At 29.1% G+C, this 57,671-nt stretch carries 55 protein-coding genes and 2 pseudogenes (1 of these 57 cut by a window edge); 53 read left to right on the top strand and 4 right to left on the bottom strand.

Annotation, left to right across the window (positions count from 1 at the left end; translation table 11 throughout):
* Positions 1-124: 124 nt before the first annotated feature.
* The 5 genes from rsgA to spoVM all read left to right on the top strand — a co-directional run bounded on the left by rsgA (position 125) and on the right by spoVM (position 2,792).
* The gene (rsgA, locus tag NGI68_RS04740; RefSeq protein ID WP_251860341.1) at positions 125-1,003 is read left to right on the top strand and encodes a ribosome small subunit-dependent GTPase A; all 879 of its coding nucleotides are present in this window, start codon (positions 125-127) and stop codon (positions 1,001-1,003) included.
* Positions 997-1,647, top strand: a complete 651-nt coding sequence (gene rpe, locus NGI68_RS04735) for a ribulose-phosphate 3-epimerase (protein ID WP_251860340.1) — start codon at positions 997-999, stop codon at positions 1,645-1,647. Before rsgA ends, rpe begins: the two co-directional genes overlap by 7 nt.
* A 1-nt stretch (position 1,648) precedes the next feature.
* A complete protein-coding gene (locus NGI68_RS04730; protein WP_251860339.1) occupies positions 1,649-2,293 on the top strand; it encodes a thiamine diphosphokinase in 645 nt (214 codons plus the stop codon).
* A gap of 161 nt (positions 2,294-2,454) precedes the next feature.
* Positions 2,455-2,610: a hypothetical protein gene (locus tag NGI68_RS04725; protein ID WP_251860338.1), complete on the top strand. Its 156-nt coding sequence runs from the start codon at positions 2,455-2,457 to the stop codon at positions 2,608-2,610.
* A 62-nt stretch (positions 2,611-2,672) separates the two neighbouring features.
* On the top strand, positions 2,673-2,792 hold the full coding sequence (spoVM, locus tag NGI68_RS17050; RefSeq protein WP_353505353.1) for a stage V sporulation protein SpoVM: 120 nt from the start codon (positions 2,673-2,675) through the stop codon (positions 2,790-2,792).
* A 51-nt stretch (positions 2,793-2,843) separates the two neighbouring features.
* Here the strand turns inward: spoVM and rpmB are convergent, their stop codons facing one another.
* Positions 2,844-3,035 (bottom strand): 50S ribosomal protein L28, encoded by a 192-nt coding sequence (rpmB, locus tag NGI68_RS04720; RefSeq protein WP_251860337.1) that lies wholly within the window; start codon positions 3,033-3,035, stop codon positions 2,844-2,846.
* Between the two features lie 199 nt (positions 3,036-3,234).
* Between rpmB and NGI68_RS04715 the strand changes: the two genes are divergently transcribed.
* The 6 genes from NGI68_RS04715 to NGI68_RS04690 all read left to right on the top strand — a co-directional run bounded on the left by NGI68_RS04715 (position 3,235) and on the right by NGI68_RS04690 (position 9,316).
* The gene (locus tag NGI68_RS04715; protein ID WP_003395974.1) at positions 3,235-3,585 is read left to right on the top strand and encodes an Asp23/Gls24 family envelope stress response protein; all 351 of its coding nucleotides are present in this window, start codon (positions 3,235-3,237) and stop codon (positions 3,583-3,585) included.
* 14 nt (positions 3,586-3,599) lie between these two features.
* A complete protein-coding gene (locus NGI68_RS04710) occupies positions 3,600-5,225 on the top strand; it encodes a DAK2 domain-containing protein (protein WP_251860336.1) in 1,626 nt (541 codons plus the stop codon).
* 211 nt (positions 5,226-5,436) lie between these two features.
* Entirely contained in the window at positions 5,437-7,476 is a 2,040-nt protein-coding gene (gene recG / locus NGI68_RS04705) for an ATP-dependent DNA helicase RecG (protein ID WP_251860335.1), read from the top strand.
* A gap of 249 nt (positions 7,477-7,725) precedes the next feature.
* Entirely contained in the window at positions 7,726-8,283 is a 558-nt protein-coding gene (gene rsmD / locus NGI68_RS04700) for a 16S rRNA (guanine(966)-N(2))-methyltransferase RsmD (protein ID WP_251860334.1), read from the top strand.
* 1 nt (position 8,284) lies between these two features.
* Positions 8,285-8,779, top strand: a complete 495-nt coding sequence (coaD, locus tag NGI68_RS04695; protein WP_251860333.1) for a pantetheine-phosphate adenylyltransferase — start codon at positions 8,285-8,287, stop codon at positions 8,777-8,779.
* Between the two features lie 12 nt (positions 8,780-8,791).
* Positions 8,792-9,316 (top strand): ATPase, encoded by a 525-nt coding sequence (locus NGI68_RS04690; RefSeq protein ID WP_251860332.1) that lies wholly within the window; start codon positions 8,792-8,794, stop codon positions 9,314-9,316.
* Here the strand turns inward: NGI68_RS04690 and spoVV are convergent, their stop codons facing one another.
* Both spoVV and NGI68_RS04680 read right to left on the bottom strand, forming a co-directional pair.
* The gene (gene spoVV, locus NGI68_RS04685; protein ID WP_251860331.1) at positions 9,317-10,483 is read right to left on the bottom strand and encodes a dipicolinic acid transporter SpoVV; all 1,167 of its coding nucleotides are present in this window, start codon (positions 10,481-10,483) and stop codon (positions 9,317-9,319) included.
* Positions 10,484-10,537: 54 nt separating this feature from the next.
* Positions 10,538-11,770 carry a nucleotidyltransferase gene (locus tag NGI68_RS04680; RefSeq protein ID WP_251860330.1) on the bottom strand — a complete coding sequence of 411 codons (1,233 nt, stop codon included), beginning with the start codon at positions 11,768-11,770 and terminating at the stop codon, positions 10,538-10,540.
* Positions 11,771-12,080: 310 nt separating this feature from the next.
* On the opposite strand from NGI68_RS04680, the gene prdR reads away from it, so the two are divergent.
* The 13 genes from prdR (at position 12,081) to NGI68_RS04615 (ending at position 26,511) form a co-directional block, all read left to right on the top strand.
* A complete protein-coding gene (gene prdR, locus NGI68_RS04675) occupies positions 12,081-13,835 on the top strand; it encodes a sigma-54 dependent transcriptional regulator PrdR (RefSeq protein WP_251860329.1) in 1,755 nt (584 codons plus the stop codon).
* Positions 13,836-14,007: 172 nt separating this feature from the next.
* Positions 14,008-15,318, top strand: a complete 1,311-nt coding sequence (prdC, locus tag NGI68_RS04670; protein ID WP_251860328.1) for a proline reductase-associated electron transfer protein PrdC — start codon at positions 14,008-14,010, stop codon at positions 15,316-15,318.
* Positions 15,319-15,347: 29 nt separating this feature from the next.
* Positions 15,348-15,779, top strand: a complete 432-nt coding sequence (locus tag NGI68_RS04665; protein WP_251860327.1) for a sugar transporter — start codon at positions 15,348-15,350, stop codon at positions 15,777-15,779.
* 164 nt (positions 15,780-15,943) lie between these two features.
* Positions 15,944-17,248, top strand: coding sequence for a proline reductase-associated electron transfer protein PrdC (gene prdC / locus NGI68_RS04660; protein ID WP_251860326.1), 1,305 nt, complete (start codon positions 15,944-15,946; stop codon positions 17,246-17,248).
* A 46-nt stretch (positions 17,249-17,294) separates the two neighbouring features.
* On the top strand, positions 17,295-17,468 hold the full coding sequence (locus tag NGI68_RS04655; RefSeq protein ID WP_251860325.1) for a hypothetical protein: 174 nt from the start codon (positions 17,295-17,297) through the stop codon (positions 17,466-17,468).
* A 699-nt stretch (positions 17,469-18,167) separates the two neighbouring features.
* Entirely contained in the window at positions 18,168-19,478 is a 1,311-nt protein-coding gene (gene prdC, locus NGI68_RS04650; RefSeq protein WP_251860324.1) for a proline reductase-associated electron transfer protein PrdC, read from the top strand.
* A gap of 30 nt (positions 19,479-19,508) precedes the next feature.
* Entirely contained in the window at positions 19,509-21,626 is a 2,118-nt protein-coding gene (gene prdA / locus NGI68_RS04645; protein WP_251860323.1) for a D-proline reductase (dithiol) proprotein PrdA, read from the top strand.
* An 8-nt stretch (positions 21,627-21,634) separates the two neighbouring features.
* Complete coding sequence (locus NGI68_RS04640; protein WP_251860322.1) at positions 21,635-21,910, top strand: CBO2463/CBO2479 domain-containing protein; 276 nt, start codon at positions 21,635-21,637, stop codon at positions 21,908-21,910.
* Between the two features lie 75 nt (positions 21,911-21,985).
* The gene (prdB, locus tag NGI68_RS04635; protein WP_251860321.1) at positions 21,986-22,711 is read left to right on the top strand and encodes a D-proline reductase (dithiol) protein PrdB; all 726 of its coding nucleotides are present in this window, start codon (positions 21,986-21,988) and stop codon (positions 22,709-22,711) included.
* Between the two features lie 327 nt (positions 22,712-23,038).
* Entirely contained in the window at positions 23,039-23,815 is a 777-nt protein-coding gene (gene prdD, locus NGI68_RS04630; RefSeq protein WP_251860320.1) for a proline reductase cluster protein PrdD, read from the top strand.
* Between the two features lie 11 nt (positions 23,816-23,826).
* Positions 23,827-24,297, top strand: coding sequence for a glycine/sarcosine/betaine reductase component B subunit (locus NGI68_RS04625; RefSeq protein WP_251860319.1), 471 nt, complete (start codon positions 23,827-23,829; stop codon positions 24,295-24,297).
* Between the two features lie 13 nt (positions 24,298-24,310).
* Positions 24,311-25,318 (top strand): proline racemase, encoded by a 1,008-nt coding sequence (locus NGI68_RS04620; protein ID WP_251860318.1) that lies wholly within the window; start codon positions 24,311-24,313, stop codon positions 25,316-25,318.
* Between the two features lie 311 nt (positions 25,319-25,629).
* Positions 25,630-26,511: a sulfite exporter TauE/SafE family protein gene (locus NGI68_RS04615; protein ID WP_251860317.1), complete on the top strand. Its 882-nt coding sequence runs from the start codon at positions 25,630-25,632 to the stop codon at positions 26,509-26,511.
* 109 nt (positions 26,512-26,620) lie between these two features.
* On the opposite strand, the gene NGI68_RS04610 is transcribed toward NGI68_RS04615, so the two are convergent.
* The gene (locus tag NGI68_RS04610) at positions 26,621-28,066 is read right to left on the bottom strand and encodes an APC family permease (RefSeq protein WP_251860316.1); all 1,446 of its coding nucleotides are present in this window, start codon (positions 28,064-28,066) and stop codon (positions 26,621-26,623) included.
* A 521-nt stretch (positions 28,067-28,587) separates the two neighbouring features.
* Here NGI68_RS04610 and NGI68_RS04605 point away from each other — a divergent pair.
* The 29 genes and pseudogenes from NGI68_RS04605 to ylqF form a co-directional block, all read left to right on the top strand.
* Complete coding sequence (locus NGI68_RS04605) at positions 28,588-29,661, top strand: putative NPN-dependent ornithine cyclodeaminase (protein ID WP_251860315.1); 1,074 nt, start codon at positions 28,588-28,590, stop codon at positions 29,659-29,661.
* Positions 29,662-29,731: 70 nt separating this feature from the next.
* On the top strand, positions 29,732-30,817 hold the full coding sequence (locus NGI68_RS04600) for a putative NPN-dependent ornithine cyclodeaminase (RefSeq protein ID WP_251860314.1): 1,086 nt from the start codon (positions 29,732-29,734) through the stop codon (positions 30,815-30,817).
* A gap of 91 nt (positions 30,818-30,908) precedes the next feature.
* Positions 30,909-32,451 (top strand): annotated as a pseudogene (locus NGI68_RS04595) (methyl-accepting chemotaxis protein); the annotation flags it as partial.
* 295 nt (positions 32,452-32,746) lie between these two features.
* A complete protein-coding gene (locus NGI68_RS04590) occupies positions 32,747-33,964 on the top strand; it encodes an IS701 family transposase (protein ID WP_251860313.1) in 1,218 nt (405 codons plus the stop codon).
* Between the two features lie 756 nt (positions 33,965-34,720).
* Positions 34,721-36,025 carry a proline reductase-associated electron transfer protein PrdC gene (prdC, locus tag NGI68_RS04585; RefSeq protein WP_251860312.1) on the top strand — a complete coding sequence of 435 codons (1,305 nt, stop codon included), beginning with the start codon at positions 34,721-34,723 and terminating at the stop codon, positions 36,023-36,025.
* A gap of 37 nt (positions 36,026-36,062) precedes the next feature.
* Complete coding sequence (gene prdA, locus NGI68_RS04580) at positions 36,063-38,177, top strand: D-proline reductase (dithiol) proprotein PrdA (protein ID WP_251860311.1); 2,115 nt, start codon at positions 36,063-36,065, stop codon at positions 38,175-38,177.
* Positions 38,178-38,185: 8 nt separating this feature from the next.
* Positions 38,186-38,461 carry a CBO2463/CBO2479 domain-containing protein gene (locus tag NGI68_RS04575; protein WP_251860310.1) on the top strand — a complete coding sequence of 92 codons (276 nt, stop codon included), beginning with the start codon at positions 38,186-38,188 and terminating at the stop codon, positions 38,459-38,461.
* Positions 38,462-38,490: 29 nt separating this feature from the next.
* Positions 38,491-39,210, top strand: coding sequence for a D-proline reductase (dithiol) protein PrdB (gene prdB, locus NGI68_RS04570; RefSeq protein WP_251860309.1), 720 nt, complete (start codon positions 38,491-38,493; stop codon positions 39,208-39,210).
* A gap of 329 nt (positions 39,211-39,539) precedes the next feature.
* On the top strand, positions 39,540-40,418 hold the full coding sequence (locus NGI68_RS04565) for a sulfite exporter TauE/SafE family protein (protein ID WP_251860308.1): 879 nt from the start codon (positions 39,540-39,542) through the stop codon (positions 40,416-40,418).
* Positions 40,419-40,734: 316 nt separating this feature from the next.
* Positions 40,735-41,733, top strand: coding sequence for a phosphate acetyltransferase (gene pta / locus NGI68_RS04560; protein WP_251860307.1), 999 nt, complete (start codon positions 40,735-40,737; stop codon positions 41,731-41,733).
* Between the two features lie 149 nt (positions 41,734-41,882).
* Positions 41,883-43,076 (top strand): acetate/propionate family kinase, encoded by a 1,194-nt coding sequence (locus NGI68_RS04555; protein ID WP_251860306.1) that lies wholly within the window; start codon positions 41,883-41,885, stop codon positions 43,074-43,076.
* Between the two features lie 117 nt (positions 43,077-43,193).
* Positions 43,194-43,694, top strand: a complete 501-nt coding sequence (locus tag NGI68_RS04550) for a YceD family protein (protein WP_251860305.1) — start codon at positions 43,194-43,196, stop codon at positions 43,692-43,694.
* Between the two features lie 13 nt (positions 43,695-43,707).
* On the top strand, positions 43,708-43,890 hold the full coding sequence (gene rpmF / locus NGI68_RS04545; protein ID WP_251860304.1) for a 50S ribosomal protein L32: 183 nt from the start codon (positions 43,708-43,710) through the stop codon (positions 43,888-43,890).
* A gap of 88 nt (positions 43,891-43,978) precedes the next feature.
* The gene (plsX, locus tag NGI68_RS04540) at positions 43,979-44,986 is read left to right on the top strand and encodes a phosphate acyltransferase PlsX (RefSeq protein WP_251860303.1); all 1,008 of its coding nucleotides are present in this window, start codon (positions 43,979-43,981) and stop codon (positions 44,984-44,986) included.
* 77 nt (positions 44,987-45,063) lie between these two features.
* On the top strand, positions 45,064-45,297 hold the full coding sequence (acpP, locus tag NGI68_RS04535) for an acyl carrier protein (RefSeq protein ID WP_251860302.1): 234 nt from the start codon (positions 45,064-45,066) through the stop codon (positions 45,295-45,297).
* A gap of 107 nt (positions 45,298-45,404) precedes the next feature.
* Positions 45,405-46,109 carry a ribonuclease III gene (rnc, locus tag NGI68_RS04530; protein WP_251860301.1) on the top strand — a complete coding sequence of 235 codons (705 nt, stop codon included), beginning with the start codon at positions 45,405-45,407 and terminating at the stop codon, positions 46,107-46,109.
* A complete protein-coding gene (locus tag NGI68_RS04525; protein WP_251860300.1) occupies positions 46,102-47,196 on the top strand; it encodes an elongator complex protein 3 in 1,095 nt (364 codons plus the stop codon). Before rnc ends, NGI68_RS04525 begins: the two co-directional genes overlap by 8 nt.
* 147 nt (positions 47,197-47,343) lie before the next feature.
* Positions 47,344-47,442: a DUF4044 domain-containing protein gene (locus NGI68_RS04520; protein WP_251860299.1), complete on the top strand. Its 99-nt coding sequence runs from the start codon at positions 47,344-47,346 to the stop codon at positions 47,440-47,442.
* A gap of 12 nt (positions 47,443-47,454) precedes the next feature.
* Positions 47,455-51,034, top strand: a pseudogene (smc, locus tag NGI68_RS04515) (chromosome segregation protein SMC).
* Positions 51,035-51,069: 35 nt separating this feature from the next.
* Entirely contained in the window at positions 51,070-51,981 is a 912-nt protein-coding gene (gene ftsY / locus NGI68_RS04510) for a signal recognition particle-docking protein FtsY (protein WP_251860298.1), read from the top strand.
* Between the two features lie 307 nt (positions 51,982-52,288).
* On the top strand, positions 52,289-52,621 hold the full coding sequence (locus tag NGI68_RS04505) for a putative DNA-binding protein (RefSeq protein ID WP_251860297.1): 333 nt from the start codon (positions 52,289-52,291) through the stop codon (positions 52,619-52,621).
* Positions 52,622-52,633: 12 nt separating this feature from the next.
* Entirely contained in the window at positions 52,634-53,983 is a 1,350-nt protein-coding gene (ffh, locus tag NGI68_RS04500) for a signal recognition particle protein (protein WP_251860296.1), read from the top strand.
* A gap of 30 nt (positions 53,984-54,013) precedes the next feature.
* Positions 54,014-54,262, top strand: a complete 249-nt coding sequence (gene rpsP / locus NGI68_RS04495; protein ID WP_004451027.1) for a 30S ribosomal protein S16 — start codon at positions 54,014-54,016, stop codon at positions 54,260-54,262.
* A gap of 20 nt (positions 54,263-54,282) precedes the next feature.
* On the top strand, positions 54,283-54,510 hold the full coding sequence (locus NGI68_RS04490) for a KH domain-containing protein (protein ID WP_003362589.1): 228 nt from the start codon (positions 54,283-54,285) through the stop codon (positions 54,508-54,510).
* A gap of 121 nt (positions 54,511-54,631) precedes the next feature.
* Complete coding sequence (gene rimM / locus NGI68_RS04485; RefSeq protein WP_251860295.1) at positions 54,632-55,126, top strand: ribosome maturation factor RimM; 495 nt, start codon at positions 54,632-54,634, stop codon at positions 55,124-55,126.
* The gene (trmD, locus tag NGI68_RS04480; RefSeq protein WP_251860294.1) at positions 55,117-55,836 is read left to right on the top strand and encodes a tRNA (guanosine(37)-N1)-methyltransferase TrmD; all 720 of its coding nucleotides are present in this window, start codon (positions 55,117-55,119) and stop codon (positions 55,834-55,836) included. The genes rimM and trmD overlap by 10 nt, the downstream gene beginning before the upstream one ends.
* A 156-nt stretch (positions 55,837-55,992) precedes the next feature.
* Positions 55,993-56,337, top strand: a complete 345-nt coding sequence (rplS, locus tag NGI68_RS04475) for a 50S ribosomal protein L19 (RefSeq protein WP_251860293.1) — start codon at positions 55,993-55,995, stop codon at positions 56,335-56,337.
* A 58-nt stretch (positions 56,338-56,395) separates the two neighbouring features.
* Positions 56,396-56,920 (top strand): signal peptidase I, encoded by a 525-nt coding sequence (gene lepB / locus NGI68_RS04470; protein WP_251860292.1) that lies wholly within the window; start codon positions 56,396-56,398, stop codon positions 56,918-56,920.
* Positions 56,921-57,059: 139 nt separating this feature from the next.
* On the top strand, positions 57,060-57,671 hold the 5' portion of the coding sequence (gene ylqF / locus NGI68_RS04465; protein ID WP_251860291.1) for a ribosome biogenesis GTPase YlqF. 285 nt of this gene lie beyond the right edge of the window; 612 of the gene's 897 nt are visible here — the first part of the coding sequence; its start codon is at positions 57,060-57,062; its stop codon lies off the right edge, out of view.

The raw sequence follows: 57,671 nt of genomic DNA, 5'->3' as shown, positions 1-57,671 counted from the left end.
GAATTAAAAATAAAAATTATTTAAGAATATAGATACTTCATCTTTTATAAGATGGAGTGTCATAACATATAAGCATAAGATAAAATTAGTTTTAAATTTGGTTTGTATAAATATTGGAGGTATTATGAAAGGAACTATAATAAAAGGTATAGGTGGATTTTATTATATTAAATTAGATAACAGTGAAGAAATCATAGAATGTAAGGCAAGGGGTAAGTTCAGGCATACTGAGCTTACCCCTATGATTGGCGATTATGTAGAAATAAGTATAGATAAAAATAACAAGGGTGCAATAGAAAAGATATATGAAAGGAGAAGCGAGTTATTTAGACCTGCTGTTTCAAATGTAACTCAAGCTTTAGTGGTGTTTTCATTTAAAAACCCTGATATAAACATAGATCTCTTAAATAAATTTTTACTTCTATGTGAATATAATAATTTGAAAGCTATAGTATGTTTTAATAAAATGGATCTAGTAGATAAAGAGGGTTATAGGGATATTATCTCAATGATAGAACAAGCGGGTTATGATATAATATTTTTAAATGCAAAAGAAGAAAAAAATATGGATATAATCAAAAAGTTAATAAAGAATAATGTAACTGTGTTTTGTGGACCGTCTGGTGTAGGTAAATCTACTATGCTAAACAAAATTATAGGTAAAGAAACCATGATAACGGGCAATATAAGTGAAAAGCTAAAGAGAGGAAAACATACTACTCGTCATAGTGAACTTATATATGTAGATGAAGGTCTATTAGTAGATACTCCAGGATTTTCTTCTTTAGATATGAATTTTATGGAAAAAGAAGATTTACTACATTGTATTCCAGAATTCAATGATTTTATAGGAAAATGTAAATTTACTGGGTGTCTTCATCATAAAGAACCTAATTGTGCAGTTAAAGAAGCAGTACAAAAAGGCTATATAAATAAAGATAGATATAAATTTTATATAAAATCTTTAGAAGAGATTATGAATAGGAGGAAGAAGAAATGGTAAAAATAGCACCATCAATACTTTCAGCAGATTTTTCTAAATTAGGAGAGGATATAAAAAGTCTAGATAAATATGGGGCAGATGTTATACATATAGACGTAATGGATGGAAGGTTTGTTCCTAATATTTCTTTTGGAATTCCAATAATTAAAAGTATAAGAAATTTAACAAATAAAACTTTTGATGTACATCTTATGATAGAAGAACCTTCTAAATATGTAGAGGACTTCGTAAAGGCAGGAGCAGATATAATATCAGTTCATTATGAAGTGGACAAGCATATAGATAGAACAATAAACTATATAAAGAGTTTTGGGATAAAGGCAGCAGTTGCTCTAAATCCTGGTACACCAGTAAGTTGTATTAAAGATTTAATATCATCTTTAGATATGGTTCTTATTATGTCCGTAAATCCAGGCTTTGGGGGTCAGAAATACATTAACTATGCTTCACAAAAAATAAAAGAAGTAAAAGAACTAAGTGAAATATATAATAAGGAATTAATAATAGAAGTTGATGGAGGCGTTACTTCTGATAATATAAAAGAAATAGCACATTCTGGTGCTAATCTTTTAGTAGCAGGATCAGCAGTATTTAAAAATGGTGAAATAGAGAAAAATATAAAGGTGTTAAGAGAGGCGTTATAAAATGAAGTCCATAGTGATAGCTGGAGGAAAGCCACCTTCTAAAACACTTTTACAAGAAGAAATGAAAAATGCATCATATATAATATGTGCAGACAGTGGTGCTAACTGCCTTTACCAATATGATATAACACCTGATTTTATATTAGGAGATATGGACTCTATAGACAAAAAGGTATTTTCATATTTTAAAGATAAGGGAGTGAATATGGACCAATATCCAAAGGACAAGGATTTTACAGATGGGCTTATAGCTTTAAATAAAGCTATAGAATTAAAATCAGATAATATATCTTTATTAGGATGTACCGGTAGTAGAATAGATCATGTATTAGGAAATCTAGGATTTTTACAAATATGTTTAAAAAATAATATAAAAGCATATATAAAAGATGAAAACAATGAAATATTTTTGACAGATAAAAGCATTTCTTTAAGTCCTAGAAAATCAAACTATTTTTCATTGCAGGCTTATGGAGGTAATGTAGAAGGAGTTACACTTTTAAACTCTAAGTTTCCATTACAAAATTACACATTAAAAATGGGAGACACATTAACAACTTCAAATGAATTTACTGATAGAGAGTTATATATACAAATTAAAAATGGAACAGTAATTGTAATTATAAGTAAAGACAATGATGGTTAAAATTGAAATTTCTATAAGAAATTTGTAAAATTATAAAGAATATATCAATAAAAAATTAGGGTATTTCAATATAGATTTAGTTTTGAAATGCCTAAATTTTTTATTCACATTTTCATAAGGTTTTGCATATTATAGTATATAAGCTATAGGGGGGCATATATATGGGGAGAAAGAGTAACAAAAAATTAGGAATTATAGTTGGTTCTATTGGTCTTGGAATAGTTGTTACTATTATAGTGCCTATATGGGGATGGCTTTTGGCGGTTGGATTTGGACTTATATATATAGGATGGTGCATAATTAATAGATGTAGATAAAATTGATTTATGTTGAGATATATTTTCTTATATAGCTGTTAATTTTATAACAGTTTTTATTTATGGATAAAATCATTAAAGAATCAATTTGTATAGAGGTGTATTATATGAAAATAGTGGCAATAAAGCTTCCTAAATTTTTATCAAGTATAATAAAAAAAATAAAAAGATTAAAAAGATAAAATAACATAAAATAAAAAAATGCAATTGTTTAAACAACTGCATTTTTTGTGTTATATAGCACGTTGTACATTTCCTGAACGAAGGCATCTAGTACAAACGTGAACTCTTTTTGGAGTTCCATTAACTATTGCTTTAACTCTCTTTATGTTAGGAGCAAAGGATCTTTTAGATTGACGATGTGAATGGCTGTATTGAACACCGTAAACAACGCCTTTACCACATATTTCGCATTTTCTTGACACTTAAAAACACCTCCCTAAAATTGTGAAGTTTATACTTCGCAATTCAAACATTAATAATTTTAACACAGAATATGTGCTATGTGCAAGTAAATCCTTTAGAATATAGCAAAAAAAACATTAATAATAATATATTTCCTTGAATAAATCCCTCATTTAATATAAAATAAACTATATGATATGATAGAAGGAGGTTTCTTTCATGATAGGAAAGTTAACTAATGAATATGGACATATAGATTATGCTGAAGACGTAGTTGCTAATATTGTGGGTGTATCTACAATGGAATGTTACGGAGTAGTTGGAATGGCATCTAAGAATGCAACAGATGGTCTTTGGGAACTGATCAAAGGAGAAAGCTTCAATAAAGGTGTTAAAATTCGTGCTGTTGAAGGTAAATTAAATATAGAATTATATATAATAGTCGAATACGGAACTAAAATATCTGTAATAGCTAATAATATTATACAAAAGATAAGATATAATATAGAAAACTATACAGGACTTAAAGTTTCCAGTATTACTGTGAATGTTCAGGGTGTTAGAGTTTAGGAGGTAAGTCATAAATGGAACATATAAGAATAAAAGGCGCAGATTTTTATAACATGGTAATAAATGGAAGTAATAAATTAGAGGAAAAAAAAGAATTTGTGAATTCTCTAAATGTTTTTCCAGTGCCAGATGGTGATACAGGAACAAATATGTCTATGACATTTAGATCTGCTGTAAAAGAAATAGAAGGACTAAAGAACCAGCCAATAGGAGAAATAGCTAAAAAAGTGGCTAAAGGAGCTCTTATGGGAGCTAGAGGTAACTCCGGAGTTATATTATCTCAAATATTTAGAGGAATAGCTAAAGGTTTAGAAGATAAGAATGAAGTGGACGCAAAGGAGTTTGCAAATGCATTGTTAGAGGGATCAAAATCTGCATATAAAGCTGTAATGAGACCTACAGAGGGAACTATACTAACAATTATAAGAGCTGCGGGAGAAAGTTCTATAAAAAGTAATGCAGAAGATGTAACTTCCTTGCTTAAAGAAGTGTGTGAACATAGTGAAATAGTGTTAAATAAGACACCAGATATGCTTCCTGTATTAAAAAAGGCAAAAGTAGTAGATGCGGGTGGTAAAGGGTTATTGATAATATTGCAGGGAATGTTAGAGGCATTAGACAAAGATCTAGAAGTAGAAATAGGTGGAGAAAATAAAGAATCTAATACAGGTACTAAAGTTCACCACTATGAAGAAAATATAGAATTCGGATATTGTACAGAATTTTTTGTTATAGCAGATAATGTAGATGTGGATAATTTTAAAGCACAATTAGAACCTTTAGGAGATTCTATGATAGTAGTGGCAGCAGATGGTTTAGTAAAAGTTCATATTCATACAAATGATCCTGGAGACATACTTTCTAGAGCTATAAAAATTGGACCACTTTCAAAAATAAAAATAGATAATATGAGAGAACAACATCAACATATAATAGATATGAGTGGTGAAGAAAATAAAGATAAAAAAGAAAAAGTTCAGGCTAAAAAATATGGATTTATCTCTGTAGCATTAGGAGAAGGAATAACAGAAATATTTAAAGATCTAGGTGTAGATGAAGTTATAGAAGGCGGTCAAACTATGAACCCAAGCACAGAGGATATAGTTAAAGCCATAAATAAAATAAATGCAGATAATATATTTATACTTCCAAATAATAAAAATATAATTATGGCTGCTACACAAGCTTCAGAATTATCAGAAAAGAATGTAATAGTTATACCTACTAAAACTATACCACAAGGAATAACAAGCATAACTATGTTTAATTCAGAGGCAGAAGTAAAGGCTAATGAAGATAAAATGAAACAAGCTATAGGGTTAGTAAATACAGGCTCTATAACTTATGCAGTTAGAGATACAGAAATGGACGGAAAGATAATTAAAGAAAATGATATACTGGGCTTAATAGAGGGGAAAATATCTGAAGTAGGAAAAGATATTTTTGAAGTTTCAAAAGCTATCCTAGAAAATATGATAGATGAAGACAGTGAACTTATCAGTATATTTTATGGAAAAGATTGTGATGAACAAAAAGTAGAAGAATTTATAGAAGAATTAGAAGCTAAATATGGAGATTTAGACATTCAATGCTATAATGGAAAACAACCATTATACTATTTTATAATGTCTGTAGAATAAAAAAAGCCTAAGGGCTTTTTTTATTGTATTAAAATTTATAGTAAGTTATATTTTTATATAGATACTATAATTGAATAATACAGTATTAATTTTATAAATAGATTCTTAAATTAGTTTAAAGGTTTTTAGAATGAATATATAATTATGCTTTGTAAAGACATAACAATAGTTTATTAAATTCTATACAAAAACCTTATATAGGAGGAAATTTATGAATGTATATAGTTCTATAAGTACTTTAAAAGGAGTGGGGCCTAAAACCAAACAACAACTAGAAAAATGCATGATATTTAATATAATGGATTTACTTTTATATTTTCCAAGAGATTATGAGTATGTAGATAATTATAGTAAAGATAAGCTTGTAAGTAAAAAAATTATAATTAAAGTGCAAGTAGAAAATATAAAAAGAGATGTAAGAACAAAAACTGGTAAAATTTTAACTAAAATTATATTTAATGATGGAGAAAAAGATATAATTGGTAATTGGTTTAACCAACCTTATATTAAAAATTACTTTAGAGTAGGAGAAAAATATGTATTACAGGGAAGTTTAAAAGAATATAGAGGTATGTTGACTATAAATAATGCTGAAATATTAAAGAAACAATATGCAGAAAAAATAGAGGAAACTAAGATAATACCTAGATATCCTTTAAAAGGAGATTTGAAAAACAATTTATTGGGAAAGCTCATAGGAAATATTTTGGGAAATATTGTTATAGGTGAGAATCTACCAACATGGCTGATAAAGAAATATAAATTTTTATCATTAGATGAGTCTATAAGAACTATACATAATCCGAAAAATAATAAATTATTGCAAGAAGCAATAAGAAGATTGAAATTTCAAGAGCTTTTGGCATATTGTTTAAAAATAGCATCTTTAAAAGATTATTTAGAAAGTAATACACAAGGTATACCTTTTCAAATTTCTAAAGATATAAATAACATTATAGAGAAAATACCTTTTGAACTTACCAATGCACAAAATAAAGTTCTAAGTGAAATACTTGAAGATCAACAAAAGGAAAAGCCAATGAACAGATTACTTCAAGGGGATGTAGGTAGCGGTAAAACTATTATAGCTTTACTCTCTCTTTTTAATATAATAAAAAACGGATATCAGGGAGTGATGTTAGCACCTACAGAAATATTGGCAGTACAACATTATGATGAAGCTTTAAAACTATTTAAAGAATTTGATTTAAATATAGAGCTGTTAGTGGGAAGCGTAAAGTCATCTTTAAAAAAGGATATAAAAGAAAAACTTAAAAATGGAGAAATAGATTTAATAATAGGAACTCATGCTTTAATTGAAGATGATGTGGAATTCTATAATTTAGGTATGGTAATAACGGATGAACAACATAGGTTTGGAGTTATGCAAAGAAGTAAAATGCTAAATAAAGGAAGAAGCATAGATACTTTAGTTATGAGTGCAACCCCTATACCAAGAACTCTTACTTTAAGTTTATATGGAGATCTTAGTTTATCCATTATAGATGAGCTTCCACCGGGAAGACAAAAGATAGATACATATTATGTAAATGATAGTTATAGGAGAAGAGTATATAATTTTGCACTAAAAGAAATAAATAATGGAAGACAAGTTTATATAGTTTGCCCTCTAGTAGAAGAAAATGAGGAATTAGATCTGAATTCTGTGGAAAAATTATATAGTGATTTAAAAAATGATTATTTTAAAGAAGTTGAAATTGCTATTTTACATGGGAAAATGAAAGGAAAAGAAAAAGATGCTATAATGAAAGATTTTAAAGAGGGAAAAATAAAAGCTCTGGTGTCAACTACTGTTATAGAAGTTGGTGTAAATGTGCCTAATGCTACTTTAATGATTATAGAAAATGCAGAAAGATTTGGATTGGCACAACTTCACCAATTGAGGGGAAGAGTAGGTAGAGGAAAATATAAATCCTATTGCATATTAATTGCTAAGGTTAAAAATGATATTATAAGAAAAAGAATGGAAATAATGAAGAGTAGTAATGATGGGTTCTTTGTGGCAGAACAGGATTTGAAATTAAGAGGCGGAGGAGAAGTGTTTGGATTTAAACAACATGGTTCTAGTAATTTACTACTAGCTGATGTAATAGAAGATATAAATTTGCTCAAAACGGCTAATATTGAAAGTAAGAAAATAATAAATAGTAAAAGCGAAGAGGATAATAAAATAAAAGAAGAAGTAAGAACTAAAATAAAAAATAACTCTAAGTTTATATGTTTTAATTAATAGATAGAAGTAAATTTCTGTAAATAATTTTGTGCCGTAATAATTTATATGTTAAAATAATAAGGATTAGGTGATTCTTAGGTTCACATTTGAAATTTTTGTAGAAGAGATACTTTTGATACCATAATTAGAAAATATATTAAGATATATAATAGTATTAGATACAAATAATTTTCATAGAATGGAATAAGAGTAGTGGGAGTTAGTCATAGAATAAATTTTAAAGAACAAATAATAAGGAGGATTTTTATGAGAATTATATCTGGATCTGCTAGAGGCAGAAAAATATTATCACCCCAAAGTAGAGTTACAAGACCAACTTTGGATAGAATAAAAGAATCTATATTTAACATAATACAAAATAAGGTGTATGGTGCTAGAGTTTTAGATGTTTTTGCAGGAACGGGTAGCTTAGGACTGGAGGCAGCTAGTAGGGGAGCAAAACTTTCTTATTTAGTAGATAAGAGCTCTGAAACATATCCATTGCTAAGAGAAAATATTAAGAATTTAAAATTTGAAGATATATGTAAGAGTTTTAATATGGATGCTTATGGAGCTTTAGAAGAATTTACTAGGAAATCTATAGTCTTTGATTTAATATTTATAGACCCCCCTTATGCAAAAGAAATGATACCTCCAGCTATGGAAACTATAGATAAAAACAATTTGTTAGCTGAAGATGGAGTAATTGTTAGTAAAATAGATTCTTCTGAAGAAATATATGAAGGAACAGAAAGAATAAAATTAGTTGATCATAGAAAATATGGAAACACTACCGTTTGTTTTTATAAATTTAAGGAGGACTAAAATGAAAACTGCAGTGTACCCAGGAAGTTTTGATCCAATAACTAAGGGTCATTTAGATATAATTAAAAGAGCGTCTAACGTTTGTGATAAATTAATAGTAGCGGTACTTGTAAACCCAGATAAGAATGGCCTTTTTTCAGTAGAAGAAAGAGTAGAAATGATAAAAAGGGTTACTAAAAATCATAGTAATGTGGAAGTGCAGTGCTTTAGTGGACTTTTGATAGATTTTATGAAAGAAAAAAAATCTAAAGTTATAATTAAGGGCCTTAGAACCATGTCAGATTTTGAGTATGAATTTAAGATGGCACTTATGAACAATAAGTTGGACCCTGATATAGAAACTGTATTTATGATGACTAATGCAAAATATTCTTATTTAAGCTCCTCATCAGTAAAACAGGTAGCTATGTTTGGTGGATGTATAAAGGATTTGGTACCAGATGAAATAATACCAGATATTAAAAAAAGGATAAATCAGAAAAGGGAATGTATTTAGGAGGGTTACTTAATGGATGTTATGAAGCTTTTAGCATATCTAGAAGAAACAATAGAATCAGGTTCAAGTATTCCTTTAACAGGAAAGGTTGCTATAAATAAAAAAGAATCTTTAGAGATAATAGATAAGATAATAAATTGTCTTCCAGATGAATTTAAAAAAGCTCAATGGATATGTGAAGAGAAAGAAAGAATATTAGATGAGGCTATGGAAGAGGCGGAAAATATTAAAAGAGAAAATCTTATAATGTTTAAAAAGCAAATAGAGAATCACAGTATAACAAAACAAGCAACTATTGAGGCGGAAGCAATAATAAAGAATGCTGAAAATGAATCTAAATGTATAAGAGTTGGGGCAAGAGACTATGCCGATGAATTATTAACAGATTTAGATAAGGAAATAGAAGAAAAGTCTCAACAAATGATAAATCTATTAACAAGAAATTCAGAAGCCTTTACGGCTTCTTTACAAGACAGTGTGAAATTAAGAACAGATACTATAAGAGAAAATATAAAGGAATTAAGAAATATGAAATAATTAATTCTTATTTGAAAATTTTATATAGTATATGATTAATGGCATAGTTAAAAATACCAAAATAAGTATAAATAATAAATGATTACTTAAAATAAAATAAGTATTTTTGTCTGTAAAAGCATCTAAGTATATAGAAAATATAGGTATTTTGTATAAAATAGTGCAAGATAAAGAAGCTATGATTCCTTGTATAAATTTTATCTTTACATATCTTTTAATATTTATTCCTTGTTTATAAGTGAAAGAATAAACTTGAGATATTATAGAAAATCCACTAAAAGCTAATAAAAAGCTTATTAATATTAGTTTTTTTGATATATCAATAGAACTTGTGGAAATTAAATAACATCCGTTGGTCATCTCTACTAAACCTAATAGGAATCCCTCTATTAGGTTTTTATCTATGTTAAAAAATAAGCATAGATTGTTCAATAGAGAGTTAAAAAGAAAATTATTTTTTATTATACTCAGTAATAAAGAGAACAGTATTACAAAGCCTGCTATTCCTACACAGGTTTTTATAGCATTTTCAATTCCATTTTTTAAGGACTCACCTATGTTTCTATTGGGTATTTTAGTATTCATTTTATAATCTCTGTACATTTTAGAATTTTTATTAGGTAAAATAAGACCTATTATAATACAAGAAATATAGTTTGATAAAAGTAGTATATACCCAGCATAAGGATTGCCCAACATAGAAGTACCTATGGATCCAATGATAAATAGAGGACCAGCATTGGAAGCTATATTTATAAGTCTTTCTAAAGTAGGAAAATCGATATCTCCATTTTGGTGAAGATCGCAGGAGTATTTAGCTCCTAAGGGATAACCGCAAAGAGCACTTATTATTAATGGAAAACTACATTCTTTCTTTAATCTTAGAGGAGCACATAGGGGCTTACCAAATATTTTAGAATAGATATGTACTCCACCATAGTTTATTATTATATTTGTAAGTATTAAAAAAGGAAATAAAGAAGGAAAAACCTTGTAAAAAAATAACTTAGCACCAGATAAAGTAGCTTCTATACAGAACTTAGGTGCTATTATAATATATATTAATAAAATAGAACATAAAAAGGTTATTATTACATTTTCACTTTTAAAAACTTTAAATAATAAAATAAATAATAAAAATAAGATTATATAAAATATTAGAGTCACTATATAGCTCCTATAATTGATTTATTATAATTATATTTTTAAATTTTAATAATATTACATTATTAATTTATTTTTAATTATAGTGGGAGTTCTAAAATAATCTTCATTAAATTTTATATTATTATTTAATATAGAATAAGCATTAGTAGATTTAATGTCTAGTGCTAAAAGATCATTAGTATACTTAGGTATCTTTGTATATATATCAGTTGAGGAATGTTTTTTTATTTCTTTAAGTACTTTTAATCCAGTTTCATTGGAGGCTAATACTCTTATATAGCTAGGAGTACTTTTAAGTAATGTATTTAAGTCGTAATTTTCAAAACCTATAAAATATTGACACAAAATTCTCCCTATACGACTATAGGCATAACGTTTGCTTTTTATTTTACCAATTAAATTATGATAAGAAGAATTGTTCTCTAAGGATTTATATATTCTATTATCCAATCCTTCTGAAACATCAATAAGATTATGGATGTTTCTATAACCACACGTATACTTATATCTTATATAATTAATCATAGAATCTTCCATTGAAAAATCATATCCGCTATCCACTAAGTTTTTTAGTTCTAAGAATGTCATTTCAGGTAAAAAAGTTTTCAAAATATCTATATTTTCATTTTCTTTTAAATATTTTCTTATAGATGATGCACTAGAATATTGGTTATGTAAATTTTCGTCTTTATAATTAGCTCCTTGTCTTGTTATAGTAAAAGGTTTTATAGAACTGTTTACTAATAGCAAAGATTTTAAATACTCTATTCCTAGAATATTGTTAGACAAAGAAAGTATTTTATTTATATCCTCATTTATAATTTTATTATTCTTATTTAATTCAACTAAAGCTAAATTCCTGGCCTTGGCAAAAGAAACACCATTATTTAGGAATTTTTTCAGAAGAATTTTATATTCAAAAGGTTCATATAAAAGTATATTAGCTATAGATTGTAGATTTTCAATACTCCCTATTTCGCTTCCAAAACAAATATTGTTTACTATGTTTAAATTATTTAAAATACTTATAGCTCCAAAAGAAAAAAATTCTGCAGATGAAAGACTATATAATGCAGGTAGTTCTAGTACCAGATCTACTCCATTAGATATGGCTATATTAGCCTTTGTCCATTTATCTAATATAGAAGGGAAACCTCTTTGCACAAAATTACCACTCATTATACAAATTAAAGCATCACATCCTGTTAATTCTTTTGTTTTTTCTATATGATATATGTGTCCCTTGTGCATAGGGTTATATTCTACAATAATTGAAGATATGTTCATTAAAATCAATCCTTTTCAAAGCAAAATTTAGATATTGTTTAATTTAAATATATATTAAAATTTGGTCTTATTTCTTATTACATGTAAAGTATTTTATATGCAATACAGCTTCTATATATTAAAAAATTATTACAATATAGAAGTGGGTAAGTTATAGTAACAATTTATAGGTAAACGTTAATCAAATAATTTTATAATGATTAAATGTACATTAATTATGTTAAAATATATATATACTATATGATACCATAAACGCAGCTTGCTATGCAGAAATCTATATTATAATCGTGGTACATTGGAGGAATATAAGATGAATAGTTCTATAGAATTAATTTACACCGTAAAAAATGTAATGGAGACAGATTTTATAAAAGTACTTAAACATGAAACAATATCATCTGCTTTTAATAAGATGTCTAAACTATATAAAGATGAGGTTTTGATAGTAGATGGAGAAGACAATATTATAGGAATATTTACTAAAAAGGATTTATATAAATTACAAAATAATAGTAAAAATTTCAACGACAATTTGGAAAACTATATAAATAAAGAAGTAATAACTATTTCTGAAGAAAAATCAATTATTTCTGCAAGAAATACTATGGTTAAAAATAAGATAGAAAGATTGCCAATAGTAAATAATAAAAAAGTAATAGGAATAGTTCGTTTGGATAATTTGAATAACGAGTTGTATACAAATATAGAAGAATTATATACTCTCCAAGATAGAATTTTGGAGAATATGCATGAAGCAGTTTGTATAACAAATAACAAAGGTGTGGTAATATATTGGAATAAAAGTTCAGAAGATCTATACGGAGTAAAAAGGCAAGAGATAATAGGAAAATATTTAGGCTCATTTTTCCCCAATGCTTCTATATTAAAGGTTTTAAAGAACCCTAGAAAAATAACTAATGTAAATAATGAACCTTATCCAGGGAAAACAGTTATATTAAGTGCTGTTCCTATATTTAATAGTAAAAATAAATTGATTGCAGTAGCTTCTACGGATAGAGACATAACAGAAGTAATATCATTATCTAAAGAACTAATGCAGGAGAAGAAAAAGGTAGAATTTTTTGAAAGTGCTTATAAAAAAGAACTAGCTTCCAATTATAGTTTTTCTTCTATTATAGGTAAAAGTCAAAAGATAATAGATAACATTGCTATAGCTAAAAAAGTAGCCCCTAGTTCTGCTAGTGTTCTTATTACAGGAGAAAGTGGAACAGGTAAAGAAGTTTTTGCTAAGGCTATACATAAAGCTAGTGGTAGAACTGGAAATTTTGTAGCCATAAATTGTAGTGCTATACCTGAAAATCTTTTTGAAAGTGAACTATTTGGATATGTAGGAGGAACTTTTACAGGCTCCCTAAAAGAAGGTAAAATAGGAAAGTTTGAATTTGCTAACAATGGGACTTTGTTTCTAGATGAAATAGGAGACATGCCCCTTAGTATGCAGGCCAAACTGTTAAGAGTGCTGCAAGATGGTGTAGTTTATAGAATAGGAAGTCAGAAAGGTACAAAAGTTAACTGTAGAATTTTGGCGGCCACTAATAGAAATTTAAAATCTATGATAAAGGAAAATACTTTTAGAGAAGATTTATTTTATAGATTTGCAGTAGTTCATATAGAACTACCTCCTTTAAGAGAAAGAAGAGATGATATTAAAGATTTTATAGATTTATTTATAAATCAAATCTCAGAAAAAGAAGGCATAAAGATAAATACTATAGAAAAAGAAGTATATGATATTTTGTGTTCCTATAAATGGGAAGGAAATATAAGACAATTAAAAAATGTAGTAGAGAGAATGGTTGTTTTGTCTACTAATGGAGAAGTAACAATGTCGTCTGTACCTAATCATATAATACAGGATGTAGAGGAAATTCAAGGGGAATCTCACCATAGATATGATTTAAATGAAGTAGTTAAAAACACAGAAAAAAAGATTATAAAAGAAGTAATGGAAATGTGTAAAGGTAATAAAAAGAAAGCAGCAGAAATACTTAATATAAAAAGAAGTACTTTATATTACAAATTAAACCAATATGGATTAATTTAAATTGTTTTAAAATTAATTAATTTGTATAATGTTAAAAAGTTTAAAGTATAATAAGTATAATAAATATTACTTTTCATATAAGATATTGTTATTGACATATTTCTATTATTTATTGTTACAATAGTGAAAATATGATAGTATAATAAATGTGAATTTCCTAAGGAGTGATGAAATGTCAAATTTATACAAGTTTTATCTTAAAATGCACATAGGTGTCCCTAGTGTGCCCTGTGTTAAAGAGGGGGAATTTGTAGAAAGAGGGCAAGTTATAGCCGAGCCTAATGGGTTGGGGGCGAAAATTCATGCTAGTGTGTCTGGTAAGGTTTTCAAAATAACAGACAAAGAAATATTTGTAGAAGCTTTAGAAAATCAAAGTAAAGACTTTGTTAAAATCAAACAATGCCATAGTATAGTAGATACAGTATACGAAGCTGGAATAGTAGGTTCAGGTGGAGCTGGTTTTCCAACTCATATTAAATTAAAAGCTGATATACCTGAAGGCTACATAATAGCAAATTGTGCAGAGTGCGAACCAACGCTTCATCACAATATATATCTAGCAGAAAATAACCCAGAGCTTATAATAAAAGGAATAAAATATGCTATGGAAGCTACTAATGCTAAAAAAGCCTATATAGGAATAAAAGGTAAGCGTAAAAAAGCCATAGAAATATTAAAAAGACATCTAACACATGAAGATAATATTGAAATAAAAGAAGTAATAGATATATATCCCTCAGGAGAGGAAAGAGCTTTAATACATTCTATATTTGGTAATTGGTTAGAACCTACACAAATTCCTATAGAAGCCAATTGCGTAGTTTTAAATGTAGAAACCTTAGCTAATATAACACGAGCAGTAGAATATAGGAAACCAGTTATAGATAAAGATATAACTATTATGGGAAAATTAAAAAAAGGTATAGGTTCCCATGTTTTTTTACAAGAACCTATAGGAAAATCTATGAAAGATATGATAGAAATCTGTGGAGGAATAGATGGCTCTTATGGAGAGATTATTATAGGAGGACCTTATACTGGATTGCCAGAGAATATAGAACAGTCTGTAATAACAAAAGTTTCAGGTGGAGCTGTGGTAACTATGGAGTTGCCAGAATATAAGGGACCTGTGGGGCTTTTAGTTTGTGCTTGTGCAGGCCATGAAGATAGACTTAAAGATATAGCACATAAAATGAAATCAGATGTGGTAGCTATAACTAAGTGTAAAAATGTTGTTGATGTTAAGGGTAACTATAAATGTAAGACTCCAGGAAAATGTCCAGGTCAAGCAGGAGCAGTTATGTATTTGAAAAGCAAGGGAGCAAAAAGAATAATAATAGCTAATTGTAGTGATTGCTCTAATACTGTTATGGGTATAGCTCCAAAGATGAAATTACCTGTTTATCATCAAACAGATCATGTATTTAGGACTGTAGATTATAAGTTAACAAGGAGACTTCCAAAAGAGAAGCTCCATAAATAAATTATTTTTAAACTTAGGAGGTATACATTATGTCAATGTCAGCAGAACATGCAGAAGAGTTAAAAAATGAACCAGCAGTAGTTTGTTGTAGAACAGAGGAAGGAACAATATTGTCTGCAGATAATTTAGAAGATCCAGATATATTCCCAGATATGGTTGATTCTGGGCTTTTGACTATGCCAGAAGATATTCTAAAAGTTGGTCAGGTAATAGGAGGAAAACTACTAAAAACTATAGATTCATTAACACCATTAACTCCAGCTATAGTTGAAGGATACAAAGAAATTGGTGGAGAAAAAAAGAAAGAAGAATCTCCTAAATCTGAAGAATCCCTAGAAGTAGTGGAAGCAGCAGAAGTAGAAGCTTGCCCACAAGGAGAGTGCATAACTTGTGTTGAAGGTGGAATTCTTAAAATAAAAATAGAAGAAGGAAGAGGAATAGATATAGAACTTCCTCTATAATAAATTTTAAACAAAGGCAATATTTGCCTTTGTTTTTTATAACTGTCATTTATAGCAATATAGGATTGCTATAGAATAATTTTATACATATAGTTTTTAGTAGTAAAACTATCACTTTGTTTTTATAATAAGTATTGTAAAGAAAAAATACAGGGGGTAATGGCATGGAAAAAATGTATAAGTTTCCTTTAAAAATGCATGTAGGAGCACCAGACGTAGCATGTGTTAAAGAAGGACAACAAGTTAAAAGGGGAGAATGTATAGCTAAGCCTAATGGATTAGGAGCTAAAATACATACAAGTGTATCTGGAATAGTTGAGAAAATTACAGATGCAGAAATAATAATAAAAACAGATGGAAATGAGTCCAAAGATTTTGTTAAAATTAAAGAATGTGACAGCATTTTAGAAACTATTTACGAAGCAGGAATAGTTGGAGCTGGTGGAGCTGGATTCCCAACTCATATAAAATTAAAAGCAGACATACCAGATGGATATGTTATAGCAAATTGTGTAGAATGTGAACCAGCCCTACATCACAATATAGCATTCATAGAAAAAGAACCAGATACAGTAATTAAAGGTTTAAGATATGCTATGAAGGCAACTAATGCTCCAAAGGGATATATAGCTATAAAAAGTAAGCATGAAAATGCTATAAAAATTTTAAAGGATAACTTAAAAGGAGCTTCTGATATAGAAATAAAAGAGCTTCAAGATATATATCCAATGGGAGAAGAAAGAGCTATAATTCATGCTATATTAGGAAAATGGTTAAAGCCAACAGAACTTCCATTAGAAGCAAAATGTGTTGTAATTAATGGAGAAACACTATCCAATATAACAAGAGCTGTGGAAGATAGAAAACCTGTTATAGATAAAGATATAACTATAATAGGAAAATTAACAACTGGTAATAAACCTAATGCATTGTTAGATGTATCAGTGGGAACACCAATACATGATTTAGTAGAAAAATGCGGTGGAATAGATGGAGAATTTGGAGAAGTAGTAATAGGAGGTCCATATACAGGAAAAGCAGGAGATATAAAAGAATCTGTAGTAAGCAAAATATCAGGTGGAGCAATAGTCACAATACCATTACCTGAGTATAAAGGCCCATTAGGATTGTTAGTATGTGCTTGTGGGGCAGATGAGGAAAGATTAAGAGATGTAGCTTCTAAAATGAAAGCAGAAGTGGTTGGAGTAACTAAATGTAAGAATGTAGAAGAAATAAGAGGAGCTAATAAATGTAAAACTCCAGGAGATTGTCCGGGACAAGTTGCTGGAATAATGAAATTAAAGAAAGATGGAGCTGAAAGAATATTAATATCAAATTGTAGTGATTGTTCTAATACAGTTATGTGCTGTGCTCCAAATCTAGGAATTCCAGTATATCATCATACAGATCATGTATTTAGAACTATAGATCATACATTGACAAGAAGACTTCCTATAGATAAAAAATAATTTAAAAGCTGGAGATATTATAAATGTAGAAGATTTAGAAAATCTAATGCATTTTGAGAAACTTCCTCTATTAATAAATTTAAGTGAAAAGGTTTTAAACAGAGAGGAAGTAGTGGGACAGAAATTAAATAAAGATATTCCTGCTATAACGGCTATACAAGCCTCTATGTTAGAAGGATCTAAAGAATCTGATTTAAACATTATAAAGAAATACATTTAAATTCTTATATACCGTTATATGGTAAAATAGCTTTATAAAATTAAAGATACAATCAGGTAAGAGAATTAATATGGAAATACCTATTACGCAAATATAACTAACTAAATAAAAATATATTAAGTAGAAGAAGTTGTGGTATAAAAATACCATAACTTCTTCTACTTATTTTTATATGTAAAACAAATTCTATAGACACATATTAAAGAAATATTGAAAGAATTTAATTTTTGCATATTAAAATTAAAATTTTACATTGTTTTTAACATAATTAGAGTAAGATTTTATAGAAAAATTCAATTTTTTAATGCTATTGATGAATATAATTCTAAATTTATGAGCTTGAAGAAAATAGTAATAAAATTAATATTACCTAATTGTTTTATAAAAAAGAGAATAAAATAAAAAAATATATGTATTAAATTAAAAATGTCAAATTTTCATACAGGAATGTCAAAAAAATAACACAGGCAAAAAGACAATATTTTCTACTTAAATCAATAGATTACATTTAATAATTTAAAGTAAAAATTAAAAGTGTCAATAAAATGACATAAACATATATATGTGTGTTGCTATAAGTTTTATTTATACATATGTAATACAGCTATAAACTAGCGTTATAGAACTTATTAAGTTTTTTATCAAAGTTGGCATAAATTATGCTTTTAATATAGATGACAGTGATTTGGAGGTGGGTTTATGGAGAAGTCATACAAATTCTCCCTTAAAATGCACGTAGGTGCACCAGATATGCCTTCTGTTAAAGAAGGACAAAGAGTGAAAAGAGGTGAATGTATAGCAGAACCCAATGGTCTTGGTGCTAAAATACATACTAGTGTATCTGGTGTTGTGGAAAAAGCTACAGATAAAGAAATAATAATAAAAGCAGATGAAACTCAAACAACGGAATTCGTTAAAATAAAAAAATGTGATAACTTAGCAGATACTGTATTTGAAGCAGGAATAGTTGGAGCGGGTGGAGCAGGGTTTCCTACTCACATAAAACTAAAAGCACATAATAAAGATGGTTACATTATAGCGAATTGTGTAGAATGCGAACCGGCACTTCATCACAATATGAAGGTTATAGAGGAAACACCAGAGCTAATAATAAATGGTATTAATTATGCTATGAAAGCTACTAATTCAAAAAAAGGATATATAGCTATAAAATCAAAGCATGAAAAAGCAATAAGAGTATTAGAAGAATCTTTGAAAAATTCAAGTGATATAGAAGTAAAATTACTTAAAGATTTATATCCAATGGGTGAAGAAAGAGCAATAATCAATGCAATATTTGATAAGTGGTTAGATGTAACTGATCTTCCTATAACAGCAAAATGCATTGTAATGAATGCTGAAACACTAGCAAATATTACAAGAGCTGTTGAACAAGGAAAACCAGTTATAGATAAAGATATAACTGTAATAGGAAAATTAAACACAGGTAATAAGCCAAATGTATTTTTACAAGTACCAGTTGGAACTCCAGTTAAAGATTTAATTGAAAAAGCTGGTGGAATAGATGGTGAATATGGTGAATTGGTAATGGGTGGACCATATACTGGAAAATCTGGAGATATAGAAAAAGATACTGTTACTAAAATATCTGGTGGAGCAATAGTTACAATACCACTACCAGAATATAAAGGTCCATTAGGGTTACTAGTGTGTGCCTGTGGAGCTAATGAAGAGAGATTAAGAGACGTGGCAACTAAAATGAATGCAAAAATTGCAGGAGTAGTTGATTGTAAGAATATAGAATATCCAAAGGGTAAAGGAAATGGACCAGGAAAATGTAAGACACCTGGTGAATGACCAGGCCAAGCGGCTGCAGTTATGCAGTTAAAAAAAGATGGAGCAGAAAGAATATTAATATCAAACTGTAATGATTGTTCAAATACAGTTATGCAGATAGCTCCAAAAGCTAAAGTTCCAGTATATCATCATACAGATCATATATTTAGAACTATTGATTATACATTAACAAGAAGATTGCCACAGAAGTAAAAATAATAAAAAGTTAGGAGGTAATGGCAGATGTCAATGACAGCTGAACATGCAGAGGAATTAAAAGATGAACATGCTGTAGTATGTTGTAGAACAGAAGAAGGAACAATATTATCTGCAGATAATTTAGAAGATCCAGAAATATTTCCAGACATGGTAGACTCAGGATTATTAACTATTCCAGCTGATTGCTTAAAAGTTGGAGAAGTAATAGGAGCAAAATTATTAAAAACTATAGATTCATTAACACCATTAACTTCAGATATAGTAGAAGGGGTTAAGACTATAAAGAAAGAAGATTCAAAAGAAGATACTACTACTACTGCTGAAGAAGAATTAACAGAAGGAAATGAAAAGGCAGTTTTAAAATACAACTTAAAAGTAGGTCATGTTATAAAAGCCAGTGATTTAGAAAATCCAATGCATTTTGAAAAACTTACAGATTCTCTTTTAATTTCATTAGATGAGAATGCGCTTACAAGACAAGAAGTTGTAGGGACTACATTAAGTGTAGATACACCAGCTTTAACTCCTGTAACAGCAGATATATTAGAAGGATTTAAGGAGGAAGTAAACATGAGTGTTGATTCAAAAGCAACAGTAAATGGCGGAACTTTAAGAATCAGAATTGCTGAAGGTAAAGGAATTGATATAGAAGTACCTTTAAATGGCAATATAGGTTCAGGTAAATCAGTAAAAGTACCGCAAGTAAAAGCTGAAAAAGGTGAAGTATTAGCAGTTTCAGATGTAGAAGTCAAAAAAGAAGTTAAATTAGAAGAAAAAGTTATAAGAAGTCTTACTAGAAACCATTATAAAATAGATAAAGTAGAATTTGGTCCTGAAACAAAGATAGAAGGAACAACTCTTTACATAAGAGAAGGAGTATGCGAAGATGCTAAAAAGGTTAGCCCATTAGTAAAGGAAGTAAAAATAGATATAATAACTCCAGATAAGTATAATACTTATAGTGAAACTATAATGGATGTACAACCAATAGCTACTAAAGAAGGAGAAAGTAAATTAGGAACAGGTGTAACTAGAGTATTAGATGGAGTTATCATAATGGTAACAGGAACAGATGAAAATGGAGTTCAAATAGGTGAATTTGGATCTTCAGAAGGTATACTAGAAGAAAACATAATGTTTAATAGACCAGGATCACCAGATAAAGGTGAAATATTCATAAAAACACAGGTAACTATAAAAGAAAAGACTAATATGGAAAGACCAGGCCCTATGGCTGCTCATAGAGCAACTGACTTTATAACTCAAGAAATAAGAGAGGCTATGAAAAAGTTAGAAGATGAGTCTTTGGTAGTTAATAATGAAATTTTTGAACAAGTAAGAAGAGCAGGAAAGAAAAAAGTTGTAGTTGTTAAGGAAATAATGGGTCAAGGTGCTATGCATGACAACTTAATATTGCCAGTGGAACCAGTAGGATATTTGGGCGGTAAACCAAATGTTGATTTAGGAAATGTTCCAGTAATGCTTTCACCACTTGAAGTGTTAGATGGTGGTATTCATGCCTTAACTTGTATTGGACCTGCTTCTAAAGAATGTTCAAGACATTATTGGAGAGAACCTCTTGTAATGGAATGTATGAAAGATAAAGAATTAGATTTATGTGGAGTTATATTTGTAGGAAGTCCACAAATCAACAGTGAGAAATTCTATGTATCAGAAAGAATGGGAATGATGGTAGAAGCCTTAGATGTTGATGGTGCATTTGTTACAACTGAAGGTTTTGGAAATAATCATATTGACTTTGCAAGCCATGTAGAACAAATAGGTATGAGAGAAATACCATGTGTAGCATTTTCATTCTGTGCAGTTCAAGGTGCTCTAGTTGTTGGTAATAAATATATGAAATATATGATAGACAACAACAAATCAGAAGGTGGAATAGAAAACGAAGTATTAGAATGTAATACATTATGCCCAGAAGATGCTATAAGAGGTGTTGAAATGCTTAAAGCAGCTATGGCTGGAGAAGATGTTAAAAAACCAGAAAGAGCTTGGAATGCAAATGTTAAAGAAAATAATTTAGAATTAATAGAAAAAGCTGAAGATATAAAGATAGAAAGAGCTTTAAATGAAACTTCAATACCAATGAGTGAAAAAAGAAAAGAGAAATATAGCACAAAGTAGGGATATAAATGGATTTAAAATACGGTGATAAAATTATACAAATGGAAGGTGTTATCGTAGAAGTATCCGATGGAGCGGTAGCTATAGATTTTAAAGGAAGGCTTGGTTATTTAAGAATACCAAGAAGAATGATAATATCAGATTACGAACTTAAAGTAGGTCAAGAAATAGGGTTAAATATGAGTTTTGTAGAAGTGTTATCTGATAAAATAAATGAAAAGTATGTAAGTAACTTAGAAATACAACAAAGACGAGGGATAAAACCTAAGGATAGATGGAAATAAAAACATAAATTAAAACTAAAAGATTTCGTAAATAATAATTAAAACATTCATTGAAGAAAGGAAGGTAAGGTTAAAATGAGTTTAACTATTACAAAAGGTTTACAATCAGAAATATTCGTTCCTATAACTCCAGAACCAGTATGGGCACCGGTTACAAAGGAACTAAAAGATATGACGGTAGCCATAGCTACTGCATCAGGAGTTCATTTAAAAAAAGATAAGAGATTTAATTTAGCAGGAGATTTCACATATAGATTAATACCAGGAGATGCCAAAACATCAGATATGATGGTATCTCACGGGGGATATGATAACTCAGATGTTAATAAAGATATAAATGCTATGTTTCCGCTAGATAGATTAAGAGAATTAGCAGATGCTGGCTTTATAAAATCTGTTGCTCCAACTCATGTAGGATTTATGGGTGGTGGTGGAAACCAACAAAAATTCAGAGAAGAAACAGGGCCATCTATAGCTAATATTTTAAAAGAAGAAAATGTAGATGCAGTAATTATGACTGCTGGATGAGGAACTTGTCATAGATCTGCAGTTTTAGTGCAGAGAGCGATCGAAAAGGTAGGAATTCCTACAATAATAATAGCTGCCCTTCCACCAGTTGTTAGACAAACTGGTACACCAAGAGCAGTTGCCCCAAGGGTACCAATGGGTGCTAATGCAGGAGAACCTAATAATATAGAAATGCAAACAGCTATAGTAAAAGATACATTAGAACAATTAATTAAGATTCCTTCAGCAGGAAAGATAGTTCCATTACCATATGAATATATAGCAAAAGTTTAATATTGGTATTTTAAAATAGAAAATATAATAAAAGTGCAATAATATAATTTTGTTATTGCACTTTTTATAATGAAATAAGCAATAAAAAAGTATATATTTAATTATATTAATATAAAATATAATGTAGTAATTAGACTTACCTATTATATTCGGAATATATAGAATTTTACATTCAAATGCATTTAAAAATCTTATATTCATCATATATACATTTTAGAAAATTAATGATATAATAATTACGTAATTATAAATGTGTAAATTTTCTAGAATAAATGTTAAACCTGTGTCAATGTAAATGATTATAATAATAAAGGGATGGTGATGCTGGTGGAACAAGAAGTTATATTAAGAAGATTAGTTATAAAGGTTTTTAATATTAATAAGGTGGAGTTTTCAGATAGAACTTACATAGATAATCAAGTCTTATATATAAGAAAGCACACATTAGCTGACATATTTAATAACGAAGATATGGATGGGAAAGAACTTATAGAAAAAATAGATTTAAATATTATAAATCCAAATGAAAGACACAAATTTGTGAACTCTATAATGGATTTTTCTCCAATAGCTGCTAAGGTTTTAGGAACTTTAGGAGAGGGTATAACTCATGTATTAACAGGTGTACAAGTAATGTTAACCGGTGTAGAACAATGTGGAATTCAAGTGGCTGAATTTGGATCATCAGAAGGTTTTTTAGATGAAAAGGTGGTTTTTGGTAGGAGAGGAACTCCTGATGAAGATGATATAATAGTACATATAGATGTTACTTTAAAAAATGGACAAGCTACAAATAGACCAGGTCCTATGGCTGCTCATAGACTTTGTGATATAATAATACAAGAAATACGAAATTATTTAAAAAAAATTAATGGAAGATATTGTGACGAAAAACATGAGTATTTTGATAAAATAAGACCAGGAAAAAAGAAAGTTATAATTGTTAAACAAGTAGCAGGGCAAGGCTGTATGTATGATACAGGATTGTTTGCAAAAGAACCTGGTGGTCATATAGGATGTAAATCTATAATAGATATGGGCAATATGCCAGTGGTTGTAAGTCCCAATGAATATAGGGATGGCATATTAAGATCCATGAATTAAGGGGTGATATTTTGGGTATAGGGCCATCTACAAAGGAAACAACGTTACATCATTTTAGAGATCCTCTAGTAGAAATTGTCTCTAATGATAAAGATATAGATTTGTTAGGAATTGTAGTTGCAGGCACGCCACAAGCAAATGAAGAAAAGGTATTCATAGGCCAAAGAATAGGAGCTTGGGCAGAAGCAATGAGAGCTGATGGAGTTATAGTATCCATAGATGGATGGGGTAATAGTAATATAGATTTTGCCTCAGCCCTAGAAGCTATAGGAAAGAGAGATATACCAGTGGTTGGTATGAGTTTTATAGGAACTCAAGCTCAGTTTGTTGTAACAAATGAGTTCATGAATACTGTAGTTGATTTTAATAAATCAAAGGCAGGAATAGAAACTGAGGTTGTAGGGGAAAACAATGTTATGCCAATAGATGCTAAAAAAGCTTTAGCATTTTTAAAATTAAAAATGAAAAGAAAACAAAATTGAGGAGGCTTTAATAATGAGAGCTATAAAAACAATTCAAACTATTGAATCTCACACAATGGGAGAACCAACAAGAATAGTAACAGGAGGAATTCCAAAGATTCCAGGAAAAACAATGGCAGAAAAAATGGAATACCTAGAAGAAAACAGTGATAGCTTAAGAACAATGCTTATGTCAGAACCTAGAGGACATAATGATATGTTTGGTGCTATTTATACAGAACCAGCTGATGAAACAGCAGATTTAGGTATCATATTCATGGATGGTGGCGGATACCTTAACATGTGTGGACATGGCTCAATAGGTGCAGCAACATGTGCAGTTGAAATGGGAATAGTAAAGGTAGAAGAACCATATACAAACATAAAATTAGAAGCTCCAGCAGGAATGATCAATGCTAGAGTAAAAGTTGAAGATGGAAAAGCTAAAGAAACATCAATCGTTAATGTTCCAGCTTTCTTATATAAAAAAGATGTAGAAATTGATGTTCCTGATTATGGAAAACTTACATTAGATATATCCTTTGGTGGAAGCTTTTTTGCTATGGTAGATGCTGAAAAAATAGGCATAGATATTTGTCCAACTAATGCTCAAAAATTAAATGATTTAGGAATGAAAATAATTCATGCTGTTAATGATCAAGTTGAAATTAAACATCCAGTATTACAACATATAAAAACAGTTGACCTTTGTGAATTCTATGGTCCTGCAAAAAGTGAAGATGCAGATGTACAAAATGTAGTAGTATTTGGTCAAGGTCAAGTTGATAGATCACCTTGTGGAACTGGTACAAGCGCTAAAATGGCATTACTACATGCTTTAGGAAAGATGAAGGTTGGAGAAGAAATAGTAAATGAAAGTATTATTTGCACTAAATTTAAAGGAAAGATACTAGAAGAAACTAAAGTTGGAGAATATGATGGTATAATACCAGAAATAACTGGTAGCGCATATGTTACTGGATTCGCTCAATACTTAGTAGATGACGATGATCCAGTTAAATATGGATTTGTATTAAAATAGATTACAATTATTTTATGTTTAAATCATAAAATACCAATATAAAATATATCTAAGTATAATATGTATTTTTTTATTTCCCTTAAATGAAAAAATCATATACAATTATTACTTTAAGATGAGCTCAATGTTTATTTCAGTGAGCTCATCTTTTTTATAAAATTTTTACAGAGAATATAAGTTTAGTAAAAGCGCATAATAAATAAAGGTAGAAATAATCCTAAAAAACTAAAAGGAATTTCATAATAATGGTATAAACATCCTTGGATTACACAAAAGAAGATCTAATTTTTAATTAACAAGGAGGAAATATTATGATAGTAAAAATTGTTTTTGGGATTTTATTGATTTTAACTTTTTATTTCGCATTCATATTTTTTATGGATTTCGTAAAAAACTCTAAAAACGGAAATCTAGAGAATGTGAGTTTTTGGAAGGCTGGTCTAGTAGGATTCATAGCCAATTTTTTTGATACTTTAGGAATAGGAAGCTTTGCACCAATGACTGCTATGCTTAGATTTTCAAGCTTAACAGAAGATAGAGTTTTACCAGGAACATTAAATGTTTCTTGTACAATTCCTGTAGTAACAGAAGCTTTAATATTTATAACTGTTATAAAGGTAGATCCAATTACTTTATTTTCTATGTTGATATCAGCTACAATTGGAGCAGTAGTAGGAGCTGGAATAGTTTCAAAGCTTGATGAGAAAAAAGTTCAACTTGGCATGGGAATTGCACTTATGATAGTTGCATTTTTAATGCTTGCTAGTCAATTAAAATTAATGCCAGTTGGAGGAACTGCAATAGGTCTTACTGGTATAAAATTAGTAATAGCAGTAATAGCTAATTTCTTTTTAGGTGCATTGATGACATTAGGAATAGGATTGTATGCTCCATGCATGGCTTTAATATTTGCTCTTGGTATGAGTCCAAAGGTTGCATTCCCAATAATGATGGGATCTTGTGCATATTTAATGCCAGCCGCATCAGCTAAGTTTGTAAAAGAAGGTGCCTATAATAGAAAAGTTTCTATGGCGGTGACTGTATTTGGTATTATAGGTGTATTAATAGCAGCTTATATAGTTAAAGAATTACCTTTAACTATATTGACTTGGTTAGTTATAATTGTTATTTTATACACATCTGTCACTATGTTTAAATCATATTTAAGGGGAAGAGAGCAAAAAATCACTTAAAATAGCACTATAAACAAGTAAAGAATTGTACATTTAATGTATAATTCTTTACTTGTTTATAGTGCTATTCTAATAGTTCTATTTATGAAATTTAAGAGACGTATTATATTTACTTTGATACAGAATTGCCTGTAGATTGAATTTTAGCAGCATCTCTTCTTCGCTCATATCTAGTAAACATCATCCAGCCAATTAAACTAAGAAGTATTGGACCACCTATACTTAATGATTCAAAAAATATGATTTGCCTTGTGGTTTGGTAATCAGAAGGTGGAAAGAATGAAGTTACAATTCCAAATATTACACTTATTAATCCTATAACAGATACAAAAGTTGAGAACTGTTTTGATTTTGATATTTCATAAAATTCCTCTGTAGACTGTTCTGCAGCTTGTAATTTTTCCATTTTCTTTAATCTAATGTAAGATGCAAACATTAGTAGATAAGGAATTAAACCTGTTATAGCTGTCATTATTATAAGTATTGAATATATAGCGTTAACTGTTGGTAAAAGAGTGGTAACTATTATTACCAATGAAATACCTATGCCTTGTACTAATAATGCATTAATTGGTACACCATATTTGTTTGTTTTTGTTAAGAATGGTGGTAAAACACCTTGTTTACTGGTCTCAAATAACATAGTTATAGGAGACATTATGTATAAGCTAACTCCACCTAAAGCTTCTATAGTCATAAGTATTGCCATTAAAGTTAAGAACCATTTACCTATACCAAATTGCTGTGTTATTAACCTAAATGCTTCTATAAGTCCATTTGCTGCACCAATTTTTTCTGGTGATACTACAAATGTTATGGCAGATGAACATAGTATATATAAAATAGTTATAAAAATAGCACAAAATATAATTGCTTTAGGGATAGTTTTATTTGCATTTTCAACTTCTCCAGCAAATGCTGCGGTAACTTCAGCTCCTGTTAATCCAAACATTACAGAAGATAATAATGCTAAATTAGCTATATTACTAAAATCTGGCATCATGCCTTGAAGAGTATAAGTTGTTGCAAGAGGTCTTTTAAGGACGAAGGCAGATACATAACCCAATATTATAATTAATAAAGCGGGAAGTACACTTCCAAGAAGTCCGCCTACAACTGCAAATATTTTACTGTTACTAGTTCCTCTAAAACTCCATATAGTTATAAACCAAAATATTCCTAAAACCATGAATAAATTATAAAGTTTATTATTTGCTAGATTTGGATTGATAACGTATGCAAATGTAACCGCAGCATATGTTACAAATCCAGGATAAAAGAATAACTTACTAACCCAGTTAAGCCAAGATACTAAAAAACCCATTTTTTCTCCATAAGCTTTTGTAACCCACACACTTAAGCCGCCTTGTTCTGGATATTTTCCTCCTAATTCTGCAGCAACTAAAGCGCTAGGAATAAAGAATAGTAACGCTGCTATTCCCCATAGTACTGCACATGAGGCTCCATACTTCGCTGATACAGCTACCCATCTTAATCCTAGAATAGCTGTCATGGTCATTAAAACCATGTCTTTAAATGTCAAGGACTTTTTCATTTAAAATCACCCCTATATAAAATTTTAGTAATATTGTTAAATACTACTTAATAATATGTTATTTTTGTCACAAAATCAAGAGATTTATTTAACAAAATATACAAACTTAAGAAAAACTATGTAAAATCCTTTTATTTAATGTAAAATGATTACATAAAGAAGTTTATTTGATATTATTAACCTTGAATTTAATGATTGTATTTAATATACTATTAAATATGTAGCGTAATATGTAAAATATTATAATATAAAACAAATAATAAAAAAATACCAATACATTGTTAAAAAAGTAAATGAAAAATTTAATTAAGTATTAATAAAAAACTCCCTGAAATTATAATAATATGATTTGATTTTAAATTTTATTATGAGCACTATTGTAAATTAGAACAATACAGATAAATACTAAATATAACAAGCTAAAAAGCATTAGTTAAATAAATTTCGATAATATTATATTTATATAATATATATAACCCAATACAATTTTTAATATAGTACATTAAGGAGGAATTTTTAAAATGAGTTTTCAATTACCAAAATTTACACCACCAGATTTTAAACAAGATTTTCTTGTTAAAGCACCAGATGTTAAAATAGGTGAAGTTGAAAAAGATGGAGTAGCTCCGGCAGGATTTCATATGACTTCTGTATTACCAGAATATTTTAAAGTTAAAGGTGAATGGGTTTTACCAAACCAAACTTCTTTAGATTGTGCTGCAGTAGTTAAAGATGATAGCACTATGGAAGTTGTGGAATTTAGAAGTCTTAAAGTTGGAGATAAAGTTATTTTAGGACATGCTATAGATGGCAGCGAAGGGATCTATAGATATGCCCAAGGCTTTAACAATATACCAAGAGTAGGATTTGGAAGATCTGTTGAATCATCCTTTTCAAGAGACTACAAAGAATTATATGAATTGTTAAAATATGAAAAAGAAAATAACGGACATATAGTTTGGGTGTTAGGACCTGCTGTTGTATTTGACCATGATACTAGAGTTGCTTTATCAGACCTTGCTGAAAAAGGATTTGTAAGTGCTCTTATGGCTGGTAATGCCATGGCTACTCACGACTTAGAAGGAGGACTTTTAGGTACTGCATTAGGACAAAACATATATACTCAAGAATCAGTTCCTATGGGACATTATAATCACTTAGACCTTATAAATGAAGCTAGAAGAGCTGGATCTATAGAAGCTTTACTTTCTGAAGGTAATGTTAAAAATGGATTTATAAAAGCTTGTGTAGAACATAACATCCCAATAGTTCTTGCAGGATCAATAAGAGATGATGGTCCACTTCCTCCAGTTTATCACAATGTAACCTCTGGACTTGATGCTATGAAAGAACAAGCTGAAAAAGCAACGGTTATAATTTGTCTTGCTACAGTTCTTCACTCAGTAGCTACTGCAAATTTAGCTTCATCTTATAAAGTTGTAGATGGTAAGGTGAGACCAGTATACGTTTACTCTATAGATATTGCTGAATATGCAGTTAACCAAGTAGCAGCAGCTAGAGAACATGTAGGTGTTAAAACTATAGTTACCAATGTTCAAGACTTTGTTGTTAATGTTCAAAAGAACGTTCTTTAATATAGATTTTAAACCCTTAATTTTTGAAAATATTAAGACACATTAATATATTATTAGGAGGAGATTTTAAATGAGTTTCGAATTACCAAAATTTACGCCACCAGATTTTACACAAGATTTTCTTGTTAAAGCACCGGATTGTAAAACTGAAGAAGTAGTTATAGAAGGAGTTGCTCCTAGACACTATCATGCATTATCAATATATCCTGAATATTTTAAAATTAAAGGACAATGGGTAATAGCTAATGAAAGTCGTATGGATACCGTTGCAGTTGTTACTCCAGATGACCATATAGATGTTGTAGAATTTAGAAATCTTAAACTTGGAGATAAGGTTGTAGTAGGAAGAACTGAAGATGCTAGCGAAGGAATATACATGTATGCTGGTGGATTTGTAGCTAAAGACGGAAATTCAGATACATTTGCATTTAGAAGTGGTAGATCAAGAGAAACAGCTTTCTCTAAAGATTATGATGATCTATATGAAATAATGAAATATGAAAGAGAACATAATGGAAAAATCGTTTGGGTTTTAGGACCATCAGTTGCATTAGATGATGAATCAAGAGCGGCTTTTGCATCTCTAGTGGAAAACGGATATGTTAATGCTATTTTATCTGGAAATACTCTTGCAACCTATGACTTAGAAAAAGGAATGTACGGAACAGTTTTAGGACAAGAAACTTTTGAAGCTGATAGAAATGCTCATTATAACTACATGGAAGCTATAAATGAAGCTAGAAAAGCTGGTTCCTTAGAAGAACTTATGGCCTCTGGAAAAGTTAAAGATGGTATATTAAAAGCTTGTGTAGAAAAAGATGTCCCTGTAGTACTTGCTGGTACTATAAGAGATAGATTTACTTTACCTAATGTTTACGACAATGTATATGAAGCTCAAGATGCTATGAGAAAACATACAAGAAAAGCTACTATGCTTATATGTTTATCTACAGTACTTCATACTATAGCTTCAGGAAATATGACACCATCTTATACAGTAAAAGACGGTGTTGTTAGACCTGTATATATCTACTCTATAGATATACAAGAATTCTCTGTTAACAAACTATCAGACAGAGGTACTCTAGAAGTTAAAACTCTAGTTACAAATGCTCAAGATTTTATTATAAATGTGGCTAAATCTTTAGTTAAATAAAACAGGGAAAATTACATAGCAGATTTTTAAAAAAAAGAGGATCTTTTAAAGATTCTCTTTTTTATTGCACGAAAACGCTAAGAACATATACTATGATAATGCAGCAGCAACTTTATTTAATAATGATGGTAAATCTAGAGATCAATATTCTAATGGAAATTTTGTAAATGGCGATGTGTCAGAAAAAGCATGGTATAAGGATTTGATGAGCGGAGTAAAGTATAATATATATAATCCTGTAGTGTCAAAAGGAACTGGTAAAACGTTAGTTGTAATAGGTGTTCCAATCAAAAATGAATCAGAAAAAACAATAGGAACTATGATATCTGCTGTTAACCTTTTGCATATTCAAGATAAAGTTAAAGAGTTTAAATTTGGCAAAAAAGGATATAGTTTATTAATTGGAAATGATGGAACTATTATTGAACATACAGATAAAACATTAATAATGAAAAAGAAGATATCAGAAATAAAAGATGAAAATATACAATCATTGATTTTAATAATAATAGCAATAGTATTTATTGTTGCAACAGTAATTGTGTTAGTAGCAAAACAAATGACATTACCATTAACTAAGCTACATCATTTTGCTGAAGAAATAGCAGAAGGAAATCTCTCAAATGAATTAGAAATTAAGGGACAGGATGAAATTTCTAAGGTTACAAAAGCATTAAATAATACAGTTTCAAAGCTCAAGGACATGATAGGTGATATAAGTACTTCAGCTGATGATGTTATGGTGATATCCAATGGTTTAGCGGTATCAATAAGTGAATCATTAAAAGGAAATGAAGAAGTTTCAAAAAGTATGCAACAAATAGCCACAGGGGCTGTATCTCAGGCTGAAAGTGCAAGTAAAGCATCTATTGTAACAAAAGAATTGGTTGAAAACATAAATCAAATATCTAAAAAGTGTACCTATATGATTGGCGTAGTAGAAAAATCAACTAATAGAAGTACAAAAGTTTCACAAGGAGTGCAAGAAGCTGTAGATAGTATAAAAAATATAGCTACAATAAATAAAGATAATGTTGAAGAAATTCAAAATTTATTAAAGCAATCTAAAGAAATAGGACAAATTGTTGATGCAATAAGTAATATATCTGAACAAACTAATCTTTTAGCACTTAATGCAGCTATTGAAGCTGCTAGAGCTGGTGAACAAGGTAAAGGATTTGCTGTAGTTGCAGATGAGGTAAGAAAATTAGCAGAACAGTCAAGTGAATCTTCAAAAAGAATAGTAGAACTTATTAATGGAATACAAAAACAAATCGAAATTATATCAAATAAAATGAATTCTGGAACAAATGAAGTTATGCATGGGGTTAAAATGGCAACATTAATTGGTGATGATTTCAAAGAGATAGAAAAAGTATTTAATGAAGTTAATGATATTGTATCAGAGGTATCAGAATCTACGGATGTAATGAAAAAGAAAGTAAATATTACAGCTGATGTTATAAAAAAATGTTGCAACTATAACAGAAGAAAACTCATCAGCCACAGAACAGGTTACTGCATCAAATGAAGAACAAACTGCTTTTATGCATCAAATTGTAGATTCAACTTATACATTAAAAGAATTAGTTAAAAAGCTCAATAATACAGTGGATAAATTTAAATTATCTTAGATGTAATTAAAATAGTATATAAATATTATGTTTAAAAAACATTTAGTAAAATTATATATTATTAATGCAGGTTCTCATATTGAGATTGGTAAATATATAAATTTTAAATTATAATTTAAAACAAGAATTTATACTTAAGTTTAGTATAAATTCTTGTTTTTCTATCTAAATAACTTTAGTTATGCAAAATAAAAATCTAAATTGGTAAAACTACCAAAAAATAAATATGGCATACTTTCTCTCACCGTGTTATATAAAAGTTACTCTAAAAATACACACACGGGAGGTAAGAAGTATGCCAAGTACTAATATTGTATCCATTAATGATGAACTTTACAATTACTTAAATGATGTAAATTATGGAATGTCTAAGCCTCAATTTAATCATTTAACCAATATTGCCAATGGATTAATTAATTTACCTGGCACTAAAACTTTATCTGAAATTGCTAAAAATGTGTTGTCATCAAAAGATAAAAGTTGTATTTATAGATTTTTAAGCCATTCTAAATGGGACCATAGTCTTCTGAACAACAATAGAATTAGCTATTTAAACTTTTTCCTTGAGCATAATATTAAACCTAAATCCGTAGGAATTTTGATTATAGATGATACTGTAAATCCCAAGAAATCATCAAAGAAAATGCAAGGATTATCTTATAATTACTCTCATACAGAAGACAAAAATATTTGGTCACATTGTGTGGTTACTTCAAATTTTGTTGTAAATGATAAATCTATTCCTTTACAATATAAACCTTACTATAAAAAGGAATTTTGCAAAGATTTAAATAAAAATTTTAAATCTAAGATTGATATTGCAAAAAATTTTATAACTTCTTTTAAAACTCCATCTAATTGTGAAAAAATGTATTGTCTTATGGATTCATGGTATACAAATAATAATTTAATAGAAGCATCTTTAGCAAAGGGCTACCACCTAATAGGAGCAATTAAATCTAACAGAAAAATATCTCCATTAGGAATTTCAATGCAGTTATCAAAATTTGAAAAATTCCTTAGTCCTAACACCTTAGACCTTGTTACAGTTGAAGGTAAGGACTATAGAGTATATACCTATGAAGGTAATGTTTCTAAATTCCCTTATGCTAAAATACTTATTTGCTATGAAGTCACCGATGATGGATTCAAGAACCCAGTATATTTGCTGTCTACCCACATCTTATTAAATGCAGAAACTATAATTAAATATTATTCTCACAGATGGACTATAGAAACTTCATATAAATATTTAAAAAGCAATTTAGCTTTTGATAAATATAGAATGCGTAGCATTTTGTCTATAGAACGATATTTTCTTATAGTATTCTTAATCTATAATTTTTTAGAATTATTTAGAGTTAGTTCCAACCACCGAGATTTTAAGACTATAGGTGAAACTCAGAAATATCTAAACAGCCTGACGGCAAAAGCACTTGTGTGCTTTATATATGAAAAATCAAAACAGAATATTGAACTAAAAGATATTTTATCTGAGCTAAAAATCCCTTAGAGTTTTTAAAAATTCATCATATAAAATTGGGCAAGTGTTTTCATATTATATGGATAATATATCATAATAAGTATAATATCATCTCAATAGGTAATTTAGCTTTTGAAATTGCCTAATTAAAGTAAATAATTAAGATGTTTTAGAATAAAATTGTTAAAATCATATTGGTTTTACATATTATTTTGCTCCATAGCAGTATATTTTTATAATTATCAGTATAGGATTTAGACTTTAAATTATAACTTATTATCTAAAATTACTTAAAATGTTATATATTAATGAACATTATGTTGCGTAATGGTTGATAATGTCTATTAGGGAATGTTAAAAAAGAATAAAATAAAAAAAATAGCTTAAAATAAATTATGAATTTAAAAGTTAATAATAAATGCTATGAATCTTTGTAGAAATCTTAATAATGATAATGTTTACACATGTGTGTCAAAAAATACTACACTATAATTATAATAATGTTATTTAAAATACAAATAGATTAGGCCTTTGATCATAAAAAAAACTAATAATGTCAATATACTGACATATATGCCACAAAAGTGTCAAAAAAACATACAAATATATATTAAAATTAATAAAAAAATATAATAAAAAAGGGTTTTTTGTAAGAAAAGATATAGAAAAAGGTATAAAAAACTAATTATTTTGTGTTTTTTTTAACTTTTTTTATTCAAATTATATGTTTGGCACAAACATTGCTATATACTATATACGTGTGTAGATAAATCAAGGAGGGATACCATGGAAAAATTGTTTAGTTTTCCTCTAAGGATGCATGTAGGTGCGCCAGATGTTTCTTGTGTAAAAGAGGGACAAAAAGTTAAAAGAGGAGAATGTATAGCAGATCCAAACGGACTTGGTGCAAAGATTCATACTAGTGTGTCCGGTGTAGTGGAAAAAGTTACAGATAAAGAAATAATAATAAAAGCAGATGAAACTCAAACAACGGAATTCGTTAAAATAAAAAAATGTGATAACTTAGCAGATACTGTATTTGAAGCAGGAATAGTTGGAGCAGGTGGAGCAGGGTTTCCTACTCACATAAAACTAAAAGCAGATAATAAAGATGGTTATGTTATAGCAAACTGCGTAGAATGTGAACCAGCACTTCATCATAACATAAAGGTTATACAAGAAACGCCTGAACTAATAATAAACGGTGTTAGATATGCTATGAAAGCTACTAATTCAAAAAAAGGATATATAGCTATAAAAGCTAAGCATCCTGAAGCCATAGCTTCATTGGAAAAAGCACTAAATGGCGTTAGTGATATAGAGGTTAAACCTCTTGCTGATTTATATCCAATGGGTGAGGAAAGAGCAATAATCAATGCTATATTTGATAAATGGTTAGATGTAACTGATCTTCCTATAACGGCTAAATGTATTGTAATGAATGCTGAAACTCTAGCAAATATTACGAGAGCTGTTGAAGAAGGAAAGCCAGTTATAGATAAAGATATAACTGTAATAGGGAAATTAAACACAGGTAATAAGCCAAACGTATTTTTACAAGTACCAGTTGGAACTCCAGTTAAAGATTTAATTGAAAAAGCTGGTGGAATAGATGGTGAATATGGTGAACTAGTAGTAGGTGGACCATACACTGGAAAAGCTGGAGACATAGAAAAAGATACTGTTACTAAAATATCTGGTGGAGCAATAGTTACAATACCACTACCAGAATATAATGGCTCACTAGGATTACTAGTATGTGCCTGTGGAGCTAATGAAGAGAGATTAAGAGATGTAGCAACTAAAATGAATGCAAAAATTGCAGGAATAGTTGATTGTAAAAACATAGAGTACCCAAAAGGTAAAGGAAATGGACCAGGAAAATGCAAGACACCTGGTGAATGACCAGGCCAAGCAGCTGCAGTTATGCAGTTAAAGAAAGATGGAGCAGAAAGAATACTAATATCAAATTGTAGTGACTGTTCAAATACAGTTATGCAGATAGCTCCAAAAGCTAAAGTTCCAGTATATCATCATACTGATCATATATTTAGAACTATTGATTACACATTAACAAGAAGACTTCCATAGGAATAACAAAAAAATAAAAAAACAGGAGGTTATGTATATGTCAATGACACCAGAACATGCAGAGGCTCTAAAGAATGAATCTGCGGTAGTATGTTGTAGAGCAGAAGAAGGAACAATATTGACTGCTGACAACTTAGAAGATCCAGAAATATTTCCAGATATGGTGGACTCAGGATTATTAACTATTCCAGCTGATTGCTTAAAAGTTGGAGAAGTAATAGGAGCAAAATTGTTAAAAACTGTAGATTCATTAACACCATTAACTCCAGATATAATTGAAGGAGCAAAAACAATGGGAGATTCAGAAAATAAAGCTGAAGAAATTTCAGAAGAGTTAACTGAAGAAAATGAAAAAGCAGTTCTAAAATATAATTTAAAAGCAGGAGATACTATAAAAGCTAGTGATTTAGAAAATCCAATGCACTTTCCTAAACTTGTAGATTCACTTTTACTATCATTAGATGAAGGCGTTCTTACAAGAAAAGAGGTAGTTGGAGCAACTTTATCCGTTGATACACCAGCTTTAACTCCTGTAACATCTGATATATTAGAAGGATTTGAGGAGGAAGTAAACATGAGTGCTGATACACAAGCAACAATAAGTGGTGGAACTTTAAGAATCAGAATAGCTGAAGGTAAAGGAATTGATATAGAAGTACCTTTAAATGGCAATGTGGGTGCTGGAAAATCAGTAGCTGTTCCACAAGTGAAATCTGAAAAGGGTGCAGTAACTACAGCTCCAATAGCAGTAGAAGCTAAAAAAGAAGTTAAATTAGAAGAAAAGTTAATAAGATCAGTTACAAGAAAATACTACAAAATAGATAAAGTAGAATTAGCTAAAGAAACTAAGATCCAAGGAACAACTCTTTATATAAGAGAAAACATCTGTGAAGATGCATTCAATGTGGATGAATTAGTTAAAGATATAAAATTAGAAATAATAACTCCAGATAAGTATAATACTTATAGTGAAACTATAATGGATGTACAACCAATAGCTACTAAGGAAGGTTCAGAAGCCAAATTAGGAGAAGGTGTTACAAGAGTTATAGATGGAGCTATTATAATGGTAACTGGTATAGATGAAGATGGAGTTCAAGTTGGTGAATTCGGTTCTTCAGAAGGTATACTAGAAGAAAATATCATGTGGGGAAGACCAGGTGCTCCTGATAAAGGTGAAATATTCATCAAAACTCAAGTAACTATAAAAAGAGGCACAGGAATGGAAAGACCAGGTCCATTAGCCGCTCACAAAGCAACTGATTTTATAACTCAAGAAATTAGAGAAGCTTTAAAAGCGTTAGAGGATGATTCATTAGTAGTTAAAACTGAAACTTTTGATCAAGTAAGAAGACCAGGAAAGAAAAAAGTTGTAGTTGTTAAAGAAATAATGGGTCAAGGTGCTATGCACGACAATTTAATATTACCAGTAGAACCAGTCGGAGTAATAGGAGCTAAGCCAAATGTTGATTTAGGAAATGTTCCAGTAATGCTTGCTCCAACAGAAGTATTAGATGGTGGTATTCATGCATTAACTTGTATTGGACCTGCTTCTAAAGAATGTTCAAGACATTATTGGAGAGAACCTCTTGTAATGGAATGTATGAGAGATGAAGAAGTAGATTTAGCAGGAGTTATATTTGTAGGTAGCCCACAAATCAACAGCGAAAAATTCTATGTATCAGAAAGATTAGGTATGATGGTAGAAGCTATGGATGTTGATGGAGCATTTGTTACAACTGAAGGTTTTGGAAATAACCATATTGATTTTGCAAGTCATGTAGAACAAATAGGTATGAGAGGCGTTCCATGCGTAGCATTCTCATTCTGTGCAGTTCAAGGTGCTCTAGTTGTTGGTAACAAGCACATGAAATACATGGTGGATAACAACAAATCAGAGGGTGGAATAGAAAACGAAGTATTATCTTGCAATACATTGTGTCCAGAAGATGCTGTAAGAGGTCTTGCAATGATTAAAGCTGCTATGGCTGGAGAAGATGTTAAAAAAGCAGAAAGAGCTTGGAATGCAAATGTTAAAGAAAATAATATTGAAATGATAGAAAAAACTACTGGAAATAAAATTGAAAGAGTTTTAAATGAGACTTCAATACCAATGAGTGAAAAAAGAAAAGAAAAATACGCTACAAAGTAGGGATATAGATGGATTTAAAATATGGAGATAAGATCCTAGAAATGCAAGGTGTTATTGTAGACGTATCTGATGGAGCAGTATCCATAGATTTTAAAGGAAGACTTGGATATTTGAAAATACCAAGAAGAATGATAATATCTGATTACGAACTTAAAGTAGGTCAAGAAATAGGCTTAAATATGAGTTTTGTAGAAGTTTTATCTGATAAAATAAATGAAAAATATGTAAGTAATTTAGAAATTCAAAAAAGACGTGGTCTAAGTCCTGATGAAAGACATAAATAAATTTATAAATTGAAGGGAAGGTTACTAGAATGAATATTGTAAAAGGATTACAATCAGAAATATTTGTTCCTATAACTCCTAACCCAGTATGGGCGCCAGTTACAAAGGAACTAAAAGATATGACAGTAGCATTAGCTACAGCAGCAGGAGTTCACTTAAAATCAGACAAAAGATTTAACTTAGCAGGTGACTTCACATACAGATTAGTGCCAGGAGATGGTAAAACATCAGATATGATGGTATCTCATGGTGGATATGATAACGGAGACGTTAATAAAGATATAAATGCCATGTTCCCAATAGATAGATTAAGAGAATTAGCAGAAGCTGGTTTTATAAAAGCTGTTGCTAAAACTCATATAGGATTTATGGGTGGTGGTGGAAACCAACAAAAATTCAGAGAAGAAACAGGTCCAGAAGTTGCTAAGATATTAAAAGAAGAAGGCGTAGATGCAGTATTAATGACTGCTGGATGAGGAACTTGTCATAGATCTGCAGTTATAGTGCAGAGAGCGATTGAAGAAATAGGAATTCCTACAATAATAATAGCTGCTCTACCACCAGTTGTTAAACAATCTGGTACACCAAGAGCGGTTGCACCAAGAGTACCAATGGGTGCTAATGCTGGAGAACCTAATAATGTAGAAATGCAAACAGCTATAGTAAAAGATACATTAGAACAATTAATTAAGATTCCTTCAGCAGGAAAAGTAGTTCCATTACCATATGAATATATAGCAAAAGTTTAATAATTTAAAAGGAGCTCTACTTAGTTAAGTGGAGCTCTTTTTAGAAAACCCAATTTATGTAATGCAAGTAAATATTATGCGGAAATTATATTTCTACTTTGCTTTAATTTTGTTAAAGTGAAAATAACAAACAAAAAAGATAAATTATATAAGTTTTAAGAAAAAATTAAATTACATAAATATATATGGATATTTAAAATTTTTAAACAATTCATAATATTGTATAATATTATTAAAATAACGTTAAAAAAATATCAAAAATATATAGAAAAAAATCTAAATTTGTATTAGAATTATATTGTAAAAATAAATTAAAAGAGGTGTAGAAAGTGGTAAAAATAGTTTTGGGTTTATTAATTATTTTAACAATCTTCTTTTTTGTTGTATTTTTAGTAGATTATCTAAAAGCAGCTAAAGAAGGTAATCTTGAAAAAACTAATTTTTTCGCATTAGGAACAGTAGGTTTTATAACTAATTTTTTTGATACGTTAGGAATAGGAAGCTTTGCTCCTACCACAGCATTACTTAAAAATTTTAAACTTACAAAAGATAGAACTTTACCAGGAACATTAAATGTTGCCTGCACTGTACCAGTTGCTGTAGAAGCCATTTTATTTATAAATGGTATAGAAGTAGAACCTTTGACCTTATTTTCTTTATTAATAGCAGCTACTGTAGGTGCAGTAGTAGGTGCAGGAGTTGTATCAAAATTGAACGAGAAAAAGGTTCAATTTGCTATGGGGGTAGCACTTGTAATAGTTGCTCTAGTAATGCTTGCACAACAATTGAAGTTTATGCCAGCTGGTGGAGAAGCTACTGGATTATATGGTGTAAAACTTATAATAGCAATAGTAGGTAATTTTATATTAGGTTCATTAATGACTTTAGGAATAGGATTATATGCTCCATGTATGGCTTTAGTATATTCTTTAGGAATGAGTCCAAAGGTGGCATTCCCAATAATGATGGGATCTTGTGCATTCTTAATGCCAGCAGCATCAGTTAAGTTTATAAAAGAAGGTGCTTATGATAGAAAAGCATCTATGGCTATAACCATATTTGGTCTTGTAGGTGTGTTTATAGCATACTATTTAGTAAAATCATTACCATTAGATATGTTAAAATGGTTAATAATTGTTGTAATAATTTATACTGCAGCTATGATGTTTAACTCAGCTTCAAAATCTAAAAAAGCAGTAAATTCTTAATATAATATAATTTTAATTATTTTGTAAAGCTTTAAAAGAATTAGATCTTAAAAACCAGGTGAATTTTAAAATTTACCTGGTTTTTTTGAAAGTTTATAATTTTATTGTTGAAAATTTTAATAAAAAGTGTTTATACTATATATGTATGTATTCACATTTATCTATAATTAACAAATAAAAATGATTTATTTGTATAATTAGTAATTAAAATATAAAAATATTATCATAATTTACATAAAACTTATGAAAAAATGTATATTGTTTAGAGTTAAGTGTAAATTTTGCTTGAGTTTTATACTTGAAGGGAGTAATTTTAATGGACTTAATGAAAAGCTTATGGGAAAAAGCTAAAAATGACAAAAAGAAAATAGTGCTTGCAGAAGGAGAAGAAGAAAGAAATATTGAGGGTTGTTCAAAAATACTAAAAAATGGATTGGCTAATATGGTTTTAGTAGGAAATGAAGGAAAAATAAATGCAAAAGCTAAAGAACTAAATGTTTCTATAGATGGAGCAGAAATAATAGACCCACAATGTTCAGAAAAAGTTTCTACATATACAAAAGCATTTTATGAATTAAGAAAACATAAGGGTGTTACTATGGAAAAAGCAGAACAAATAGTTAAAGACCCTATATATTTTGCCACAATGATGGTTAAAATGGAAGATGCAGATGGATTAGTATCTGGTGCTATACATACTACAGGAGATTTATTAAGACCTGGATTACAAATAGTTAAAACAGCTAAAGGAGCATCTGTTGTTTCAAGTACATTTATAATGGAAGTTCCAAATTGTGATTATGGTAAAAATGGTATGCTTTTATTTGCAGATTGCGCTGTTAATCCTAACCCAACAGCAGATGAATTAGCCTCAATAGCTATATCTACAGCAGAAACTGCTAAAACTTTATGTGACATAGAACCTAAAGTAGCTATGTTATCTTTTTCAACAAGAGGAAGTGCAAAACATGATCTAGTAGATAAAGTATCAGAAGCTACAAAAATAGCAAAAGAAAGAAGGCCAGATATTGATATAGATGGTGAATTACAACTAGATGCTTCTATAGTGCCAAAGGTTGCAGATTTAAAGGCACCAGATAGTAATGTTGCAGGAAAAGCTAATGTTTTAGTATTTCCAGACCTGCAAGCAGGAAATATAGGATATAAATTAGTTCAAAGATTTGCAAATGCTAGTGCAATAGGACCAATATGTCAAGGATTTGCAAAACCTATTAATGATTTATCAAGAGGATGCAGTAGCGATGATATAGTTAATGTGGTTGTTGTTACAGCAGTTCAAGCACAAAATATGTAATTTAATATTTAAAGATTTATATAACACATTAATTTATTGTTTTAGATAATAAATTAATGTGTTAATATAATAAATTTTAAAATAGGTTTATTTATGTATTAAATCTATTAAATTTTATATAAAACGTATAGATGAAGGGTGGAAAATTAATGAAAATACTAGTAGTTAACTGTGGAAGTTCATCATTAAAATATCAGTTAATAGATATGACTTCAGAACAGGCTTTAGCAAAGGGTTTAGTAGAAAGAATAGGAATAGAAGGTTCAATATTAACTCAAAAGGTTAATGGAGAGAAATATATAATAGAAGAACCTATGAAAGATCACAAAAAAGCTATAGAATTAGTTCTAAAAGCTTTAGTAGATAAAGATCACGGTGTAATATCTGATATGTCAGAAATAGCAGCAGTAGGCCATAGAGTTGTTCATGGTGGAGAAAAATATGCTAATTCAGTACTTATAGATGATGAAGTTATGAAAGCTTTAGAAGATTGCGTAAAATTAGCACCACTTCATAATCCACCAAACATAATAGGAATAAATGCTTGTAGAGAACTTATGCCTCAAACTCCAATGGTAGCAGTATTTGATACAGCATTCCATCAAACATTACCAGATTATGCATACATGTATCCATTACCATATGAATTATATGAGAAAAATGGCATAAGAAAATATGGATTCCATGGAACATCACATAGATATGTATCTGGTGTTGCAGCGGAAATGATGGGAAAAGATCTTAAAGATATGAAAGTAATAACTTGTCATTTAGGAAATGGAGCAAGTTTATGTGCAGTAAAAGATGGAAAGTCAGTAGAGACTTCTATGGGATTCACTCCACTTGCAGGTTTAGCAATGGGAACTAGATGCGGAGATATAGATCCAGCTATACTACTTTTCATGGAAAGAGAATTAAAAATGTCACCAGATGAAGTAGATACTATTATAAATAAAAAATCAGGTGTATTAGGATTATCAGGTGTAAGCAGCGATTTTAGAGATATAGAAGGAGCTGCAGAGGAAGGAAACAAAAGAGCTAAATTGGCTTTAGATGTATATCATTATACTGTAAGACGTACAATAGGAGCTTACACAGCAGTATTAAATGGTGTAGACGCTATAGTATTTACAGCAGGATTAGGAGAAAATTCAGCAATTAGTAGATTAGAAATTTTAAATGGATTAGAATACTTAGGAATTAAAATAGATAATGAAAAGAACAAACAAAGAGGAAAACAAATGGAAATAAGTACACCTGATTCAAAGGTGAAAGTATTTGTTATACCAACTGATGAAGAATTAATGATAGCAAGAGATACTAAAGAAATAACATCTAAATAGTAAGTAGTGTAAGAGACAAATATAGGGATAATAACTTAGATTTCCATATAAAATACTTGACTTTTTAATATGCCCTTTATATAATAAATTGTGGTTGCTATAATTGAGGTGAATTTTATGAATTTAGATGTATCCGATTTAATAAAAAAAGTAAAATTAAGTAAAGATATTCATTTAAAGTTAGAAGATGCAACAAAATTTTTTAACGGAGATGAAGAAATTCTTTATTTAGAAGCACCAACATTAGACGGGGTAGTTAGTATGTCTGATGATATATTGACTTTAAGTGGAAAGTTAAGTGCAGAAATTGAGCTTTCTTGTTCAAGATGTCTTCAAAAGTTTAAATACCATGTTGACACAGAGATACATGAGAGTTTTACAAATAATCACCAATGTGAAGATGATGATATTATTTTACTAGAAGATGAAGCTATTGATGTTACAGAGGTTATAGAAAATAACATAATTATAGAATTACCAATAAAGAAACTCTGTAAGGAAAATTGTAAAGGCTTATGCCAACAATGCGGTGCTAATTTAAATTTTTCAAAATGCAAATGCGAAAAAAATATAGATCCAAGGTTGGCAAAACTAAAAGACTTTTTTTCTGCTCAGTAAGGAGGTGTTTACAGTGGGAAATCCAGCGAGAAAAACTTCAAAGGCAAAAAGAGATTCTAGAAAAGCTCAAACTTTCAAGCTAAGCTTACCAGGAATCGTTGAGTGCCCTCAATGTCACGAAATGAAACTTACTCATAGAGTATGTAAAAGTTGTGGATATTACAATGGCAAAGAAGTTGTATCAAACGATAAATAATTATAAAAAGGAAGCCTTGTGGCTTTCTTTTTTTCTTGTGAAAGAAAAATAATTAGATTATACTTTATATTAGAAAGGAAGTGATGTCATGATAATAGCTGTAGATGGTATGGGAGGAGATTTTGCTCCAGAATTAGTAGTAGAAGGTTGTATACAAGCGGTAAAAGAATATGAAGGTATACATATAATAATAACAGGTAAAGAGCAATTAATAAAAAATGAATTAGATAAAAGAGAATATAAGGGAGATAAAATAGAGATACTAAATGCTGAAGAAGTGGTAAGTACTAATGAAGCACCTGTAAAAGCTATAAGAAGGAAAAAGGATTCTAGTATGGTTCGCGCTTTGGAATTAGTAAAATATAATAAGGCTCAGGCTGTAATATCTGCAGGGAGTACAGGAGCTTTGATGGCAGGAGCTACTTTTGTATTAGGCAGAATAAAAGGCATAAATAGAGTTTGTTTAGCACCATTGCTTCCAGGAGCAAAAGCACCTTTTATGATAGCAGATGCTGGAGCTAATGTAGATTGCAGGGCAGAATATTTAGTTCAATTTGCTATGATGGGAAAAGTATATTTTCAAAATGTTTTAGGTGTTAAAAATCCTTCAGTTGGTCTAGTAAACATAGGTGCTGAACAAGAAAAAGGTAATGAGCTTACAAAAGCTACATATAAATTATTAGAAACTACAGATTTAAATTTTGTTGGAAATATAGAGCCAAGAGATATACCAAAAGGAGAAATAAATATTGCAGTGTGTGATGGATTTGTAGGAAATACTGTATTAAAAACTTATGAGGGTGTAGCTTTAAATCTATTTTCCATGCTTAAGGAAGAAATAATGTCTTCTACTAGAGGAAAAATAGGAGGGGCATTGTTAAAACCTGTATTTAAGGATTTTAAAAAGAAATTTGATTATACAGAGTATGGTGGATCTCCTTTTTTAGGATCCAAAGGTATATGTATAAAGGCTCATGGAAGTTCAGATGCAAAAGCCTTTAAAAATGCCATAAGACAGGCTAAAATTTGTTATGATAAAAAGATAATTCAGGAAATAGAGAATAATTTAGAAAATTTAATAGAAAATAATATATAATGTAACTTCATGAATATATTGACGTATAAATAGTTATGTAATATTATTTATGTATAAAGCATTAGGAGGTGACACAAATGATATTTGAAAAAATAAAAGCTACAATAGCAGAACAATTAAGCATAGATGAAGAAGAAATAAAAATGGAATCATCTTTTGTTGATGATTTAGGTGCTGATTCGCTTGATATAGTTGAACTAATAATGGCATTAGAAACTGAATTTGATTTAGAAATACCAGATGAAGATGCAGAAAAAATTTCTACAGTGGGAAATGTAGTTGACTACATAAAATCACATACTGAGGAATAATTGATTTTATCCCCGCTTTTAGCGGGGATTTTATATTAAAACATAAGTTTATTCTTGAGTTTATTTAATAAATATACTGAAGAATGAACTTCTAGGGAGTGAAAAAATTGAGAAATAGGCAAGATATTTTAAAAGAGCTTCAGTACAAACTTAAAGTATGTTTTAAAGATGAGAAATTATTAGATGTAGCATTAACTCATAGTTCATATGCTAATGGTAAGAAAAATATAAAATATTATGAGAGACTAGAATTTTTAGGAGATTCTGTATTGCAACTTATAATATCGGAACATCTATATCAAAAGTATGAAGATAAGAAAGAAGGAGAACTTACAAGGAAGAGAGCTATAATAGTTTGTGAGAATTCCCTTTATGAAATAGCTAAGAAATGGGACTTAGGTGTTTACCTACAGATGAGTAAAGGGGAGGAATTGACTGGGGGAAGAGAGCGAGTATCTATACTAGCAGATTGTGTAGAATCTATAATAGCTGCTATATATCTGGATAAAGGATTGGAAGAATCAAGAAAGTTTGTTATGGAAAATTTTAAAGAAGTAATAGAGAAAGCTATGAGAGACGAAATAATATTAGATTATAAGACTACATTACAAGAAATAGTGCAACAAAATAATGATCTTAGTATAAATTATGAATTACTAAAACAGGAAGGTCCTCCTCATAGAAGAAAGTTTTTTACCAATGTAACTATAGATAATGAAGTGTGTGGAACAGGAATAGGTTATAGCAAAAAGGAAGCAGAACAAAATGCAGCAAAACAGGCATTAAAGAATTTAGGTGATAAACATGAGTAAAAACCATTATATAATACCAATATTTGTAGCTCAAGAAGGATGCCCACATAACTGTGTTTTCTGTAACCAGCATAAGATAACTGGAGAAAAAGACGAAATAATAGATGAAGATTATGTAAGAAAAACTATAGAGATTTACATAAACACTATAAAAAGAGAAAATTCAATTTTAGAAGTTTCTTTTTTTGGAGGCACCTTTACAGGAATACCTATAGAAAGACAGAAGAGCCTTTTAAAAGTTGCAAAGGAGTATAAGGATAAGGGAAAAATAGATTATATACATATGTCTACAAGGCCAGACTATATAAATAGAGAAATATTAGATAATCTAAAAGAATACTCTGCAGATATAATTGAATTAGGAGTTCAATCTTTGGACAAAGAAGTTCTTTTAAAATCAGGAAGAGGACATTCTATAGAAGATGTTGAGAAAGCTTCTAGGCTTATAAAAGAATATGGATTTACTTTGGGGCATCAAATAATGTTAGGACTCCCACAAGATACGTTCAAAAAGGACGTAGAGACAGTTATAAAATCTTTAGATATGAAACCGGATATAGCAAGAATATATCCATCTTTGGTAATAAAGGATACTCCTATGGAATATATGCTTAAAAAAGGAACATATACACCATATACATTAGAAGAAGCTATAGATATAAGTAAAATATTATATTCTATGTATGAGAAAGAAGGAGTAAATGTTATAAGAATAGGTCTTCAGCCCACAGAGGAAATAAACGAAAATAAAGATGTGTTAGCAGGGCCTTTTCATCCAGCTTTTAGAGAGTTAGTGGAAGGAAAAATCATAAATGAAGCTATTTTTTCTTTTAAGGAAAATCAATTAAAAGATTTAGAAATTCACATAAATAATAAAGATATATCTAAGTTGTATTGTAATAGTAAGCAATTTTTTAACGAATTTATACATAAAAATAAAATTGAAAAAATTAAAGTCATTCAACATAGAGAGCTAGATAGAGGAAGCATAATTGTTAAAAATGGTGAAGATGAAAAACATATATCTATAAAAAATTATATGAGCAAGCTTTCACAAGAAGGAAAAAAACTTATACATAAAGAATAATATAAGTATCAAGTTAATAGGAATTTTACTGTCCCCGCTGTTTTATACTCAGTGGGGATATATATTTTAAGGTTTACTAATTGATATTTTTTTTTATATATAATAAACTATTTAATGATGTTGTTTTTAAAGGGAGGTAAAATTTAAATGAAAAGAGAAAAAAGAGAAAAAATGACTAAAGTTTTAGTTGCTGTTATGGCTATTGTATTTATTGCTAGTATATTACCAATGTTTTTTGCCAGATAGGAGTTGTACCACATGTTTTTAAAATCAATTGAAATAAGAGGTTTTAAATCTTTTGCAGATAAAACTGAATTATTATTCAAACAAGGAGTCACAGCAATAGTAGGACCTAATGGAAGTGGAAAAAGCAATATATCTGATGCAGTAAGATGGGTATTAGGAGAACAAAGTGTAAAATCTTTAAGAGGAAGTAAAATGGAAGATGTTATATTTGCTGGCACACAATATAGAAAACAAGTAGGTCTTTGTCAGGTTTCGTTGATATTAGATAATAGTGATAAAGAATTGCCTATAGAATATACAGAAGTAACTATAACTAGGCGACTATATAGATCTGGTGAAAGTGAATATTATATAAATAATACTCAATGTAGACTTAAAGATATACAAGAATTATTTATGGATACTGGTATAGGTAAAGAAGGATACTCTATAATAGGACAAGGTAAGATAGAAGCAGTTTTAAGTGGAAAACCAGAGGAAAGAAGAAGTCTTTTAGAAGAAGCTGCAGGAATAGTGAAATTTAAATGGAGAAAAGAAGAAGCTGACAAAAAACTTTCTAATACAGAACAAAATCTTGTAAGAATAAAAGATATATTAAATACCTATGAAGAAAGAATAGAGCCACTTAAAGAGGACAGTATTAAAGCTAAAAAGTTTTTAGAATTATCAGAACAGTTAAAGAATAAAGAAGTGAATATTATGATATATTCTATAGATAAAATAGAAAAAGATTTAGAAAACATAAATAATAATATGGTTTCTTTAAGTGAAAATATAGATAACTTAAAAAATGAAAAAGATCAGTATAAAAATATGTGTTCAAAGCTTAGTCATGAACTAGAGCTTTTAGATAAAGATAATAGCAAGAATAAAGAAGAATATTATTATAATAAGGATAAAAATAAAGATATAGAAAATCAAAATATATTATTAAAAGAAAAAATAAAAAATTTAAAAGATAATATAAAAGTGAAAGAAAATACATTAAAGACTAATGAGGAAAGATTACAAAATTATTTAAAAGAAAAACAAGAATTGGAAAATAAATTAAATAACTTGAAACAAGAAGAAACTTATTTAAGAGAAGAAATAAATAAAAAAAAGTAATATAAATAATTTTGATAAAGAATTAAAGGAAAAAGAGGAAAAATTAAAGATATTAAAATCTGAAGAAATAGAAATACTAAGTGATACTTCAAATCTTAACAATGAAATATATGTAATGGAAAATGAAATAATAAACTTGAAAAATAAATTAGATAATATAAAGAATTCCTGCGATAGTTATATAAATTCTATAAATATAAATATAAAAACTAGAGAAGATATAGAAAAGGAAATAAGAACTCTAAAAGAAAATATAGTTTTATTAGAAGATAAATTGAAAGAAAACAGTAGAAATATATCCTCTTTAAAAATATCTCTTAATAATAAAGAGAAAAAGCTAAAGGAGAAGAATGCGGCCTATAGTAGATTAGAAGCAAATTATCATATGCTTTCAAATTTGGAAAAGCACTATGAAGGATATAATAGAAGTGTAAAAACTTTGATGGAACACGTAGTAAGTGGAAAGATAGATAATATTAATGGAGGCTGTGAAGTTTTAGGTGAAGTAATAAAAGTAAAAAAAGAATTTGAAATAGCTATGGAAATAGCTTTAGGTGCAAGTATATCTAATGTTATAACAGAAGATGAAAATAAAGCAAAAATTTTAATAAATTATTTAAAAAAGAGAAATTTAGGAAGAGCTACATTTTTGCCATTAACTACAATAAAGGGTAGAAGAGCTCACATAAACAATGTAACAATGCAAGATGGATTTCTAGGTATAGCCAGTGATCTTATAGATTATGATATGAAATTTTCTAATATAATAGACTATGTTCTAGGTAGGACACTAGTAACAAAAGACATGGATAGTGCATTAAAGATTGCTAAAAAATTAAATTATTCATTTAAAATAGTAACATTAGATGGGGAAGTTATAAATCCAGGTGGATCTCTAACGGGTGGTAGTATAAAACATAGAGCTGGAAGTAGTATAATAAGCCGAAAGAGAGAAATAGAAGAGACTAAAAAAGAGCTAGAAGAAACAAAAAATATTATAGAGCAATTTATGAGCAATATATTAGAAAATAAAAATAGAATAAAAACTTTAGATGAAACAAATCTAAATATAAAAGATGAAATTTACTATAACAATATAGAAATAACTAAATTTACGGGAAAATTAAATGCTATAAAAGAAGACTCACAAAGACTTAAGAATTCTTTAAACATATCTAGAGAGGAAATTAAATTAACTAAAGGAAAAATAAAAGGAATTGAGGATAACATAGATATATCACAAAAACAATTAGAAGAACTTAAGTTTAAAAAAGATTTGAACCATAATGACATAAAAAAATGTGAAGATTTTCTTCAAAATGAAGAAGCAAATATGAAGAATATAAAAGATAAATTAATAGAATACAAAATAGAAAAAGCTAAGTTAGATGAAATGTTAGTTAGTATAAAAAAAGAATTACATTCTATGAATATTAATATTACAAATTTAAGTTATGAAAATAAAAATATAAATAAAGGCAATAATGAGGATATAATAAACATAGAAAAATTTGAAAGTAATATAAAGATAAATGAAAACAGTATAAAGGATGTAAATATTCATCTTGAAAACTTAGAAAAGACATTTAAAAAGTATGAAATTGAGAGAATAAAATTGAAGGAAGAATTAGAGAAAAATAAAAATAAAGAAGAAAACTTAGCTTTAGTTCTTGTGAAAAAGGAAGACGAGGTTCACAGACAAGATATACAAAAAACTAGGTACATAACAGAAAGAGATAATTTGTATAATAAATTGAATGAGGAGTTTTCATTAACTTATGCTGAAGCACTCAATTATAAAAAAGAAGATATAAATGTAATAAAATATAAAGAACACGTACAAAATTTAAGGATAGATATATCTAATTTAGGTACAGTAAATGTAGGAGCTATAGAAGAATATAAAGAATTATATGAAAAAATAACATTTATGAATAATCAAAAGGAAGATTTGGTAAAATCAAAAGAAGAGCTTTTAAATGTTATTGATGAAATGACTAATAAAATGAGAAGTGTATTTAGTGAAAACTTTAATAAATTAAGAAAGAATTTTAATGAAACCTTTATAGAATTATTTAAAGGTGGTAGTGCTGATTTAATACTATCTAATGGAGATGAACTTACTGCTAATATAGAAATAAATGTTCAACCACCAGGTAAAAAACTTCAGAATATAAATCTTATGTCTGGTGGAGAAAAGGGGCTATCTGCTATAGCATTGTTATTTGCCATTTTAAGAATGAAGCCTACACCTTTTTGTATATTAGATGAAATAGAAGCTGCGTTAGATGATGCTAATGTATCTAGATATGCAGATTTCTTAAAGGAATTTTCACAAAATAGTCAGTTTATAGTTATAACTCATAGAAAGGGTACCATGGAAGCTTGCGATGCTCTTTATGGAGTTACTATGGAAGAAAAAGGAGTATCAAAAATTATATCTGTGGATTTAACATCAAAAGAGCAGGTAGCAGCTACTTTATAAAATAAAAATAACTTTAATTTAGAAGGGGAGATAAAATGTTTGGAAAATTTTTTGATAAATTAAAAGAGGGATTAACAAAAACTAAGGACGGATTTACAGATAAAATAAGTAATGTGTTAAAATTGGCTGTAACTATAGACGAAGATTTATATGAAGAATTAGAGGAAATACTAGTTACTGCTGATATAGGAGTAGATACTTCTATAAAAATTATAGATAGATTAAGAGAACGAGTAAAAGAAGAGAAAATAAAGGATCCTGCAGAAATTAAACCTTGTCTTAAGAAGGTCATATTAGATATATTAGGAAAAGAAAAAGGATCTATAACACCAGATTCTACTCCAAAAGTTATGCTTATAATTGGGGTTAATGGTGTAGGAAAAACTACATCCATAGGAAAAGTTTCAGCAAAATTAAAAAAACAAGGATATAAAGTCGTAATGGCTGCAGCAGATACCTTTAGAGCAGCTGCTATAGATCAATTAGAGGTATGGAGTAGTAGAGCTAAAGTAGATATAATAAAACATCAAGAGGGTTCTGATCCAGGAGCAGTGGTTTTTGATGCAGTTCAAGCATCTAAATCAAGAAAAGCCGATGTGCTAATATGTGACACTGCAGGAAGATTACATAACAAAAAGAATTTAATGAATGAGCTTTCAAAAATAAATAAAATACTAGAAAGAGAATATAAAGAAGCATCTAAAGAAACATTGTTAGTTTTGGATGCTACCACAGGTCAAAATGCTGTTATACAAGCTAAAGAATTCATGTCAGCTTGTCCTATACATGGCATAATACTTACAAAATTAGATGGAACAGCAAAGGGAGGAGTAGTAATATCTATAAAAGACCAACTTGATATACCAGTAAAACTTATAGGAGTTGGAGAAGGAATAGATGATTTACAGGAATTTAGTCCTGAAGAGTTTGTAGAAGCATTATTTTAATAGTAAAATAATTTAAAATTTAATTTTTATCATAATATGTATTAAATATAAAATGAATATTGGTTTACATTTAATGTATAATATAAAAATAATAATATTAAAGCTGTTAAGTAAAAATACTTGACAGCTTTTTAAAATTTTGATATTATATAATTCGTCGGTAATAGTAACAAAAGATGATTTTTAAAATTAACATGATTTTAAGATGTATGTGAAATAATTTTTAAATATTAATATGTTCCAAAGTATATTATAAAATCATTTAAAAAATAATTAGAGGGAGTTAGATTAAAATCTGTGATATTTTATGGAAGAAATAGTGGAAATGTCCTTACTACTAGATTTCTATGGTAGTTTACTTACAGAAAAGCAAAATAAAATTATGGACTTATACTATAACAATGATTACTCATTAAAAGAAATATCAGAACTAACTAACACCAGTAGGCAAGCAGTACACGACATAGTAAAAAGATGTCATAAAACTCTTGTTCAATATGAAAGAAAGCTTCATATGATGGAGAGATTTATAAAATTAGAAGATTCAAAAGAAAAACTATTAAATATGTTAGATAAGATAATAAAAGATAATATTGAAGAAATTAATCATATAAAAAAATATATAATTGATAATATTTAGGAGTTGATTATAATGGCCTTTGATGGATTAGCTTCTAAACTTCAAGATGCTTTAAAGAAGCTTAGAGGTAAAGGTAAGCTTTCAGAAAAAGATATAAAAGAAGCCATGAGAGAAGTTAAACTTGCATTGTTAGAAGCAGATGTTAACTATAAAGTTGTTAAAAACTTTATAAAAAGTGTAACTGAAAAATGTATGGGTAATGAAGTGCTTGAAAGTTTAACACCAGGTCAACAGGTTATAAAGATAGTAAATGAAGAGTTAACAGAGCTTATGGGTAGCACAGAAAGTGCTTTGAATTCTTCCACTTCAGGACTAACAGTTATAATGCTTGTAGGCCTTCAAGGTGCAGGAAAAACTACCATGGCAGGAAAACTTGCTCTTCACCTTAGAAAAAGAAATAAAAGACCTTTACTTGTAGCCTGTGACGTATACAGACCAGCAGCTATAAAACAACTTCAAGTAGTTGGGAAACAAATTGATATTCCAGTGTTTACTATGGGAGACAAACTAAGCCCAGTAGATATATCAAAAGCAGCTATAGAGCATGCTAAAAATAATAAAAATAATGTAGTTATAATAGATACAGCAGGTAGACTTCATATAGATGAAGAACTTATGGATGAGCTTTATAATATAAAAGAAGAAGTAAATCCAAATGATATATTATTAGTAGTAGATGCTATGACAGGTCAAGACGCTGTAAATGTAGCCAATAATTTTAATGATAAATTAGATATAAGTGGTGTAATACTTACAAAGCTGGATGGAGATACAAGAGGTGGAGCTGCTCTTTCTATTAAGTCTATGAGTGGCAAACCTATAAAATTTGTAGGTTTGGGAGAAAAAATGAATGATTTGGAAGTATTTTATCCAGATAGAATGGCTTCAAGAATACTTGGTATGGGAGATGTACTTTCTTTAATTGAAAAAGCTCAACAATCTATAGATGAGGATAAAGCTAAACAAATTGGAGAAAGAATGTTAAATCAAGAATTTAATTTTGAAGATTTCTTAGATTCTATGCAACAAATGAAAAAATTAGGACCTATAAATAAGTTATTAGAGATGATTCCAGGAATGAATTCCAAGGAATTAAAAAATATAGATTTAAGTTCTAGTGAAAAAGATATGAAAAGAACGGAAGCTATAATTAGTTCAATGACTATAAAGGAAAGAAGAAATCCTTCATTAATATCTTCTTCTCCTTCAAGAAAAAAGAGAATAGCAAAAGGGTCAGGGACTAATGTTCAACAAGTAAATAAGCTTTTAAAAGATTTTCAAGCTTCTAAAAAGATGATGAAGCAAATGAAGGGTATGGAAAAAGGATTTAAAAAAGGTTTATTTGGTAAATTACCATTTTAAATAAACAGACTTTTTAAGGAGGTGAAAAACATGGCAGTAAAAATTAGATTAAAAAGAATGGGTGCTAAAAAGGCTCCATTTTATAGAGTAGTAGTTGCTGATTCTAGATCACCAAGAGATGGTAGATTTGTAGAAGAAATAGGATACTATAATCCAATAACTGAACCTTCAACTATAAAATTAGATGAAGAAAAAGTTCAAAAATGGATAAAAAACGGTGCTCAACCAACTGATACAGTTAAAAAATTAATCGAAAAAGCAGGTATTTCTGTTAAATAGTTAACTGGGGGTGTATTCAAATGAAGGCTTTAGTAGAAACTATAGCGAAAGCATTAGTTGATAGCCCAGATCAAGTTCAAGTGAATGAAATTTTAGGAGAACAATCCGTAATTCTTGAACTAAAAGTTGCACCTGAAGATATGGGAAAAGTAATAGGAAAACAGGGAAGAATAGCAAAAGCTATTAGAACTGTTGTTAAGGCAGCGGCTATAAAAGAAAATAAAAGAGTTGTTGTTGAAATAATATAGAAGAGTTAGGTGCACCTAACTCTTTTTTAATATATAATATATAATATATTTTAGTGCTATTGAATTTATAAAAGAAAAATGGGAATAATTATAATATAAATGGTTAGAGGAGAGAATATATATGAAAGAATTTCTAGCGGTAGGAGAGATAATAAATACTCATGGTATAAAGGGAGAAGTAAAAGTATATCCTTTAACTGATGATATGAAAAGATTTAAGAAGTTAAAACAAATATTTATAGATGGAGAAGAAAGAAAGATACTATCTTGTAAGCTTCAGCCTAATAATGTGGTTTTAAAAATAGAAGGTATAGATTCTATAGAAGAAGCTAATAAATATAGAAGAAAGCTTTTAGAAATTAAAAGAGAGAACTCTGTAAAACTTCCTGAGGGAAGCTATTTTATAGCAGATTTAATGGAATGTACAGTTATAGATGAAAATGGTATAGAAATAGGACAAATATCTGATGTAATAAAGACTGGTAGTAATGATGTGTATGAAGTAAAGGGAGAACAAGAGGTATTAGTTCCAGCCATAAAAGACATAGTTACTAATATAGATATAGAAAATAAAACTATAACTATAAGACCATTGGAGAAATGGCAATGCGAATAGATATATTAACACTATTTCCTGAAATGTTTTCTATATTTAATCACAGTATAATAGGAAGAGCTGTAGAAAAACAAATATTAAATATAAATGCTGTAAATATAAGGGATTATACAATAAATAAGCACAGAAAAGTAGATGATTATCCTTATGGAGGGGGAGCTGGCATGGTAATGTCAGTACAGCCTATAGCAGATTCTATAAGAACAGTAAAAAAAGAAAATAAAGGTAAAGTTATATTTTTGGGCCCTAAAGGTAGAACTTTTAACCACGATTTAGCTAAAGAATTAGCAAAAGAAGAGGAATTAATATTTTTATGTGGTCACTATGAGGGTATAGATGAAAGAAGCTATGATTACATAGATATGGAGATATCCTTAGGGGATTTTGTTTTAACAGGAGGAGAAATGGCATGCATCCCTATAGTAGATTCTATATGTAGATTGGCAGACGGGGTGCTAGGAAGTAGTGAGAGCTACGAGGATGAATCTTTTTACAATGGCCTTTTAGAATACCCTCAATATACAAGACCAGCTGTATATAAAGGAAAAGCCGTACCAGATGTTCTTTTATCTGGTCATCATGAAAATATAAAAAAATGGCGAAAAGCTAAATCCCTTATGATTACTAATGAAGTAAGGCCAGATTTATTTAATACATATAAATTAACAGAAGAAGATAAAAAAATATTAAAAGATTTTAACAAAAAATAATAGGAAAAATTTTTTTAAAATTGTAAAAAATATTGAATAAAGATTTTTACTATGGTAAAATAAATTTTGTGCTAGTACGGGCGGTCCTCTGCTTATACATATTGAGTTATATTAATTTAGGCAAGAACGTCAAAAAATTAAAGGAGGGAATGCACAATGTTAGAAGTTATAAAAGCTATAGAAGCAGAACAAATAAGAAATGACTTACCAGAATTCAATGTAGGAGATACTGTAAAAGTTCACCAAAGAATCAAAGAAGGAACTAGAGAAAGAGTTCAAGTATTTGAAGGAACAATTATAAAAAGACAAAATGGTGGAGCAAGAGAAACTTTCACAGTAAGAAGAGTTGCATACAACGTAGCAGTTGAAAAGACTTTTCCAGTTAATTCACCATTAATTGAAAAGATCCAAGTTGTAAGAAAAGGTAAAGTAAGAAGAGCTAAACTATACTACTTAAGAGATAGAGTAGGTAAGGCAGCAAAAGTTAAAGAAAGAATATAATGAAACATAAGGGGCTTTAAGATAAGTCCCTTTTTTTCATATAAGAGGGGTGGATTTTATGTTAAAAGAATTAATGGAAATTGTAAAATCTATAATAATTGCTGTAGTAGCTGCTTTTTTAATTATAACTTTTGTATTTGAGACTGTAAGCGTAGAAGGACATTCAATGGATCCAACTTTAAATAATAGAGATAGGCTTATAGTAGAAAAAGTAAGCTATTATTTTAGAAAACCTAAAGATGGGGATATAGTTGTAATTAAATATCCTTCAGATACTAGAGAAAAATTTATAAAAAGAGTTATAGCTGTTCCAGGAGATACAGTGAGCATACATGATAATAAAGTATATGTAAATGGTAAAGCTAAGGAAGAAAAATATATATTAGAAAATTATATGGAAGATTTTAATGAAGTAAAAGTCCCAGAGAATTCAGTATTTGTTATGGGAGACAATAGAAACCATAGTAGAGATAGTAGATTTCAAGATGTTGGTTTTGTAAATTATAAACTAGTTGTGGGGAGAGCGGCTATAAGAATATATCCTTTTGATAAATTCGGTAGTCTATATCGTAAAAGTAAATAGGATTTTTAATTTTGTGTATAATTTTAACTGAAGATAATAACATGTTATCTAGGGATATAGTATTTGTTATCACTTACTTTAAAAGTAGTGAAATTATGGATGCTAGTTATCAGATGAAAAATAAGAGGATGGTATAAAAATGAACATAAATTGGTTTCCAGGACATATGGCAAAAACTCGTAGACAAATAAAAGAAAGTCTAAAGATGGTAGATGCTATTATAGAAATAAGAGATGCTAGAATAGTAAGTTCTAGTAAAAATCCAGAGATAGAAGATATATGCGGCAATAAGCCAAGAATAATTCTTCTAAATAAAAAGGATTTAGCAGAAGATAAAATAACTAAAAAGTGGATTAATTCATTATCACAAAACAATATAAAAGTTTTACCAGTAAATTCTGTAACAGGAGAAGGATTAAATAAGATAAAGCCTACATTAAATGAACTATTAAAAGAAAAGCATGAAAGAATGAAAAATAAAGGTTTAGTTAAAATAGTTGATAGGGTTATGGTAGTAGGTATACCTAATGTAGGAAAATCATCTTTTATCAATAAAATGGCTAAGAACTCTATAGCAAAAGTAGGAGATAGGCCAGGAGTTACAAAGAGTAAACAATGGATAAAAACTAAAATAGATATAGAACTTATGGATACCCCTGGAGTGCTATGGCCAAAATTAGATAGTGAAATTGTACAATTAAATTTAGCTTTTACTGGAGCTATTAAAGATGAAATTATGGATATAGAAACA

The sequence above is a fragment of the Clostridium sp. Marseille-Q2269 genome (assembly GCF_943736985.1).
In the GTDB taxonomy this organism is placed as follows: Bacteria; Bacillota; Clostridia; order Clostridiales; family Clostridiaceae; genus Clostridium_F.
The sequence above is the reverse complement of the archived record's forward strand: the minus strand, read 5'-3'. Positions and strand labels throughout refer to the sequence as shown.

What these genes read in the sequence shown, in the direction of transcription:
- prdC (WP_251860326.1), top strand. Translation starts at nt 15,944, where the DNA reads ATGGAAAAAATGTATAAGTTTCCTTTAAAAATGCATGTAGGAGCACCA.
- NGI68_RS04525 (WP_251860300.1), top strand. Translation starts at nt 46,102, where the DNA reads ATGAGTAAAAACCATTATATAATACCAATATTTGTAGCTCAAGAAGGA.
- NGI68_RS04620 (WP_251860318.1), top strand. Translation starts at nt 24,311, where the DNA reads ATGAGAGCTATAAAAACAATTCAAACTATTGAATCTCACACAATGGGA.
- NGI68_RS04680 (WP_251860330.1), bottom strand. Translation starts at nt 11,770, where the DNA reads ATGAACATATCTTCAATTATTGTAGAATATAACCCTATGCACAAGGGA.
- NGI68_RS04665 (WP_251860327.1), top strand. Translation starts at nt 15,348, where the DNA reads ATGTCAATGTCAGCAGAACATGCAGAAGAGTTAAAAAATGAACCAGCA.
- prdA (WP_251860311.1), top strand. Translation starts at nt 36,063, where the DNA reads ATGTCAATGACACCAGAACATGCAGAGGCTCTAAAGAATGAATCTGCG.
- NGI68_RS04730 (WP_251860339.1), top strand. Translation starts at nt 1,649, where the DNA reads ATGAAGTCCATAGTGATAGCTGGAGGAAAGCCACCTTCTAAAACACTT.
- trmD (WP_251860294.1), top strand. Translation starts at nt 55,117, where the DNA reads ATGCGAATAGATATATTAACACTATTTCCTGAAATGTTTTCTATATTT.
- prdC (WP_251860328.1), top strand. Translation starts at nt 14,008, where the DNA reads ATGTCAAATTTATACAAGTTTTATCTTAAAATGCACATAGGTGTCCCT.
- rpsP (WP_004451027.1), top strand. Translation starts at nt 54,014, where the DNA reads ATGGCAGTAAAAATTAGATTAAAAAGAATGGGTGCTAAAAAGGCTCCA.
- spoVM (WP_353505353.1), top strand. Translation starts at nt 2,673, where the DNA reads ATGGATAAAATCATTAAAGAATCAATTTGTATAGAGGTGTATTATATG.
- NGI68_RS04725 (WP_251860338.1), top strand. Translation starts at nt 2,455, where the DNA reads ATGGGGAGAAAGAGTAACAAAAAATTAGGAATTATAGTTGGTTCTATT.
- NGI68_RS04490 (WP_003362589.1), top strand. Translation starts at nt 54,283, where the DNA reads ATGAAGGCTTTAGTAGAAACTATAGCGAAAGCATTAGTTGATAGCCCA.
- NGI68_RS04520 (WP_251860299.1), top strand. Translation starts at nt 47,344, where the DNA reads ATGAAAAGAGAAAAAAGAGAAAAAATGACTAAAGTTTTAGTTGCTGTT.
- plsX (WP_251860303.1), top strand. Translation starts at nt 43,979, where the DNA reads ATGATAATAGCTGTAGATGGTATGGGAGGAGATTTTGCTCCAGAATTA.
- NGI68_RS04605 (WP_251860315.1), top strand. Translation starts at nt 28,588, where the DNA reads ATGAGTTTTCAATTACCAAAATTTACACCACCAGATTTTAAACAAGAT.
- lepB (WP_251860292.1), top strand. Translation starts at nt 56,396, where the DNA reads ATGTTAAAAGAATTAATGGAAATTGTAAAATCTATAATAATTGCTGTA.
- NGI68_RS04575 (WP_251860310.1), top strand. Translation starts at nt 38,186, where the DNA reads ATGGATTTAAAATATGGAGATAAGATCCTAGAAATGCAAGGTGTTATT.
- NGI68_RS04550 (WP_251860305.1), top strand. Translation starts at nt 43,194, where the DNA reads ATGAATTTAGATGTATCCGATTTAATAAAAAAAGTAAAATTAAGTAAA.
- NGI68_RS04600 (WP_251860314.1), top strand. Translation starts at nt 29,732, where the DNA reads ATGAGTTTCGAATTACCAAAATTTACGCCACCAGATTTTACACAAGAT.
- ftsY (WP_251860298.1), top strand. Translation starts at nt 51,070, where the DNA reads ATGTTTGGAAAATTTTTTGATAAATTAAAAGAGGGATTAACAAAAACT.
- pta (WP_251860307.1), top strand. Translation starts at nt 40,735, where the DNA reads ATGGACTTAATGAAAAGCTTATGGGAAAAAGCTAAAAATGACAAAAAG.
- NGI68_RS04610 (WP_251860316.1), bottom strand. Translation starts at nt 28,066, where the DNA reads ATGAAAAAGTCCTTGACATTTAAAGACATGGTTTTAATGACCATGACA.
- NGI68_RS04655 (WP_251860325.1), top strand. Translation starts at nt 17,295, where the DNA reads ATGCATTTTGAGAAACTTCCTCTATTAATAAATTTAAGTGAAAAGGTT.
- rpe (WP_251860340.1), top strand. Translation starts at nt 997, where the DNA reads ATGGTAAAAATAGCACCATCAATACTTTCAGCAGATTTTTCTAAATTA.
- acpP (WP_251860302.1), top strand. Translation starts at nt 45,064, where the DNA reads ATGATATTTGAAAAAATAAAAGCTACAATAGCAGAACAATTAAGCATA.
- recG (WP_251860335.1), top strand. Translation starts at nt 5,437, where the DNA reads ATGAATGTATATAGTTCTATAAGTACTTTAAAAGGAGTGGGGCCTAAA.
- ffh (WP_251860296.1), top strand. Translation starts at nt 52,634, where the DNA reads ATGGCCTTTGATGGATTAGCTTCTAAACTTCAAGATGCTTTAAAGAAG.
- NGI68_RS04555 (WP_251860306.1), top strand. Translation starts at nt 41,883, where the DNA reads ATGAAAATACTAGTAGTTAACTGTGGAAGTTCATCATTAAAATATCAG.
- NGI68_RS04615 (WP_251860317.1), top strand. Translation starts at nt 25,630, where the DNA reads ATGATAGTAAAAATTGTTTTTGGGATTTTATTGATTTTAACTTTTTAT.
- prdR (WP_251860329.1), top strand. Translation starts at nt 12,081, where the DNA reads ATGAATAGTTCTATAGAATTAATTTACACCGTAAAAAATGTAATGGAG.
- coaD (WP_251860333.1), top strand. Translation starts at nt 8,285, where the DNA reads ATGAAAACTGCAGTGTACCCAGGAAGTTTTGATCCAATAACTAAGGGT.
- NGI68_RS04690 (WP_251860332.1), top strand. Translation starts at nt 8,792, where the DNA reads ATGGATGTTATGAAGCTTTTAGCATATCTAGAAGAAACAATAGAATCA.
- rplS (WP_251860293.1), top strand. Translation starts at nt 55,993, where the DNA reads ATGTTAGAAGTTATAAAAGCTATAGAAGCAGAACAAATAAGAAATGAC.
- rimM (WP_251860295.1), top strand. Translation starts at nt 54,632, where the DNA reads ATGAAAGAATTTCTAGCGGTAGGAGAGATAATAAATACTCATGGTATA.
- NGI68_RS04640 (WP_251860322.1), top strand. Translation starts at nt 21,635, where the DNA reads ATGGATTTAAAATACGGTGATAAAATTATACAAATGGAAGGTGTTATC.
- NGI68_RS04715 (WP_003395974.1), top strand. Translation starts at nt 3,235, where the DNA reads ATGATAGGAAAGTTAACTAATGAATATGGACATATAGATTATGCTGAA.
- NGI68_RS04590 (WP_251860313.1), top strand. Translation starts at nt 32,747, where the DNA reads ATGCCAAGTACTAATATTGTATCCATTAATGATGAACTTTACAATTAC.
- prdA (WP_251860323.1), top strand. Translation starts at nt 19,509, where the DNA reads ATGTCAATGACAGCTGAACATGCAGAGGAATTAAAAGATGAACATGCT.
- rsgA (WP_251860341.1), top strand. Translation starts at nt 125, where the DNA reads ATGAAAGGAACTATAATAAAAGGTATAGGTGGATTTTATTATATTAAA.
- rsmD (WP_251860334.1), top strand. Translation starts at nt 7,726, where the DNA reads ATGAGAATTATATCTGGATCTGCTAGAGGCAGAAAAATATTATCACCC.
- NGI68_RS04505 (WP_251860297.1), top strand. Translation starts at nt 52,289, where the DNA reads ATGGAAGAAATAGTGGAAATGTCCTTACTACTAGATTTCTATGGTAGT.
- NGI68_RS04710 (WP_251860336.1), top strand. Translation starts at nt 3,600, where the DNA reads ATGGAACATATAAGAATAAAAGGCGCAGATTTTTATAACATGGTAATA.